Below are 56185 nucleotides of genomic sequence, written 5' to 3'. Positions count from 1 at the left end.
TACCGGACAGTGGGCGCGCTCGATAACCGCCGCGCTTACCGATCCTTTTAACAGTCGATTAAAAGAGGAGAGATGACGGCGTCCCATGATGATCATCTGCGCATCAAGCTGCTGCGACTGGGCGACGATAGTATCCGCCGCTTCGCCGGCGACAATCAGCCCGCGCGCGTCGACGCCGGCGCGCAGCAGCGGCGCCAGCGCATGGCGCACCACCAGCTCGGCGGTATTCTGCTCATCCTGCGCCACGGCGAAATCTTCCGGATCTTCTCCGGCGGTGATATCTATCGGCTGGTTGCAAGAGGAGTAAGCAGGATCGACACAGCACAGCACCACAACCTGCGCTTTGTGCGCCAGCGCCTCTTCTATCGCCGTCGCGATCACCTTCTCGGCGACCGGCGAATTATCAACAGCCATCAGCAGTGTTTTCATCAGAGTTTATCCTTCAACAGCGGCGATTTTGCCGATTTCGCGTATCAGCGCCTCTTTGCATTTGAGCATCTCTTCACGGTAAGCCTCTTCATTTTTCTGAAAACGCGCCGTCGGCACCAGCAGAGAGACAGAAAAACGGCCAAACAGCGTATCCAGCGCCACCGCCATAGTGGAGATGCCTTCAAGCGTTTCGCCGCGATCGTAAGAGATGCCGGTTTTACGCACCTCATTAATAAGCGTCAGCAGCTGCGGCAGCGTTTTTACGGTTTTATCCGTCAGCTCGCGCCAGGCTTCACCCACCATTACGCGTACGTCGTCGTCGCACTCCAGCGCCAGCAGTGCGCGGCCGCCCGAAGTGCTGTAAAGCGGCAGGTTCAGCCCCATGCGCGGCACCACGCGTAATTCGCGCGACGCCACCACATAGTGAATGATAGTCAGTTGGGTGCCGCTGGCGCGCGACAGCGAGACCGTTTCATTGGTCGCCGCGCACAGCGCTTCCAGCTTGGGCCGCACCAGATCAACGACGTCAGTATGAACGCTTGAGATAAGTTTCAGCAGCGCCGGGCCAAGGCGCAAGCCGCCCGCGCCGCTGCTGCGCACCAGCTGGGCGCTGTCGAGCGCGGCGATGATGCGCTGCACCGTAGAGCGCGGCAGATCCACCGCCTGCGCGATTTCGCCAAGACTCATGCCGCCGGGATGCTCTCCCAGCGCGTTGAGGATTTTTGCCGCGCGCGCGATGACCTGAATACCGCCCGATTTTTCATCTTCGCGGCTGGATGGAAGTTTTGCCATGGGTCGTCCTTTTCAGCTGCCTTACTCTACCGCGAAAAAGGCACAATTTACAGCATGTACCACATTGCAATACAGCATATCGGAATGTAAGATCGCGCCCTGTATCACATCGCAATACACTGCATCATAATAACGAGAAGCCTGCTATGACCGCTCAGCCTGCCGCTGCGCCGACGCCGCACCCTTTTACGCTTCGCCTCGCCCTGGGGCTGATCGGCGTGCTTATCGCTGCCCTGACATCAGGTCTGAATGACCGCGTGACCGATATCGCGCTGGCTGATATCCGCGCGGCCATCGGCGTCAGTTATGACCAGGGTAGCTGGATCGTCTCCTCTTATCAGGCCGCCGAAGTGGCAGCAATGATGATCGCGCCCTGGTTCGCCGTCACCTTCTCACTGCGCCGCTTTTCGCTGACGGTTTCAACCGGCTTTCTGCTGTGCGGCATTCTGCTGCCGCTGGCGCCCTCGCCCGGCAGCTTTATCGTCCTGCGCGTTCTGCAGGGGCTGTTCGGCGGCGCGTTGCCGCCGATGCTGATGACCGTCGCGCTGCGCTTCCTGCCGCCGCCGCTTAAACTTTACGGGCTGGGCGGCTATGCGCTTACGGCCACCTTCGGCCCCAATATGGCCGCCTCGCTGGCGGCGTTCTGGACGGACGACGTCAGCTGGATGTTTGTGTTCTGGCAGGTGGTGCCGCTGATGCTGATCGCCATGCTGCTGTTCGGCTGGGGTCTGCCGCAGGATCCGCTGCGCCTGGAGCGCTTTAAGCAGATCGATCTGTTCGGCATGCTTACCGGATGCAGCGGCATGGCGCTGCTGGTGCTGGCACTGACGCAGGGTGAACGTCTGGACTGGTTTGACTCGCCGCTGATCGCCGCCATGCTGCTGGCCGCCCTGCCGCTACTGCTGGTGTTTCTGATTAACGAGTGGTTTCATCCGCTGCCGCTGTTCCGGCTGCAGATGCTGTCGCGCCGCAATCTGACCCACGGCCTGCTGGCGCTGGCCACCGTGCTGGTCGTCTCGCTTTCCGGCTCGGCGCTCCCTTCCGCCTATTTCGGTCAGGTAGAGGGGTTCCGCACCCTGCAGTTCGCGCCGCTGGCGCTAACCGTCGGCCTGCCGCAGCTGCTGATCGCGCCGCTGGTTGCCGCGCTGCTCAATATTCGCTGGATCGACTGCCGCTGGGTGCTGGCGGCGGGCGTCGCGCTGCTGATTACCGCCTGCCTGCTCGGCTCGCAGATCACCAGCGACTGGGCGCGTCAGAACTTCTGGACGCTGCAAATTTTACAGGCGTTTGGACAGCCGATGGTGATCCTGCCGATTCTGATGAGCGCCACCAGCGTGGTTGCGCCGCCGGAAGGGCCCTTCGCCTCGGCGATGTTTAATACCGTGCGCGGCTTCTCCAGCGTGGCGGCCTCGGTGCTGGTAGAGGTTTTTCTCAGCCACCGGGAGAAGATCCACTCCAACGTTTTGCTGGACCAGGCCGCCAGCCGCCCCTGGCTGATGAGCGCGACGAACAGCTCAGACGCAGACGCCAGCCACCCGCTGCTGATGGATGGCAGCGTCAGCAGCAGCGAGAATCTCAGCGGCTTCGCCACCCTGGTCAGGCATCAGGCTACGGTGCTCGGCCTGAGCGACAGCTGGCTGATGCTGATTGCGTTCGCCGCGCTGCTGCTGCTGCTGACTGCCTGGCTGCCGAAGCGCGTCTGGCCGCCACAAACCCTGATTCAACCTGCCTCTTCGACATCGAGAAAATAAGATTATGCGTGCTTTAGTAATGAGAAAAACCGTGCTGCTGAGCCTGTTGTTGCTGGTTTTGCTGGCCATCGCGTTTTTTATCTGGTCAACGATGACCGGCAACGATCACCGCACCAATGATGCTTACGTCAACGCCGACTACACGCTGGTGGCGCCGAAAGTTTCTGGCTATATCGCCGAGGTGAAGGTACAGGATAACCAGCAGGTAAAATCGGGCGACGTGCTGGCGACGCTGGACGACCGCGACTATCGCGTGGCGCTGGAGAGCGCCGAGGCGGATTTGCAGGTCAGCCAGGCGAAATTACTCAGCAGCCAGGCGCAGCTGGAGCAGCAGCAGTCAGCTATTGAGCAGTCAAAGGCGACCCTGGCGGCTAACCAGGCGACCGCGCAATATGCCGGTCAGAACGCCGAGCGCTACAACCGCCTGTATAAAAGCGGCACCGTTGCCGCTGACGATCAGCAGAAGGCGAGCTCGACCCAGCGCTCCGCCGCTGCGGCGGTACGCCAGAGTCAGGCTGCCCTACTCTCCGCCGTGAAAGAGATCGGCGTGCTGCAGGCGGCGGTTCGTCAGGCACAGGCGGATGTGGCAGCAGCGCAGGCGAGCGTGGATCAGGCGCGCCTGAACCTCTCTTATACGCGCATCGTTGCGCCGGTGGATGGCATGGTGGGTCAGCGTGCGGCGCGCGTCGGCGCTTACGTTTCCGCCGGGACGCGTCTGCTGGCGGTGGTGCCGCTGCAGCAAACCTATATTACGGCGAACTATCTGGAGACGCAGCTCAGCGACGTGCGCCAGGGACAGCGGGTGCATATCACCATCGATGCACTGCCGGGCAAACATTTTACTGGCCATGTCGACAGTATCGCGCCGGCGACGGGTGCGACCTTCTCGGCGATTTCACCCGATAACGCGACAGGTAACTATACTAAGGTCGTCCAGCGGCTTCCGGTGAAAATCGCGCTGGATACGAACCAGCCTGGCCTGTCGCAGCTGCGGGTTGGTATGTCGGCGATCCCTGAGATTGAAGCAGAGTAAAGCGTGATGCATCTCTCATAATGGTCCTATTTATTTTAGGATCGATTACGCGTAAATTAGCGCTCGATCCTGTTCTGAGTTACTCAGAACGACCTGAGAAAATGCCTGAGGCGATGATGACCTGATGCGTTTTTCTCAATCTGTTCGCGTTGCGCTGGCCTGGGATCGCTCTCGTCGTAACCGCTCAGAGGAGTTGTTTGTGAAATACGCCTTGATGGGAATCTCTTTCTTTGTGCTGCTGTGGGTCGGCACCTTTGTGCTGATGATGTAGCGCAAGCGCACTGGGGCGACAGCGTTGTCGCCCCGATTAGTGTTATTCAGCCTCTTCCACCGCTTTTACGCTGCCCGGCAGAATACCGTCCGCGCGGAACATCGCTTTAATCCCCCGCACCGCCTGACGAATGCGATCGCTGTTTTCTATCAGCGCAAAACGCACGTGGGTATCGCCGTAATCGCCGAAGCCGACACCCGGCGAGACGCAGACCTTCGCCTCCTGCAGCAGCTTCTTAGCGAACTCCAGCGAGCCGAGAGCGGCGTAGCGGTCGGGAATTTTCGCCCAGACGTACATTGACGCTTTCGGGTTCTCCACCATCCAGCCCGCCTCATGCAGCCCTTTCACCAGCACGTCGCGGCGACGCTTGTACTGCTCGGCGATATCGCGCACGCACTGCTGGTCCCCTTCCAGCGCGGCGATAGCCGCGACCTGCAACGGGGTAAAGGTGCCATAGTCGTGATAGCTTTTAATGCGCGCCAGCGCGGCGACCAGCTCTTTATTGCCCACCATAAAACCGATGCGCCAGCCCGCCATATTGTAGCTTTTCGACAGCGTGAAGAATTCAACCGCCACGTCGCGCGCGCCAGGCACCTGCATAATCGAAGGCGCTTTCCAGCCATCGTAAACGATATCGGCATAGGCGAGATCGTGCACCACCAGCACGTTGTACTGTTTCGCCAGCGCGATAACCCGCTCGAAAAAGTCCAGTTCGACGCACTGCGCGGTGGGGTTCGACGGAAAGCCGAGGATCATCATTTTCGGTTTCGGGTAGCTTTCGCGGATCGCCCGCTCCAGCTCGGCGAAGAAGTCGATGCCCGCCACCAGCGGCACCGAGCGCACCTGCGCGCCAGCGATTACCGCGCCGTAGATATGAATGGGGTAGCTGGGATTGGGCACCAGTACGGTATCGCCGTGATCCAGCGTCGCCAGCATCAGGTGCGCCAGCCCCTCTTTCGAGCCGATGGTGACGATAGCTTCGGATTCCGGATCGATCTCGACCTGATAGCGTTCGGCGTACCAGCGCGAAATGGCGCGGCGCAGACGCGGAATACCGCGCGAGGTCGAATAGCCATGCGTATCCTCGCGCTGCGCCACCTGACAAAGTTTTTCCACGATATGCGGCGGCGTAGGGCCGTCAGGGTTCCCCATCGAGAGATCGATGATATCTTCGCCGCGCCGACGCGCAGCCATCTTCAACTCAGCGGTAATGTTAAACACATAGGGGGGAAGGCGATCGATACGCGAGAAACGACGGGGTGTGCTGTTATCAGCCATAATGTCCTCTTGAATACGTAAGCGCCCGGACCGTCCGAGCGACGCAGGTCACTACTGTGACCGAAAAAAGAACATAACGCGGCGATGACAAAGCTGTCGAGGGGAGAATAAAATTTTTTTAATTTTCCGGATTCAGGCGACCAAAGACCCAATCGTTCACCCACTCGCCGTTTAGCAGATAATTATCCCGTAAAGTACCCTCCAGCACATAGCCATTCTTCTCCAGAATACGGCGCGACGCCACATTTCCCTCTACCACCATCGCCTTAAGCTTGTGGAAACCCGCCTTCAGCAGAAACTCGCTCAGCCCGGCCAGCGCTTCGCTGCCGTACCCCTTGCCGCAGAAGCGATGCAGCAGCATGTAGCCCACCTCAGCCTGGCGGTAGGGTTGCCATTCCGGGCTGCAGCCGAACAGGCCGATCGGCTCGCCGCTGTCGCGCAGTCGCGCCACTACGCAGAGCATATGAAAACTGCTGACCTGCCAGGGCGCGAGGCGTTCGTTGAATCGCTGGCGCAAATCGGCTTCGTCCGGGATTTCGCTGACCCAGGTCATGGTGGCCGCATCTTCATGTACGGCGCGAAACAGCAGCCAGTCTTCGGGCTTGAGGGTCGTGAGCGTAAGACGTGGCGTAATTAACTGCATGAAATTGCTCCAGGTGCGGATAGCCATAAGGGCTGTCAAAACATAACAAACACAATGCCTGCTCACCAGCCTGCGACCGGCAAAAAAGCTTCCCCGTTTTACCAGTCAGGTTTCCTCTTTTTACTATTTTACCCGACAAAGTTGATCCAAAACATGAAGGCGGCGCTCACCCTTGTAGCAGGCTGGCGCATCGCGATCACATTTTTTATGATAGCCCTCTCTCTGTTGCTACCTGAAGGCTGGCTGTGATCTCTCACTTCGATATGCTGTTAGCGGTGTTCGACCGCGCCGCCCTGATGCTGATCTGCCTCTTTTTCCTGACCCGCACCCCGCTTTTCCGCCAGCTGCTGCAAAAAGATGAACATACACCGCTGGAAAAAGGCGCCGTTATTGCCATTTTCTCGCTGTTTGCGCTCTTCAGTACCTGGTCGGGCATCAACGTTGACGGTTCACTGCTGAACGTGCGGGTGATCGCCGTGATGGCTGGCGGCATTCTGTTCGGCCCCTGGGTCGGCATCACCACCGGCGTTATTGCCGGGCTGCATCGCTTTCTTATCGATATTCACGGCGTCACCTCGGTGCCCTGCTTAATTACCAGCATTATCGCGGGCTGCGTTTCCGGCGCCATTAACCGTCGCGTACCGAAAGCGCAGCGCTGGCGCATCGGCATTATCGGCGGCATGCTGTGCGAAAGCCTGACTATGCTGCTGATTGTGCTGTGGGCGAAGCCGATGTCGCTTGGGCTGGCGATTGTGTCGGAGATTGCGCTGCCGATGATTCTCGGCGCGTCAAGCATCGGTCTGATTGTGCTGCTGGTGCAGAGCGTCGAGGGAGAAAAAGAGGCGATTGCAGCGCGTCAGGCCAAGCTGGCGCTGGAGATAGCCAACAAAACGCTGCCGTTGTTCCGCGATGTCAACAGCGACTCGCTGCGCCGCATCTGCGCGATTATCTGTCGCGATATCAACGCCGACGCCGTCGCCATTACCAATAAAACCCATATTCTCGCCTATGTCGGCTATGGCGAGCAGAACTATCAGAACGGCGACGACGGTATCAGTCCCACCACCGCGCAGGCGATGTCCAGCGGGAAGATCATCATTAAAAATAATGATGAAGCGCATCGCACCAAAGATATCCACTCGATGATCGTTATCCCGCTGCGGGAGAAAGGCAAGGTCACCGGCACCCTGAAAATTTACTACCGCCGCGCGCACCGCATTACCGGTTCGCTGAAAGAGATGGCGATCGGCCTGTCGCAGCTTATCTCTACCCAGCTGGAGGTTTCACGCGCCGAGCAGCTGCGCGAAATGGCCAATAAAGCGGAACTGCGCGCCTTGCAGAGTAAAATAAATCCCCATTTTCTGTTTAACGCGCTGAACGCCATCAACTCCTCTATTCGCCTTAACCCTGATACTGCGCGCCAGCTGGTTATCAACCTTTCCCGCTATCTGCGTTACAACCTTGAGCTGAACGATGATGAAACTATCGATATCAAACGCGACCTGTGGCAGGTGAAAGACTATATCGCCATTGAGCAGGCACGTTTTGGCGACAGGCTGTCGATGATTTATGACATTGATGACGATCTTCACTTTTCGCTGCCCAGCCTGTTGATTCAGCCGCTGGTGGAGAACGCCATCGTGCATGGCATTCAGCCCTCGCGGGGAAAAGGCGTGGTAACGCTGAGCGTTAAAGCGATCGGCGATCGGGTACGCATCGCGGTACGCGATACCGGGCCAGGCATCAGCGATGAGGTGATGCGCCGCGTGGCGATGAATGAGATGCCGGGCAATAAAATCGGCCTGCTGAATGTGCATCACCGCGTCAGGCTGTTAACCGGCCAGGGGCTTGAAATTACCCGGCTGCAGCCCGGCACCGAGATCGCCTTTACCCTGAGCAAAAGCGGACAGCTGCTGAACGCGCCGCCTCTTGCCATCGCGGAGAATGTCCAGTGAAGGCCATTATCGTAGAAGATGAGTTTCTGGCGCAGCAGGAGCTAAGCTGGATGATCCAGCAGCATAGCCGGATCGCTATTGAGGCCTGCTTTGATGACGGGCTGGAGGTGCTGAAATATCTGCAGCAGCACCGCGTGGACGTTATCTTTCTTGATATCAACATTCCGTCGCTCGACGGAATGCTGCTGGCGCAGAATATTCGCCAGTTCGCGCAGCGGCCGCTGATTGTGTTTATTACCGCATGGAAAGAGCATGCGGTGGAGGCTTTCGAGCTGGAAGCGTTTGACTATATCCTCAAGCCCTATCATGAGGCGCGCATCGTCACCATGCTTAACAAGCTGGAAGCGGTCGGGCAACAGCAGGCTGTCACGCAGACGCCGGTTTCCGGCAGCCCGCAGACCGTCAATCTGGTGAAAGATGAGCGTATCATCGTGACGGATATCAACGATATCTACTACGTGGAGGCGCATGAGAAGCTGACGTTCGTCTATACGCGGCGCGAGGCCTATGTGATGTCGATGAGCATCAGCGAGTTCTGCGCCCGGCTACCGGAGCAGAGCTTTTTCCGCTGTCATCGCTCTTACTGCGTTAACCTGAGCAAGATCTCCGAGATAGAGCCCTGGTTTAACAACACTTACCTGCTCAGGCTACGCGATCTGGCGTTTCAGGTACCGGTCAGCCGCAGCAAGGCGAAGCGCTTCCGCGAGCTGATGCGCCTGTAGCTAAACAGGCTTTGAAACTTATGCGCGTAGAGAGGTCAGCCGCCATCTAAAAAAAACGGCCCGCAGGCCGTTTCAGAAGCGTTTTACAGAATACGTCCCAGCGTCTGGCGCAGATGCGCGCCTGCGCCCAGCAGGCCAGGCTGATCGTGGGTGATCATATAGACCGGAATGCGGGAAACGTAGTCGCGGAAGCGCCCTTTATCTTCAAAGGCGGCGCGGAAGCCGGAAGCCTTGAAGAACTCGAGGAAGCGCGGCACGATGCCGCCAGCGATATAAACGCCGCCGAAGGTGCCGAGGTTCAGCGCCAGGTTGCCGCCAAAACGTCCCATAATGACGCAGAACAGCGACAGCGCGCGACGGCAGTCGATGCAGCTGTCGGCCAGCGCGCGTTCGGAGACATCCTTCGGCTTAAGGTTTTCCGGCACGCGATTGTCCGCCTTCACGATAGCGCGGTAGAGATTCACCAGTCCGGCGCCGGAGAGCACGCGCTCGGCAGAGACGTGGCCCAGTTCGGCGCGCAGCACCTCCAGAATCAAATCTTCTTCATCGCTGTTGGCGGCGAAATCGACGTGGCCGCCCTCGCCCGGCAGGCTGACCCAGCGGCGGTCAACGTGCACCAGATGGCTGACGCCCAGCCCGGTGCCCGCGCCATAAATCGCGATGGGCTTATCCTTCACCGGCTCGCCGCCGCCGAACTGAATCACATGATCGGCGGTCAGCATCGGGATCGCCATCGAAACGGCGGTGAAGTCGTTAATGATTTCAAGGTGATCAAAGCCAAGGCTGGCTTTCATTTTGCTGGTGGAAAAAGCCCAGTCATGGTTGGTCATTTCGACCCAGTCTTCCGTGATAGGGCAAGCAATGGCGATGCAGCCGTCTTTAACGTCTTTCAGCTGCTCGCCAAGATAGTGGCGGATGACGGCTTCGAGGCTGTCATAATCTGAAGTTGAGAATGTTTGGGCCTGGGAGATGCTGCCGGTTTCCACCTCACACAGGGCGAGTCGCGCGTTGGTGCCGCCGACGTCGCCGACCAGGGCATAAGTTGTCATTCTTTTGTTGCTCCGCTTGGGGTCCCTAAGATGCAGGACACTATAAAAGTCTGCCGGTAAAACAACAACGCTCGCCGCGACAAAAGACGAGCGTTGAAGGTGGTGCGCACAGCCTACCCGTCCGGCAAGCCGCTTGACAGCGGCAACACTCCGAATCTTATCCCCCGTTGCGCTGCGCCAGACAAGCCGTCACCTTACGCAACAACGGCGGCAGATCGTCTTTGTGCATCGCCACCTCAATCAGCGTCAGGCAGTCGGGCGCCTGCAGGCGCGCCATCACTTCCTCGAGCTGCACGCACTCGGTGACGCGCCAGCTCTGCGCCTGCCCATGCAGACAAAACGCCTGCGGCAGCGCGGTCCAGTTCCACTGCGCAATATCATTATAACGCTGCGTGGCGCCGTGGATGGCGCGCTCCACCGTATAGCCCTCGTTGTTCAGCAGGAAAATAACGGGCCTCTGCCCGTCCCGCAACATCGAGCCTAACTCCTGAATGGTCAGCTGCGCCGAGCCGTCGCCTGTAATCAGGATCACCCGCTGCGCGGGCGCGGCGGTTTGCGCGCCAAAGGCTGCGGGTAAAGTATAGCCAATAGAACCCCAGAGCGGCTGCACCAGCAGCTGCGCGCCGGGCGGCAAACGCAGCGCCGCCGCGCCGAAGGCGGCGGTACCCTGATCGGCAAGGATAATGTCGCCCGGCTGCAAAAAGTGCTGCATCGCGCGCCAGAAGGCGGTCTGACTGATATACGCTGCCTCATCTACCGCCTCGGCGAGCGGCGCGTGCGGCGCCAGCGCCCAGCGTTCGCCGTAACGCGCGAAAAGCGTTTCCAGCTCGCTTAGCGCATCCGCCATAGTGAGCGGCGCAAAACGTTCGCCCGCCACACTGGCGGCGAAAGGCTGGAGATCGATTAGCTGCGAAGGGGCAAAGTTTTGGGTAAAGCCCGCCGTCAGAGTGTCGGTGAAACGCACGCCGACGCAGAGCGTCACATCCGTCTGCTCGATCGCTTCGCTGACCCCGCTCTCGCTGCCCGCCGCGGCGTAGGTGCCGACGTAGCCTGGCTGCTGCTCGTCCAGCACTCCTTTGCCCATCAGCAGCGTGGCGCAGGGAATGGCGCGCCGCTGGCGCAGACGGGCCAGCGCCTCCTGCTGGCCCCAGCGTCCGGCAAGAAAATCAGCCAGCAGCGCAACGCGACGCGCCTGCCCCAGCAGCTGTTCAGCAGCGGCGCGGAACGCCCGGCGCGCCTGCTCGCTGGAGATCGGCGCGACGTCGAGCGGCGCGGCTGGCGGCGCGACCTCCGCTTCAGCGACGTCTACCGCCAGCATCAGATAGCCGGGACGCTTTTCCCGCATCGCCGTGGCCAGCACCCGATCGATCTCCGCCGTGGCGTTGCCCGCACTGAGCTGTGCCGTCGCCGCGTTAACGTCGCCCGCCATACGCAAAAAATGACGAAAATCGCCATCCCCGAGCGAATGGTGCACGCAGTCGCCCCGCTTTTGCGCCTCACTCGCGGGGGCGCCCACAATCTGGATCACCGGCACATATTCGGCGAAGCTGCCGGCAATACCGTTGATGGCGCTCAGCTCGCCGACGCCGAAGGTGGTCAGCAGCGCCGCCGCCCCGCGACAGCGTGCGTAGCCGTCCGCGGCGTAGGCCGCGTTAAGTTCGTTGGCGCAGCCGACCCAGCCGATATCCTGATGCGCGATAACGCGATCGAGAAACTGCAGGTTATAGTCGCCCGGCACGCCAAACAGATGGCCGATGCCTATCTCCTGCAGGCGCGTCAGCAGATAATCTCCTACGGTAAAGCGTTGCATATGCCACTCCTTTCACCAGATGTCTGGTTTGAGTATCTACTATGCTGCCAGACCGGCTAGAAAGCAGCGCAATCAGCTGAACAAAAAAGTGGCAACCCGGCGTTACGATGGGGGATTATTCTGTAAATAAGCGATCTGCGACGCGTTGTGACTGTGTGTAAACGTATACACTGCTATTCTTGCGCTTGAAAATTCTTCCCTGAGACAGGAACGCCGTATGACCTACCTTCCGCATCCCGGCCGTTATCAGCAGATGGAATACCGCCGCAGCGGCCGCAGCGGGCTAAAGCTGCCCGCAATTTCGCTTGGCCTGTGGCATAACTTTGGCGACAGCACGCGCGTCGATAACAGCCGCGAACTGCTGCGCCATGCGTTCGATCGCGGCATTACCCATTTTGATCTGGCGAACAACTACGGCCCGCCGCCGGGCTCGGCGGAAGAGAACTTTGGCCGCATCCTGCGCGAAGATTTCCGCGCCTGCCGCGACGAACTGGTGATCTCCACCAAAGCGGGCTACACCATGTGGGACGGCCCTTACGGTGACTGGGGCTCGCGTAAATACCTTATCTCCAGCCTCGATCAGAGCCTGAAACGCATGGGGCTGGAGTATGTCGATATCTTTTATCACCATCGCCCGGACCCGGAGACGCCGCTGGAAGAGACCATGCGCGCGCTGGATCAGGTGGTGCGTCAGGGCAAGGCGCTCTATGCCGCTATCTCTAACTATCCGGCGGATCGCGCGGCGGAAGCGATCGCGATCCTGCGCGATCTGGGCACCCCCTGCCTGATCCACCAGCCGCGCTATTCGATGTTTGAACGCGGCCCGGAAAACGGCCTGCTGGATACCTTAGGCGACAATGGCGTCGGCTGCATCGCCTTCTCTCCGCTGGCGGGCGGCGTGTTGACCGACCGTTACCTGCAGGGCATTCCGCAGGATTCGCGCGTTGCCAGCGGCAGTAAATTCCTGCGCGAGGAGCAGCTCACCGATGAGAAAATGGAAAAAGTGCGCAGGCTGAATGAGATTGCGCAACAGCGCGGCCAGAAGCTGGCGCAGATGGCGCTGGCGTGGGCGCTGCGCGACGACCGCATGACCTCCGTCTTGATTGGCGCAAGCAAAACCGCGCAGATCGACGATGCGGTGGATATGCTGGCGAACCGCCACTTCACTATCGCTGAGCTTTCCGCTATTGAAGGTATACTGCTGTAACTGTTTGCCGCCCGGTTCGCGCCGGGCATTTCTACAGCCGGAATTGTCTCAATCCCTCTTTTCTCCAGATTTTCCTCACAATTATCAGCGACACTCTACTCGTCACACAAGCAATGCGCGGGCATAACGCCTGCACCGCGCAGCGGCCCTGCCGCTAATAAGGAGAAGAAAATGAAACCTGCGATAATTTTTGCTGCTTTGCTGACCTGCCTGTCGCCTTTGGCGATCCAAAACGTCCAGGCTGCTGGTGCCTCTATTAGCCTGGCGCCGGGCGTAACGCTGCATCTGGGAGACCGCGATCGCCGCGGTTACTACTGGGACGGCGGCCGCTGGCGCGAGCCGCGCTGGTGGAACGACCGGTACCAGTACAATAATCATCGCTGGTGGCGCCATGAAGAGTGGCGACGTCAGAAGCAGTGGGAGCGCGAGCGCCGCTGGCATGAGCGCGAACGCCGTCACCACTGGCGCGAGGCGCAGCGCCACCACGATCGTTACGATCGCCACCATTATTAAGCAGACTTATTCGCCTTTGCGCTACGCGGCCTGAGAGGCTACGGTTCGGCGAATAAACGGCGTCCCGTCTGCCGTGCCGTTTCCAGATGCGTTTCAGGCGAGTCGGCGTCAGGCAGTAAAATCAGTTCCGACGTTTTCACCGCCGCGCCGACATAGTCAAAAATGCCTTCATCGATCTGCGTGCGCATCGCGGCATAATAGCCGCGGCGCGCATAGGTACGCAGATTCGCCCCGCCTATGCCCAACAGATGCACCTGCAGACGCCCCAGCTTTTTATTGATTTTGCCCTCAGGCGTCTCCCCATACGCCCAGCCGCTGGTAAATACGCGGTCGATCCAGCCTTTCAGCACGCCGGGGAAGGACCACCAGTAAACGGGATAAACCAGCACCAGCGCGTCGGCGCGGTCAATGCGCTTTTGCTCGGCCAGCACGTCGGCAGGCGGCGCAGACTGGTTGCGGAACAGCGCCAGGTCAGCCTCGCCATAGCGTGGATCGAACCCCTCCGCTATCAGGTCAGCGATTTCAAAAGTGTGCGGGGAGCGGATCTCGTTTGTCACCGCCCTGGCGACAGCGTGCGTAAATGAATCTCGATCGGGATGGGCGACCACTATCAGAGCATGCATAGGCTGACTCCTGTTCAAAGAAGAGAAAACGACTGCATATCGATAGTAGATGACCTGGGGCGGGCCGCGGCGACAGGCGCACATGCGGTTAAAGAGAGAGAAACGCTGGCCTGTGATAAGGCAGGCCAGCGTTTTAGCAGCTTTACAGACCGAGGATCTCGCCAACCAGCAGATAAGCATTGAGCGCCACCACCAGCACCACGATGGCGCGGCCAGCGTTCTGCATCAGGCGCGAGTTAACCATCTCGCCCATAATCTCGCGGTTGCCGGTAAAAGAGAGCAACGGTACCAGCGCCAGCGCGATGCCGAAGCTCAGCAGCACCTGGCTCATCACCAGAATGCGCGTCGGGTCCCAGCCCACCATAATGACGATAAAAGAGGGCAGCATGGTAACCAGACGACGCACCCACAGCGGAATATGGAAGCGGATAAAGCCCTGCATCACCACCTGACCGGCCAGGGTGCCGACCACGGTAGATGACAGGCCCGCCGCAACCAGGCTCAGGCCGAACACCGTTGCTGCGGCATGGCCGAGCAGCGGCGTCAGCGTCAGGTAAGCCTGATCAAGCTCGGCGATGGCGCTGTGGCCGCTGAAGTGGAACGCAGCGGCGGCGGTCGCCATCATCGCCAGGTTAACAAAGCCAGCAATGGTCATGGCGATCGCCACATCCAGCTTGGTCGAAGAGTAACGCTGACTTTTATTACCGCTCGCCCCGAACTGCGTCAGCGCCGAATGGAGATAGATGACGTGCGGCATAATGGTGGCGCCCAGCACGCCCGCCGCCAGGAATACGGCATCTGAAGTCGGCAGCGACGGCAGCGCCATCCCGACGACCAGCTCGCTGACCTTCGGCTGCGAAAAGAAGAGCTCGACGATATAGGCCGCCGCCACGAACAGCAGCAGGCCGCCAATCACCACTTCCAGCGGCTTCTGGCCGCGGCTTTGCAGCATCAGGATTAAAAAGGTGGCCACGCCGGTCAGCACCGCGCCCTGCAACAGCGAAATGCCGAGCAGCAGCTTAAAGCCGAGCGCCGCGCCGATAAACTCCGCCAGGTCGGTCGCCATTGCGATGATTTCCGCCTGTACCCAGTAGAACCACACCGCCGGACGCGGAAAGCGATCGCGAATATGTTCAGCAAGGTTTTTACCGGTAGCGATACCGAGCTTGGCGGACATCAGCTGAATGACCATCGCCATGATATTGGCCCAGACCACCACCCACAGCAGCTTGTAGCCGTAGGCTGCGCCAGCCTGAATATTGGTCGCAAAGTTGCCTGGATCGATGTAGCCGATAGCGGCAATAAAGGCCGGACCCAGCAGCGCAAGCTTGATTTTTCTGGCTCCGCGAGCGGCACGCTCGGCGGTACGACTCTCAAACATAATTCTCTACCTGTCTGAACGCGTTTTAACCATGCCAGAGTATGGCCTGATCGCGGCAAGTGAAATGCGGTTATCGTTATTGCTGTAATAGATAGTGCTATGAAGTATAGCCATTGCTATACCTTACGGTAAAGCGAGACTTGTTAAAAAATGTGCAACGCGTCTCACTCTACGCTCTGGACATATTATAGACAATATTTTTGTGGATATTTGCTGTGAACGTTTTGTGAACAGGCTGTGACGGGTGAGAGTTTTCTGAGAAAACGGGTGATAGCGAATCCTTATAATGTGGATTTGATCTCGTTTTTAAGTAACGCGTTACATAGAATACGCAGCAAATTACAACCCTCCTCAAATCTGGAGCAAGCATGTCCCATATTTTGCACTTCCTTTTAGCACTGGTGGTGGTAGGCGTGCTGGCGTTACTCGTCAGCCATGACCGTAAAAGTATTCGTATTCGCTACATTGTCCAGCTTCTGGTCATTGAAGTGCTGCTGGCGTGGTTCTTCCTGAATTCCGAGGCAGGGCTCGGGTTCGTTAAAGGTTTCGCCGGTCTGTTCGACCATCTTCTTAAGTACGCAGGCGAAGGCACCAACTTCGTGTTCGGCAATATGAACGATAAAGGCCTCGCGTTCTTCTTCCTGAATGTGCTGTGTCCGATCGTCTTTATCTCCGCGCTGATCGGCATTCTGCAGCATTTCCGTATTCTGCCGTGGGTAATTCGCGGTATCGGCACCGTGCTCTCTAAAGTCAACGGCATGGGCAAGCTGGAATCCTTTAACGCCGTCAGCTCTCTGATTCTGGGACAGTCAGAAAACTTTATCGCCTATAAGGATATCCTCGGCAAAATGTCGCAGCGCCGCATGTACACCATGGCCGCGACCGCGATGTCGACCGTTTCTATGTCGATTGTCGGCGCCTATATGACCATGCTGCAGCCGAAATATGTGGTCGCCGCGCTGGTGCTTAACATGTTCAGTACCTTTATCGTGCTGTCGCTGATCAACCCTTACCGCGTCGACAGCGAGGAAGATCTGCAGCTGCAGGACATCCATAAAGGCCAGAGCTTCTTTGAAATGCTGGGCGAATATATTCTCGCCGGTTTCCGCGTGGCGATTATCGTCGCGGCAATGCTGATCGGCTTTATCGCGCTGATCTCCGGCCTGAACGCGCTGTTCGAATTTATCTTCGGCATCAGCTTCCAGGGCGTGCTGGGCTACGTTTTCTATCCGTTTGCCTGGGTAATGGGCGTGCCGGCTCACGAAGCGCTGCAGGTCGGCAGTATTATGGCCACCAAGCTGGTTTCCAACGAATTCGTGGCGATGATGGATCTGCAGAAGCTGGCGGGCCATCTGTCACCGCATTCTGAAGGCATTCTGTCGGTGTTCCTGGTCTCCTTCGCCAACTTCTCTTCAATCGGCATCGTCGCAGGCGCTATTAAAGGTCTGAACGAGGAGCAAGGCAACGTGGTGTCGCGCTTCGGCCTGAAGCTGCTCTACGGCTCAACGCTGGTTAGCGTGCTTTCCGCCGCCATTGCCGGTCTGGTGCTGGCGTTCTGACGGACAGGCGGGAGAGAGAACGAAGAGCAAAGCGCCCCGTGACAGGAAGTTGCGGGAAAAGTCGGCAGAGACGCCGCCATCTGCGCCTTGTTGAATCACTCACTTCCGCGCTGCCAACGGGTAGCGCGTTGCAGGGCGAGACAATGTCTCGCCCTTATTCTTAATTATTCCTGCTTGTTATAACGCCTGCCGCGTCGTCTCAACCGCGCTGCGACGCCCTTCCCCGTTTCCCGCAAATCCTTTGCACAATATCGAATTTCATCTCGTGCCCGCCGCCCCGTAGTTTTTCTGGTAACTCAACATCGGGAGAAGCGCATGAGCATTCAATTTCTGGGCATGATCGGCCATCGTCTGGCCTCTGAAATCATTCCGGCCAGCGGGTCGTTATTTGATAAAAACTATATTGCTGATTTCGCCCGCGCCCATGAAGAGGCGGGATTTGACCGGGTTCTGGTGGGCTACTGGTCCGATCAACCAGACGGCTTTTTAGTCACGGCACACGCTGCCGCCAGCACCTCGCGCATTAAATTTTTACTGGCGCATCGTCCGGGCTTTGTGGCGCCAACGCTGGCGGCGCGTAAGCTGGCGTCGCTCGATCACCTCACCGACGGACGTCTGGCGGTGCATATCATCAGTGGCGGCAGCGACAGCGAACAGCGCCGCGATGGCGACTTCCTCAACAAAACGGAACGTTACGCGCGCACCGACGAGTTTCTCAGCGTGCTGAATAAGAGCCTGACCTCAGCGGAAGCCTGGGATCACCAGGGCGACTTTTACCGCGCCGAGCAGGCCTTCTCCGCCATCAAACCGCTGCAAAGCAAACTGCCGGTCTACTTTGGCGGCTCTTCGCCGGAAGCGATTGAGGTCGCCGCGCGCCACGCCGACGTTTTCGCGCTGTGGGGCGAGCCGCTGCAGGGCGCGGCGGAAACCGTGCAAACCGTGCGTGCCGCCGCGGCGAAAAGAGGCCGTGATATTAAATTCAATATCTCTTTCCGCCCGATTATCGGCAAAACAGAGAAAGAGGCCTGGGAGCGCGCGGAACATATTTATCAGACGGCGCAAAAGCAGCTGGCCGAGTCGGGCTACTCCTTCGGCCTGCCCAAGCCGCAAAGCGTGGGCGCGCAGCGCTTGCTGGCGGCGGCTAACGAAAGCGATCGCCACGATAAAGTGCTGTGGACCGGCATCGCGAAGCTGGTGAGCGGCGGCTATAACTCCACCGCGCTGGTGGGCACTGCGGATCAGGTTTCTGACGCGCTGCTGGATTACTACCAACTCGGCATCGACAGCGTGCTGATCCGCGGCTTCGATCCGCTGAACGACGCGGTGGAGTATGGCCGGGAGCTGCTGCCGCTGACGCGCGAAAAAGTCGCCGCCCTGACGCGCGGCAAGAGGAGCGCCTGATGCGTCTGGCTGCCCTGTTTGCCGGTATCACGCTGGCGTTAAGCCTTCATCACGCCCTCGCCGCCGAAAAAGTGACGCTGCGCCTCGGCGACGTCAAAGGGGATCGTTTCGCCGCGCTGAAGGCCTCCGGCGAACTGGAAAACCTGCCTTATGAACTGAAGCTCACCGCGTTCGACGCTGGCGCGCCGGTGCAGGAAGCGCTGAATGCAGGCGCGCTGGACGTTGGTTTTACCGGCGATCTGCCGTTCCTGTTTGTCTATGCCGCAGGCGCGCCGGTTAAAGCGGTCGGAGCGTGGCAGAACAATCCAGACAGCATCGCGCTGTTGACGCGTCCTGATGCGGGGATCCACCGCCTGCAGGATCTGAAAGGGAAGCAGATCGCCGTTAACCGCGGCGGCTGGGGACACTATCTGATCCTTGGCCTGCTGGAGCGCGCCGGTCTGAAGCCCGACGAGGTGACGCTGCGCTTCCTCGGCCCGGTGGATGGCCGCGCGGCGCTCACCTCCGGCGCGGTTTCCGCCTGGGCGCCCTGGGAGCCCTATATCGCCACCTCAACCCAGGTCGACGGTACGGTGCGCGTGCCACAGGGCGGCGGCGGCGGCATTATGTCCGGCTACTCCTATGCGCTGGCGCGCAAAGAGGCGCTGGCCGATCCAGAGAAACGCAAAGCCATCGCCGATCTGCTGACGCGGCTGGCGAAGGCGCAGATCTGGGCGGCGCAGCATCCGCAGCCGTTCGCGCAGGCGCTGGGAAAATCGCTCAATATGCCGACCGCCATTACCCGCAGCTGGATCGACGATGCACGCATCCGTCCGCTGGTATTCGATTCCTCGCTTATCGCTACGCTGCAAAAATCCGCTGACTTCTTTCATCGCTATCAGGTGCTCCCTGACGCGGTCGACGTCAGCGACGCCTTTGATTTCAGTCTGGCGGACGGTGCCAACCAAGTGGCGCGCCACTATCAGGAGAATAAATCGTGAGCGATCTTAATTATCGTCGGCTGCGCGATTTTGTGGCGCAGCTCGCCGCCCTGCTCGACCAGCAGCCGGATGAGGCGACTCTTCTGGAGCGCGGCAGCGAGCTGCTGCGTCCACTGCTGCTGCACGACGACTGGCTGGACGAGGCGTTTACCCAGCCGCATCCGCAACATTACCAGCAGTATCTGCTGCATGCCGACGCGCAGCAGCGTTTCTCGGTGGTGAGCTTTGTCTGGGGGCCCGGTCAGCAGACGCCGGTGCACGATCACCGCGTCTGGGGCTTGATCGGCATGCTGCGCGGCGCGGAAGTGTCGCAGGGCTTTACGCAGACGCGTGACGGACTGGTGCCGGACGGCGCGCCGGTACGTCTGGACCCCGGCCATATCGAAGCGGTATCGCCGCGCGTCGGCGATATCCATCGCGTCAGTAACGCCTTCGACGATCGCGTATCTATCAGCATCCACGTTTACGGCGCCAATATCGGCGCGGTAAAACGCGCCGTCTATCGGGAAGATGGCAGCGCAAAACCCTTTATCTCCGGTTACAGCAACCGCTACTTACCTAATATCTGGGATCTCTCACATGGCTAAAACTTTTCCTCTGCGCGACGCCGCAGAGATTCAGCAGGCGCTGCGTCAGCAGCAGGAAGTGGCGCTGGTCGACGTCCGCGACGAGGCGCTCTATGCGCAAGGACATCCGCTGTTTGCGGTGAATATTCCGCTCTCAAAACTGGAGCTGGAATGGCTGGATCGCCTTCCGCGTCGTGACACCGCGATTACCCTTTACGATAACGGCGAAGGTCTGGCGCAGACGGCGGCGGCGCGCGCGGCGGCATGGGGCTACAGCAATATCACCCTGCTTAAGGACGATCTGACAGGCTGGCGCGCAGCGGGCGGCGAGCTGTTTATCGACGTGAACTCGCCGAGCAAAGCCTTTGGCGAGCTGGTGGAACACCATAACCATACGCCGTCGCTGGCGGCGGAACAGGTTGATGCGCTGCTGCGCGACAAGGCTGACGTGGTGGTGCTCGACGCGCGCCGCTTTGATGAATATCACACCATGTCCGTTCCCGGCGCCATCAGCGTGCCGGGTGGCGAACTGGTGCTGCGCGTACGCGATATCGCCCCCTCTCCCGCCACCACCGTAATTGTGAACTGCGCCGGGCGTACGCGCAGCATTATCGGCACGCAGTCGCTGGTTAACGCCGGGATCCGCAATCCGGTCTATGCGCTGCGCAACGGCACCATCGGCTGGACGCTGGCCGGTTTACCGCTTGAGCAGCAGCAGAGCCGCCGCTATGGCGCCGCCAGCGACACCGCTCATCGTCATGCCGTCGCGCAGGCGCGACAGGTGGCGGATCGCGCGGGCGTCGCGCGCATCGACGCCGCCCAGCTGGCACGCTGGCAGCAGGAAGCCCGCACCACTTATCTGTTCGACGTGCGCGACGCCGATGAGTTCGCTGCCGGTCATCTGCCGGGCAGCCGTCACGTTCCAGGCGGTCAGCTGGTGCAGGAAACCGATCACTACGCCAGCGTGCGCGGCGCGCGTATCGTCCTGATCGACAACGACGGCGTGCGCGCCAGCATGGCAGCCTCCTGGCTGGCGCAGATGGGCTGGGAGGTGGCGGTACTTGAGGGTCTTCAGCCGGAGGATTTCAGCGCGACGGGCGGCTGGACGGCGCAGGTGCCCGCCGCAGTGCCTGCAGAGCGCGTATCGCCGCGGCAGCTTGCCGACTGGCTAAGCCAGGGCGACACCCAGGTGCTGGATTTCACCACGCGCGCCAACCATGTTAAAAGCCATATTCCCGGCGCCGCCTGGCTGCTGCGCTCTACGCTGCAACAGCAGGGAAAAGCGCTGCTGCCAGAGGCCGAACGCTATGTCTTAACCTGCGGCAGCAGCCTGCTGGCGGGTTATGCGCTGGAACAGGTCGCGGCGCTGACCGGCAAGCCGGTTTATCTGCTGGAGGGCGGCAATACCGCCTGGCGCAACGCCGGACTGCCGACGGAGGCTGGTGAGGATGCGCTGCTGTCGCCCGCCATCGATCGCTATCGCCGTCCTTATGAGGGCACCGATATTGAACCTGAGGTGATGCAGGCCTATCTCGACTGGGAGTATGGACTGGTGGCGCAGCTGGATCGCGACGGCACACACGGCTTTCGCGTCCTGCGGCCTGAAACGCAAAGCGTGACGGCGTAGACATTGAGGGCATGAAAACAGGGCGGCAGCGATGTCGCTCTTTTTTGCGCGCGCAAATGCGTTAACTGACTGGTCTGCTGTTTAAGGAAGCTGCCTGAGAAATCAGGTCTTTGAAAATGGTGGAGATAAGCGGGATCGAACCGCTGACCTCTTGCATGCCATGCAAGCGCTCTCCCAGCTGAGCTATACCCCCACATCTGGAATCGTTTTTTCAGTGCCAAATCGTTGGGATGCGATTTGGTGGAGCTAAGCGGGATCGAACCGCTGACCTCTTGCATGCCATGCAAGCGCTCTCCCAGCTGAGCTATAGCCCCGAACCGAAAAAACCGTCGTGTTACTCGACGGACGGCATGATATGAAACCGTCCTCAGGGTGTCAACGGCAAAATCAAAAACTGCGTTTGATCGCTGAAAAAGGCGGCAAATAGCGGAACACGCTGTTTTCAGCCGCTTTTATCCAGTCGTTACAGGGAGCGCTAAACAGCGCGGTTACGCACCAGATTTTAACTGCTTTGACAGGTTAAATTACCGTTAAACAGCCTTTAGGATTTTTCTTGTTTTCCGTTAAAAGCCGTGTAAAACTTAGCCCGCTAACCAAGTGGTCATCGCTGCCCACGCCTTAAAACAACACCATCCCTGTCACAACTATCAATAATATTCGAGATACTATGTCGCTGCATTCACCTAAAGAGATCGCTCAACTGGCGATTCAGGCTGGCGTCACTAAAAGCCGCGCCTCCATTCCGACTTTATTAATTCTTGGCTTTATGGCCGGCGCCTTTATCGCCACCGGCTTTCTGCTTGATCTGCACGTGATCAACTCGCTACCGGCTGAGTGGGGCTCGTTTGGCGGCCTGCTGGGCGCTGCCGTGTTCCCGGTCGGCCTGATCCTGACCGTACTGGCGGGCGGCGAACTGCTGACCGGCAATATGATGACGATGCCAGTCTCCTGGTTTGCGCGCCGTATTAGCGGTTTCGCCGTGCTGCGCAACTGGTTTTGGGTCACTATCGCTAACTTTATCGGCAGCCTTGCCATCGCCTGGTTCTTCGGCCATATGCTGGGCATGACCGAAGGCGACTATCTGAAGAAGACCGTCGCTATCGCCAGTGCGAAAGTGCACGCGGATTTCCTGCACGCCTTTATCTCCGGCATCGGCTGTAACTGGCTGGTTTGCCTGGCGGTATGGCTGGCATTCGCCAGTAAAGATGTGGTGGGCAAAATCTTCGGTATGTGGTTCCCGGTTATGGCGTTCGTCGCCATCGGTTTTCAGCACGTCGTCGCTAACATGTTTATCGTGCCTGCGGCCATCTTCGCTGGCCAGCTGACCTGGGCGGATTACCTGCCTAACTTCGTTGCCGTGTTCCTGGGTAACGGCGTCGGCGGCGCTGTTTTTGTCGGCCTCGCTTACTACCTCGCCTTCCGTCCTTCTGCTGAAGCAGTAGGTACCGCGCAGTAATTTTTTTTTGCCTTTTGTCGCCAGGCAAAAGGCAATTTCCATTCGCGTTACTTTCACGCGTTACGATTTGCTGTAATATGTATGGCTAATGTATTACACAGGGACAGCATCGTGAAAAAGGAATGGTTAACCCCCGAAGAACTCGCGAACGAAACAGGTTACAGTCGTCAAACGGTCAATAAATGGATTAAGCGCGAAAACTGGACCACCACGCCGAAGCCGGGCGTACAGGGCGGTAAAGCGAGATTGATTCATATTGACGAGCGCGTGAAAAACTTTATTCAGTCCATGCGCAACCTGAACGAACCCAACGCCTCCTACACCACGCAACAGAACTCTTTACCTGCGTTACTATTAAGTTCTGTACAGCAAATGTCGCAGAGTGAGCAGGATAAGCTTGTCGCGCTGATTTTGCGTGAAGGGATTAAAGGCGTATTGCAGCGGCTGGGGATTAGCGAAGAATAAAAAAACCGGAAGCATCGCGCTTCCGGTTTTTGTCTGTCAGGCCTGCGCTTCGCGTTCAGCAATAAAAGCCAGCGCTTTTTCAATACGCGCCACGCTACGGCGTTGTCCGATAGCTTCGACAGTAACGTCCAGCCCTGGTGACTGGCCTGCGCCGGTGACGGCGACGCGCAGCGGCATGCCGACCTTGCCCATCCCGACTTCCAGCTCATCCGCCGTGCTTTGAATCGCCTGGTGCACGTTTTCCGCCGTCCAGTCGCTAATGGCGGTCAGTTTATCGCGCACGACTTCCAGCGGCTGCCGCGCAACCGGACGCAGATGCTTTTTCGCCGCGTCAGCATCGAACTCATCAAACTCTTCATAGAAGTAACGGCAGGAAGCCGCCATCTCTTTCAGCGTTTTGCAGCGTTCGCCCAGCAGCGTGACCAGCTTCGCCAGTTCCGGGCCGGTGCGGGTGTCAATATTCTGCTGTTCGATGTGCCACTGCAGATGGGTCGCCACATATTCCGGCGGCATGCTGTTAATGTAGTGGTGATTGAGCCACTGCAGCTTTTCGGTGTTGAACGCGCTGGCAGATTTGCTGACGGCGTCCAGCGTAAACAGCGCTTTCATCTCTGGAACAGAGAAGATCTCCTGATCGCCATGGGACCAGCCCAGACGCACCAGGTAGTTAAGCAGCGCTTCCGGCAGGTAGCCGTCGTCGCGGTACTGCATAACCCCTACCGCGCCGTGACGCTTGGAGAGTTTTTTGCCGTCGTCGCCCAAAATCATAGAGACGTGCGCATAAACCGGCACCTGCGCGCCGATCGCTTTAAGGATGTTGATCTGGCGCGGCGTATTGTTGATGTGGTCTTCGCCGCGAATCACATGGGTGATGCCCATATCCCAGTCATCGACGACGACGCAGAAATTGTAGGTCGGCGAACCGTCGGTGCGGCGGATAATCAGGTCGTCCAGCTCCTGGTTGCTGAACTCGATCGGGCCGCGGATCTGGTCGTCAAAAATAACCGAACCTTCCTGCGGGTTGCGGAAGCGCACCACGCAAGGCTCGTCCGCCGCGTGATGTTCATGGCTGTCGCGGCAGTGGCCGTCGTAGCGCGGCTTTTCGCCGTTCGCCATTTGCGTTTCGCGCAGCTGCTCCAGGCGCTCTTTCGAGCAGTAGCATTTATAGGCGGTGCCCGCTTCCAGCATGTCATCGATAACCGCGTTATAGCGATCGAAGCGTTTGGTCTGGTAGTACGGGCCCTCGTCCCAGTCCAGGCTCAGCCAGTTCATGCCATCCATAATGGCTTCGATGGCTTCCGGCGTGGAACGCTCCAGATCGGTGTCTTCGATACGCAGGACAAATTCGCCCTGGTTATGACGTGCGAAAAGCCAGGAGTAGAGCGCGGTGCGTGCGCCGCCGACATGCAGGTAGCCGGTCGGGCTGGGCGCGAAGCGAGTTTTGATTTTCATTCAGCAGTGCCTTAGATGCGCAGGTTCTTTGTCTGGATGACAAAAAACGGGTTAGACGCGAAAAACCGTGCGCACATTCTAGCACTTGGCGTTGAATCCTCAATGACTGCGCGCCTGCGCAAAGGGGTAAAGCGGCGGGTTTCTGCTAATAAAACCAGCACATTGGCTAAAAGCAGCGCGGGATGTCTAATTTTGAAGCGAACGCGCATTTTAGTTTTAAAAAGCGTTGACTCACTTCGAAGGATCCCTATAATGCGACTCCACACAGCGGGGGTGATTAGCTCAGTTGGTAGAGCATCTCCCTTACAAGGAGGGGGTCGGCGGTTCGAGCCCGTCATCACCCACCACTCTTAAGGTGGCCCGCAGTGAACAAGAGATAAGATATGGGTGATTAGCTCAGTTGGTAGAGCATCTCCCTTACAAGGAGGGGGTCGGCGGTTCGAGCCCGTCATCACCCACCATATCTTTGTCAGATGACACTCTTGTTAAGCAGTACCGAAGTGGGTGATTAGCTCAGTTGGTAGAGCATCTCCCTTACAAGGAGGGGGTCGGCGGTTCGAGCCCGTCATCACCCACCACTTCGGGTCGTTAGCTCAGTCGGTAGAGCAGTTGACTTTTAATCAATTGGTCGCAGGTTCGAATCCTGCACGACCCACCAAATTCAGAGAAAAGCGCCCAACGGGCGCTTTTTTCGTTTCTGTACACGTAAGGTTAGCGTGCAGGATGAGAACCTGCGCAGGTTCGACTGAATCGCCGGAGCGATTCAGGCTGATGCGAAGCATCACCCGCAGGGCGAGGCGCCGGACGGGCCGAGGAAAATCCTGCACGACCCACCAAATTCAGAGAAAAGCGCCCAACGGGCGCTTTTTTCGTTTCTGTGCACATAAGGTTAGCGTGCAGGATGAGAACCTGCGCAGGTTCGACTGAATCGCCGGAGCGATTCAGGGTGATGCAAAGCATCACCCGCAGGGCGAGGCCCCGGACGGGCCGAGGCAAATCCTGCACGACCCACCAAATTCAGAGAAAAGCGCCCAACGGGCGCTTTTTTCGTTTCCGGCCACTGCGCCGCGGCCCCGACAATACCTTTTCCAAACCTTAACGCTTTCTTGCCTCAAGCCTTTTTTTCCTGAACCGATAACGATTTTGTCTATTTGCATGCAAGGAGAAAAAAGATGTCCGCAATATCCGCTTTATCTGGCAGTACAGGCAGTAGCGCCGGCAGCAGCAGCGCCAGCGTCTCGTCGCAGATTTCCGCGCTTAATAAGCAGATCCAGAGCATCACGAAGCAGGTTAAAGAGCTGTCGGATAATCAGGATCTGACCGACGAGCAGAAATCTGAAATGGAGCAGATGTACCAGTCGCAAATCGCCATGCTCGAAGCGCAGATTGCTCAGCTTGAGCAGAAGCAGACCGAGCAGGCGCAGCAGAACAGCGAACCGGCGAAACAGGCCGCGAGCGTTCAGGCTGCTGACGGCATTAATCGTCCGACCGCTACCAATCAGGTTAACGTCTATATCTAAAACGCCGGATTTATCGTGCGTTGTTGCGTCAGCAGCGCCGCCTGCTGACGCGCTTCCTGCCAGATCGCCTGCGCCGCAGGCGTCAGCGACCGGTTCTTGCGCTTAACCAGCACCAGGCTGCGGTTGATTTCCGGATAGAGTCGGCGCACGGTCAGCGCCCTGCCCGCCGGAAGCGGCAGCGCCAGCGCCGGTAAGATACTGATGCCGATACCCGCATCGACCATGGGAAACAGCGTCGCCGGATGTCCAATTTCCTGCACGACGTTTACCTCGACCTGCTGCTGTCGCAGCGCCGCGTCGATTAACACCCGACTGCCAGAAGCGTAGTCCTGCAACACCATAGTGCGTCCCGCCAGCATACGCCACTGCGCTTTATCCACCCGGGCGAGCGGATCGTCGCTGCGGCATAGCAGCAAAAAAGGCTCGTCCAGAATCGCCTGGCAGTCGAGATCGCTGTCGTTAAGCGGGCCAATAACAATACCGAAATCGACTTCTGCATTGCGTACGCTCTGCAAAACCATCTCCTGCACTCGGTCATGCAAAATAATCCTGATGTCGGGATAGCTTTGCTGGCTCGCGGCAAGGCATTGCGGCATCAGATGCGCGGAGATGGTCTGGCTGGCGGCGATACGCACCGTACCGCTGCGCTGTTCGCCGTAGCTGCGAATATCCAGCAGCGTAGAGTTCATCTCTTCCAGCAGGCTCGCCATGCGCGAGGCGAGCTGCTGCCCCGCTTCCGTCAGCATCACTTCGCGGGTCGTTCTGTCGAGCAGCCGCACGCCAGTAACGGCTTCCAGCTCTTTAATGCTGTGGCTGACGGCCGACTGGCTTAACCCAATCGCCTGTCCGGCCTGGCTGAATCCGCCATAGTGGGCGACAGCGACAAAGGTGCGCAGCTGGCGTAAAGTGTAATTCATCGAAATGGCTCATAGATTGATGCAATAAATCAATTTTATTTCTAAACCCACTTCCCGCACAATCACACCATGTAAATTTTAACCGGATTTTAACAATGGGATTTCTGCGACTCGATCCGATGATGATCAAACTGATCATCACGGTGCTGCTGGCCACCTTCCTGCCTGCTAAAGGCATCTTTGTCGATATCTTCGAATACCTGACCACGGCCGCCATCGCCCTGCTGTTTTTTATGCACGGCGCCAAGCTGTCACGCGAAAAGATCATTGCGGGCAGCAGCCACTGGCGGCTGCATTTGTGGATTATGTTCAGCACCTTCGTGCTCTTCCCGATTATCGGCCTGCTGATCGTCTGGTGGCACCCGGTTAAGGTCAGCGCAGAGATCTATACCGGCTTTATCTATCTCTGCATTCTGCCCGCCACCGTACAGTCCGCTATCGCCTTTACCTCAATAGCGGGCGGTAACGTAGCGGCGGCGGTATGCAGCGCCTCGGCGTCGAGCCTGCTGGGCGTCTTTATCTCTCCGCTGCTGGTGAATCTGGTTATGGACGTGCACAGCAGCGCGCCCACCAACGGGCTTGAGCAGGTCGGCAAAATTATGCTGCAGCTGCTGGTGCCCTTCGTGCTGGGTCACCTGTCGCGCCGCTGGATCGCCGGCTGGGTGGAAAGGCATCGCAGCCTGATCGGCAAAACCGACCAGACCTCGATTCTGCTGGTGGTTTACTCCGCCTTTAGCGAAGCAGTAGTTAACGGCATCTGGCATCGCGTCGGCATTGATACCCTGCTGTGGATCCTGGCGGGCTGTCTGCTGCTGCTGGCGCTGGTACTGACAATTAATCTCTGCGCCTCGCGCCTGTTTGGCTTTAATCGCGCTGATGAAATCGTGGTGCTGTTTTGCGGTTCGAAAAAGAGCCTGGCGAACGGCGTGCCGATGGCGAACATTCTCTTCCCGGCCAGCGCGGTGGGGATTATCGTGCTGCCGCTAATGATTTTCCATCAGGTGCAGCTGATGATCTGCTCTTATATCGCGCAGCGCTACAAAGCCAGCCATGAGAAGAAGCTGAAGCAAGAGATGAGGCCGACCGTCGTGGAGTCGCAGAAGTAATAAAAAAGCCCGCCGAAGCGGGCTTTTTTACGCGTTGCGTTTAAGCGGTTTGACCAGACCTTCCAGACCTTCAATTTTGATAGCGAGCGTCATCTGCATCAGCTCGCCTAAATGGCCGGAGGGAAACTCCGCTTTGCGCGCGAACCACAGCAGGTAAGGCTCCGGCAGATCGATGAGCAGGCAGCCTTTATACTTGCCAAACGGCATCGCCGTATTGGCGATCTCAACCAGGAACGCCTTGTCCATATCAGGCATCCAGCAGCCGAATCATTTCGGCTTCGTCGATAACCTCAATGCCCAGCTCCTGCGCTTTGACCAGCTTGGAGCCAGCCGCTTCGCCCGCGATGACCAGATCGGTTTTCTTCGAGACGCTGCCGCTTACCTTCGCGCCAAGCGCGGTCAGGCGATCTTTAGCCTCATCACGCGTTAGCTGCGTCAGCGAGCCGGTCAGCACCACGGTTTTACCGGCAAACGGGCTGTCGATCTCTTCCGCCTTCACCACCTCGATCCTGGGCCAGTGCACCCCCGCCTCTTTCACCAGCTGACGAATGACTTCGCGGTTGCTCTCTTCTTCCATAAAGTTGCGCACGTGGGTGGCGACAACGGTGCCGACATCCTGAACCGCAATCAGCGCCTCCAGATCGGCATCCATCACTTTTTGCAACTCGCCAAAGTGATTCGCCAGGTTGGCAGCGGTCGCTTCGCCCACTTCACGAATGCCGAGCGCGTAGAGAAAACGCGCCAGCGTAGTCGATTTCGCCTTTTCCAGCGCGTTTACCACGTTTTGCGCGGATTTCGGCCCCATGCGATCCAGGCCAAGCAGCTTCTCTGGCGTCAGGCGGAACAGATCCGCAGGCGTTTTGACATATTCGGTCTCTACCAGCTGGTCGATAATTTTATCGCCCAGGCCATCGACGTCCATCGCGCGACGCGAGACAAAATGCTTCAGCGCCTCTTTGCGCTGCGCGCCGCAGATTAGCCCGCCGGTACAGCGCGTCACGGCCTCACCCTCGACGCGTTCAACGTCAGATCCGCATACCGGACAGTGCGTGGGGAAAACCACTTCGCGCGCATCGGCCGGACGCTCGGAGAGCACCACGTTTACAACCTGCGGAATGACGTCGCCCGCGCGGCGGATCACAACCTTATCGCCAATGCGCAGGCCGAGACGCTCGATCTCATCCGCGTTGTGCAGGGTCGCGTTGCTCACCATCGCGCCCGCCACCAGAACCGGCTCCAGACGCGCTACCGGCGTCACGGCGCCGGTACGGCCTACCTGAAATTCCACGTCGCGCACGAACGTCATCTGTTCCTGCGCCGGAAACTTGAACGCCACTGCCCAGCGCGGCGCGCGCGCCACAAAACCGAGGCGTTCCTGCAGCGCCTGCGAGTCGACTTTGATCACCACGCCGTCGATATCGAAACCCAGATCGGGACGCGTCTCTTCTACATTCCGGTAAAACGCCAGCGCCTCTTCCGCGCCCTGTACCAGCCGGATCCGGTCGCTGACCGGCAATCCCCAGGCTTTAAACTGCTGCAGTCGCGCATAGTGGCTGCCAGGGAGTTCCCCCCCTTCCAGCAGGCCGAAGCCGTAGCAGAAAAAGGTCAGCGGGCGCTTCGCAGTGATGCGCGGGTCGAGCTGACGCAGGGAGCCAGCAGCGGCGTTGCGCGGGTTGGCGAAGACCTTGCCGTCGGTGCGACGCGCTTCGGCATTGAGCTTTTCAAAGCCGCGCTGCGTCATAAAGACTTCGCCGCGCACTTCCAGCCGCGCAGGAAAATCATCGCCCTTCAGGCGCAGCGGAATCGCGCCGATGGTGCGAACGTTAGCGGTGATGTTCTCTCCCGTGGTGCCGTCGCCGCGGGTTGCGGCGCGCGTCAGCAGGCCATTTTCATAGAGCAGGCTTACCGCCAGGCCATCCAGCTTCAGTTCGCAGCAGTAGGCGATATCGTCACTGCTTTTCAGGCGATCCTGCACGCGCTTGTTGAAGGCGAGGAAACCGGCTTCGTCAAAGGTATTGTCCAGAGACAACATCGGCACCTCATGGCGCACCTGTTCAAATACCGTCAGCGGCGCTGCGCCAACGCGCTGGGTCGGCGAATCGGGCGTAATGAGATCGGGATGTTGCTCTTCCAGCGCGCGCAGTTCGCGCATCAGGCGGTCATATTCGGCGTCCGGTATCTCGGGCGCGTCCATTACGTGATAAAGATATTCATGATGGCGCAGCGTGGTGCGCAGTTCGGTGATCTGGTCCTGAACGGATTTCATATTGCCCCATCAGATAAAAAACCCCCGACAGGCGGGGGTTTGGTGAATCAGGATTAATGGCCTGGATTATTCTCTGGACTCAATGACCTCGCGGATGCGGGTCTTGTAGGTTTCCAGCTTCTGCGGCGTCATCATACGACGCTCATCGTCCAGCACCACGCCGCCGACATCATCGGCGATGCGCTGCGCGGACTGCAGCATCAGCTTAAAGTTTTGGTTAGCGTCGCCGTAGGAAGGCACCATCATAAAGATAGAGATGCCCGGCGTGGAAAAATCAGACATCTCGTCTGGATTAAACGAGCCTGGCTTAACCATATTGGCCAGGCTGAACAGCACCGGGCCACTGCCCGCAGGGCTGAGATGACGATGGAAAATATTCATTTCGCCGAACTGGAAGCCCGCCTGCAGGATGCCCTGCAGCAGCGCTTCGCCGTTCAGCGTGCCGCCGGTGTGCGCGGCGACGTGAAGCACCAGCACCGTCTCCTTCGGCTTGCCCGGCGCTTTAGGCGTCTCCTGGCGAACCGGTTCTTCGTGCTGAGGCTCCTGATATTCCGGCTGGTGATGAGCAGCGTGCTGCGGCTCATGCTCCGGCTCGGCCTGGAATTCCGGCTCAGGCTGTACAGCTTCCAGCGGATCTAAATCCAGCAGCGGATCGGCCTGTATGGGCTGCGCTGGCGCAAAGCGCGGCGCAGGTTGCTGCGGCGCTGGTGTCTGGACCGGCTGAGGTTGTGGTTGCGGGCGCGGCTGCTGAGTACGCGGCTGTTGCGGCGTCAGCAACGGATCGTTTTCCGGCTGCGGCTGAGGGCGCGCGGCTGGCTGACGCGGCTTCTCCGGCGTCGCGCTGAAGGGAGGCGTATCATCCTGCGGCTCGTCGCGGAAATTATCGATGCGCGGCTCCTGATGCGGCCGTTCATGGCGCACGCGAACGTCGCCGACGCCCTCTTCATCGTCAGTCAGGCTATCTTCATCATCGTCGCGCTGGTCGCGCTGTTTGAGCCGTTTGTGCGGGCGATCGCGGAACACTGATGAGCGCTCTTTACGGCTGGTCCACAGCCCGTGAAGAAGGAGCGCTATAATGGCGATCGCGCCAACAACGATTAATATCAGACGCAAATCCTGCATCATTGTATTCTCTGTTGTTCCAATACCTTGCCACCGCGGCAAACTTTATCCTCTAACTGTATTTGCCCAGCTAAACAAGTGCAAGCTCGTGCAGTATTTTCTGACAAATAAGATAGTCACCCCACGTTTTTTTGCTCTTTTTTCACACAATCTCCTCATGGTCAGGAGAAAAAGCCAGGTTATCATGGTCTCGCCTGATTATTTTCTGGAGAGTTGCCTGTATGGCCAACAAGAACACTGTCTCAAGTTTCAACGGCGTGCACTATTTTAGCGAAGGCTGGAGACTGGTTCGTCTGCCAGGCATCCGACGTTTCGTCATTGTCCCGCTGCTGGTCAATATCCTGCTGCTGGGCGGCGCATTCGTCTGGCTGTTTTACCGGCTGGGCAACTGGATCCCGCAGCTTATGGCGTATATCCCCGACTGGCTGCAGTGGCTGAGTTATCTGCTCTGGCCGCTGTCAGTTATCTCTATCGTGCTGGTGTTCAGCTACTTCTTTTCTACTATTGCCAACTGGATCGCCGCGCCGTTTTGCGGGCTGCTGGCGGAACAGCTGGAAGGTCGCCTGACGGGCAAAGCGATGCCGGACAGCGGCTGGCTGGCGATGCTGAAAGATGTACCGCGCATTATGAAGCGCGAACTGCAAAAGCTCGGTTACTATCTGCCGCGCGCGCTCGGCCTGCTGCTGCTCTACTTTATTCCAGGCTTTGGCCAGACGGTGGCGCCGGTGCTGTGGTTCCTGTTCAGCGCATGGATGCTCTCCGTGCAATATTGCGACTATCCGTTCGATAACCACAAGGTGAGTTTCCAGCAGATGCGCAGCGCCCTGCGCAGACATAAATCGGCCAATATGCAGTTCGGCGCGCTGGTCAGCCTGTTTACCATGATCCCCATCCTCAACCTGGCGATAATGCCGGTAGCGGTGTGCGGCGCAACGGCGATGTGGGTCGATCGCTATCGCGGGCAACTGGGTCGTAGTGAGCTACGCTAGTACTCATCAGAACGCCTTATGCATTTTTTGCAGAGGCTTATTGCGCAGGGACATATAGATATGCGTTTTCTTTCCTTCCGCGCGCAGACAGAAAGGGTATGCTCAGAGGGCTCCCAATAATTCATACAGTTAAGGACAGGCTATGAGTAAGATCTATGAAGATAACTCGTTGACAATTGGTCATACGCCACTGGTTCGACTGAACCGCATCGGTAACGGCCGCATTCTGGCGAAGGTAGAATCCCGTAACCCGAGCTTCAGCGTAAAATGCCGTATCGGTGCCAATATGATTTGGGACGCAGAGAAACGCGGTATTTTGAAACCTGGCGTCGAACTGGTCGAGCCGACCAGCGGCAATACCGGCATCGCGCTGGCCTACGTCGCTGCCGCGCGCGGCTACAAGCTGACGCTGACCATGCCGGAAACCATGTCCGTTGAGCGTCGCAAGCTGCTGAAAGCGCTGGGTGCCAACCTGGTGCTGACCGAAGGGGCCAAGGGTATGAAAGGCGCTATCGCTAAAGCAGAAGAGATTGTCGCCAGCGACCCGGACAAATATGTGCTGCTGCAGCAGTTCAGCAACCCGGCCAACCCGGAAATCCACGAGAAGACCACCGGCCCTGAAATCTGGGAAGATACCGACGGCGCTGTGGATGTGTTTATCTCAGGCGTCGGCACCGGCGGAACGCTGACCGGTGTCTCTCGCTATATCAAAAATACCAAAGGCAAAAAAGATCTGATTACCGTGGCGGTCGAACCAACCGACTCGCCGGTCATCGCTCAGGCTATGGCAGGGGAAGAGATTAAACCCGGGCCGCATAAGATTCAGGGCATCGGCGCCGGTTTTATTCCCGGCAACCTGGATCTCGATTTGATCGATCGCGTGGTGGCCATCACCAACGAAGAAGCGATCAACACTGCGCGCCAGCTGATGGAAGAAGAAGGCATTCTCGCCGGGATTTCCTCCGGCGCAGCCGTCGCGGCGGCGCTGAAGCTGCAGGAAGATGAGGCGTTCGCCAACAAAAACATCGTCGTCATTCTGCCCTCCTCTGGCGAGCGCTATCTGAGTACCGCGCTGTTTGCCGATCTTTTCACCGAGAAAGAGCTGCAGCAGTAACGCCAGATTCTGAAAATGCTGAAAAAAGCACCCAAATGGGTGCTTTTTTGTGGCGTAGATCCCACTTTCGCCACCGCCCAGATTGATTTCAGTGACACTGCTCTGGTATTTAAGCTGCCAATTATTTCGGTGCCTGAAATTAATCCGCCTTTGAAGTGGATCAAGCTGAATCGATTTAAGGATTTGGCGATATGGCGAATCACGGCATAATTAGCAGCTGAAGCGCTCGACAGGGAATTTGACCCTTCAACTGGAATGACGTACTCATTCAAGCGCATTTATTGGTCAGCGTAACGCTATACCCGCGCACCTACACAGGCTAAAGTTACGGCTCCAGGCTAGACTTTAAGTCCATAACACCAAACCTGATAACGTTGGGGAAACAGAATGTTCCAGCAAGAAGTTACTATCACCGCGCCTAATGGTCTTCACACTCGCCCTGCCGCGCAGTTTGTTAAAGAAGCGAAAGCGTTCCAGTCAGAAATCACCGTCACCTCTAACGGCAAATCAGCCAGCGCCAAGAGCCTGTTCAAACTGCAGACGCTGGGTCTGACTCAGGGCACGGTTGTCACGCTCTCTGCTGAAGGCGAAGATGAGCAGCAGGCCGTGGAGCATCTGGTTAAACTGATGGCTGAACTGGAGTAATCCACTCAGCTTTTGCTGTATACCGACTCCTTTGCCCCATTGAGTGCAAACATCTTGATCGCGGACAACTTGTCCGCGTTATCACATCCGTAGAGTACAGCTCCCGCGACAATGGCAACGCATTGGGTCAAAGAGCCATCGTGATTAAAAGGTAGGGTTATGATTTCAGGCATTTTAGCATCACCAGGTATCGCTTTCGGCAAAGCTCTGCTGTTGATTGAGGATGAGATCGTCATCAACCGCAAAAAGATTTCTGAAGACCAGGTCGATCAGGAAGTAAAACGCTTCCTCGACGGCCGCGCTCAGGCTGCGCAGCAGCTGGAAGCGATCAGAGTGAAAGCGGGTGAAACGTTTGGTGAAGAGAAAGCAGCCATCTTCGAAGGCCACATCATGTTGCTGGAAGACGAAGAGCTGGAGCAGGAAATCATCGACCTGATCAAAAAAGATCACGCGTCGGCCGACGCTGCCGCCTACTCCGTTATCGACGGTCAGGCAAAGGCGCTCGAAGAGCTCGATGACGAATACCTCAAAGAACGCGCCGCTGACGTTCGCGATATCGGCAAACGTCTGCTGCAAAACATTCTCGGTCTGCATATTGTTGACCTGAGCGCTATCCAGGACGAATCGATTCTGGTAGCGAAAGATTTAACGCCGTCGGAAACCGCGCAGCTGAACCTGAAAAAGGTGCTGGGCTTTATTACCGATCTCGGCGGCCGTACGTCGCACACGTCGATTATGGCGCGCTCGCTGGAGCTGCCTGCGATTGTCGGCACCGGCAACGTGACCGCGACGGTGAAAAACGGCGACTTCCTGATTCTGGACGGCGTTAACAATCAAGTTTACGTCAATCCGTCAGAGAGCGAGCTGGAAGAGCTGAAGGCCGTTCAGACACAGTATCTGAGCGAAAAACATGAACTGGCTAAGCTGAAAGATCTGCCGGCGATCACGCTGGACGGACATCAGGTTGAAGTGTGCGCCAACATCGGCACCGTGCGCGATGTTGCTGGCGCAGAGCGCAACGGCGCGGAGGGCATCGGTCTCTACCGCACCGAGTTCCTGTTTATGGACCGCGACTCGCTGCCAACCGAAGAAGAGCAGTTCCAGGCGTATAAAGCGGTTGCTGAAGCCGTTGGCTCGCAGGCCGTTATCGTGCGCACGATGGATATCGGCGGCGACAAAGATTTGCCTTACATGAACCTGCCGAAAGAAGAGAACCCGTTCCTCGGCTGGCGCGCGATTCGTATCGCCATGGATCGTAAAGAGATCCTGCATGCCCAGCTGCGCGCGATTTTACGCGCCTCCTCTTTCGGCAAGCTGCGCATTATGTTCCCGATGATTATCTCTGTTGAAGAGGTACGCATCCTGAAGGGCGAGCTGGAGCTTCTGAAAGCGCAGCTGCGCGAAGAAGGCAAAGCGTTCGACGAAACTATTGAAGTCGGCATTATGGTGGAAACCCCTGCTTCAGCGGTTATTGCGCGCCATCTGGCTAAAGAAGTGGATTTTTTCAGTATTGGGACAAACGACCTGACGCAGTATACTCTGGCGGTCGATCGTGGTAATGATTTGATTTCGCACCTCTATAACCCGATGTCGCCGTCGGTGCTGGGCTTGATCAAGCAGGTGATCGATGCTTCTCATGCCGAAGGTAAGTGGACCGGCATGTGCGGTGAGCTGGCTGGTGATGAACGTGCTACACTACTGTTACTGGGTATGGGGCTGGACGAATTCAGCATGAGTGCCATTTCGATCCCAGGCATTAAGAAAATTATTCGTAATACGAATTTCGAAGATGCGAAAGCTCTGGCGGAGCAGGCTCTGGCTCAACCTACAGCGGAAGAACTGATGAACCTGGTTAACAAGTTCATTAAAGAGAAAACACTCTGCTGATCCACGAGACGCTGGCCCAACAATACTGTTTAGGAGAAGAATATGGGTTTTCTTGACAAGCTTTTTGGCAATAAATCAGAAAGCACATCTGGGACGATTGATATTGTTGCGCCTCTGTCAGGCGAAATCGTAAACATTGAAGACGTACCGGATGTGGTGTTTGCCGAGAAGATCGTTGGCGACGGCATCGCCATCAAACCAACCGGCAACAAAATGGTTGCGCCGGTCGATGGCACCATCGGCAAGATTTTCGAAACCAACCATGCGTTTTCAATCGAGTCTGACAACGGCATCGAGTTGTTTGTGCACTTCGGCATCGACACGGTCGAGCTGAAAGGCGAAGGCTTCAAGCGCATCGCAGAAGAAGGCCAGAAGGTCAAGAAAGGCGATGTGGTGATCGAGTTTGATCTGCCGCTGCTGGAAGAGAAAGCCAAATCTACACTGACGCCTGTCGTGATCTCCAACATGGATGAGATCAAAGAGCTGGTTAAGCTCTCTGGTCAGGTTACCGTTGGCGAAACGCCGGTGATCCGCATCAAGAAGTAACAGATTCAGCTAAGAGAAACGGCACCCTCAGGGTGCCGTTTTTGTTTATCTGTTCCGTACGCCGACGCGGGCGCAGCCGCACTTCTTACGCGCGCTTATCCTGCGACTGCCAGCGTGGCAGACGAATAGTCAGCTCCAGCCCGCCCTCAGGGCGATTCACCGCCTGCACCTCGCCGTGATGCGCCAGCACCACCTTACGCACGATAGCCAGTCCCAGGCCATAACCTTTACCCAGCAGCGGCGAGTTAACCCGCACAAAGGGATCGAAGATGCTGGAGAGCTTTTCATCATCCACGCCCGGCCCCTGATCGCGCACGCGGATGGCCAGCCACTGCTGCTCCGCCTGAAGCCTGACCTGAATATGCTGACCGGGCAGCGAGAAACGCAGCGCGTTGCGCAGCACGTTCTCGATGCCGCGGCGGATCAGCTCGGCGTTGCCGCGCACCGTGTAATCGGCGCTTTCGTCAACCTGAAAATTAACGTTCACGCCGGGGATCTGCGCCTCGTAGCGCACGTCGGTGACAACCGCATGCACCAGGCCGGTCAGATCGAAATACTGCTCGTCAGGCATACTCTCATGCCCGGCGCGCGACAGCGTCAGCAGCTCGCCAATCATCTTATCCAGCCGCCGCGCCTCTTCGTCGATGCGATCCAGAGAGGCGTTAACGCTCTCCGGCGTCTGGCGCGCTAAGCCGGTCGCAAGCTGCAGGCGCGCCAGCGGCGAACGCAGCTCATGCGAAATATCATGCAGCAACTCCTCACGCGCGCGCACCAGCGTATCAAGCCGCTCTACCATGGCATCAAACGCCTCCGCCACGTTAGACAGCTCATCATGACGCTTGCGCATCATGGGATAGAGCCGCACGCTGAGATCGCCGTTCGATACGCGTGCAAAGCCCTCGCGCAGCTGGCGCATCGGCCGCGTCAGGTTCCATGCCAGCAGCAGACTAAACAGCAACCCGACCGACCCGGCAAACACGAACATCGGTTCAGGGATATTCAGAATGTGACGCGGCCCGGTCATTCCCATCGAGCTGTCTTCGCGCAGGCCTTTGACGTCATAGCGCAGCTCATACTGCTTGCCGTCCGCGCCTTTCACCCAGCGCACAATAACGTCCGGGAATTTGCCCTGAAACGGCGGGTTAAAGGTTTCCGGCAGCGATTCGCTATGAGCAGGCCGCGCATGCTGGATGACGGAAAAGAACTGACGATCGTTCGGCTCCCAGTCCGCCATCATATTGTCCAGCGAGCTGAGACCGCCGCGCTCCAGCACCGATACCGCTGACGCCATCTGCAGATTAACGATGCGGCGCGTGGCGATGATCTCCGGCGGCTCGTGGTGATTTCCGGCAAACGTAAAACCGAGCCAGAGCAGCTGACTGATAATAACGAACACGATCCAGAAGCCGATCAAAATCTTCCAGAACATGCGTCCGCGATAGTTTTGCTTCATCGAATGCGATAACCGATGCTGCGCACCGTTTCGATATTGACGCTGTCGGCGGTAAGCGCCGACAGTTTCTGACGGATATTGCTGATATGCACATCTACGCTACGATCGTAGGCTTCACGCGGGCGGCCCAGCCCTTTTTCCGACAGCTCATCTTTCGACACCACGCGATCCGGTGAGCGCATCAGCAGATCCAGCAGGTTGAATTCCGAGGCGGTGAGATCGAAGGGTTTGCCCTGCCATTCGGTAATGCGCGTGGCGGGATTAAGCGTCAGTTCGCCCCAGCGCAGCAGCTCTTTTTTATCTGGCAGGGGTGCCTGCTCTTCAAAGCGACGCAAAACCGCGCGCAGACGCGCTACCAGCTCGCGCGGGTAGCAGGGCTTCGGCATATAGTCGTCCGCGCCCATCTCCAGCCCGATCACGCGGTCAATATTGTCGCCTTTGGCGGTCAGCATGATTACCGGCAGGCGGCTGTTCTGCCTCACCTGCCGCAGCACGTCGATGCCGCTCATATCCGGCAGCATAATATCAAGGATCATTGCGGTGTAATGGCCGGAAAGCGCGCCTTCAATGCCCGCGCTGCCCGTTAATACCAGCTGGGTTTCAAACCCTTCTGCAATAAGGTACTGGCTGAGCATGGTGCCCAGCTCCACATCGTCATCAACTAACAAAATTTTCATGGTGGTCTCTCGCCTGAATTGACGCTATTTTGTCCCGAGCGAGCGCCGGACGCAGCCGGTTTTACGCGTTCCTTACAGATTTGCCGTCAGACGATGCTCAGGATGACTATAGACAAAAACGGCCCGACCCCTCCACTCTGGCGCCGCCGGGCCGCTCAAGAGAGGAATTACCGATAGATGCCGGTCGAAAGATAGCGGTCGCCGCGGTCGCAGACGATAGCGACGATCACGCTGCCAGGCTGCGCCTGGGCGATGCGTAAGGCACCCGCCACCGCGCCGCCGGAGCTGACGCCGCAGAAGATGCCTTCACGCCGCGCCAGCGCCCGCATCGTCTCTTCCGCCTCGGACTGCCCCATATCTATCACCACATCGACCAGCTCGGGTCGATAGATGCCAGGCAGATAGGCCTGCGGCCAGCGACGAATGCCGGGAATGGCGCTCCCCTCTTCCGGCTGCAGGCCGATAATGGTTACGCTGTCGCTCTTCTCTTTCAGGTAGCGGCCAACGCCGGTAATCGTGCCGGTGGTCCCCATGCTGGAGACGAAATGGGTCAGACGCCCGCCGCTCTGCTGCCAGATTTCCGGACCGGTGGTCTGGTAATGGCCGAGCGGATTATCGGGGTTATTGAACTGGTCAAGCACGCGACCTTCGCCGCGCGCCATCATCGCCAGCGCCAGGTCGCGGGCGCCCTCCATACCCAGCTCGCGGCTTACCAGCACCAGCTCCGCGCCGTAAGCGCGCATCGCGTCCTGCCGCTCCCGGCTCATATTTTCAGGCATCAGCAAGCGCAGCGCGTAGCCTTTCATCGCGGCGATCATCGCCAGCGCAATGCCGGTATTGCCGCTGGTGGCCTCAATCAGGCGATCGCCTGGCGCGATCTCGCCGCGCAGTTCGGCCTGATTAATCATCGACCAGGCGGCGCGATCCTTAACGGAACCGGCAGGATTATTGCCCTCCAGCTTGAGCCAGATTTCGCTGCCGTTGGCAGGCGTCAGGCGCTGGAGTTTGATCAGCGGCGTATTGCCGATGGTGTTTTGCAGAGTGGTCAAGATGCGTTTCCCGGCGAACATAAGCGAGCAAAAAAAGGGGCGGGACGAGGTCCCACCCGCTGTCGCGTGAGAAAATATCAGGCGCTTTCGGCAAAGGCAACAGCGCGCAGCGGCGTCGCACCCTGATAGAGACGCGCCTGCTGCAGGCCGACGAACAGGCGCTCGCCGCGTACCGGCGCGCTTCGATCGCCGTCGAATACCAGCGAAAAAGGCTCGCTCTGCCATCCGGTCGCCTGGACCACCAGCTGCCAGAAATGCCCGCGCGGGCTCACTTCGAGAACCTGCACCGGCAGCGGCGTTTCCAGGCTGCTCTGCCGCGAAACGTCAATTTCCCACGGGCGCAGGAAAAGTTCGACTGCGCCCTGATGCGCCGGCGTATAGCCCAGCGGCCAGCGGTGAGCGCCGACGTGGAACTGCGAGCCGTGGATCTCCCCGTCGAAGCGGTTTACTTCGCCGAGAAACTCCAGCACGAAGCGGGTGGCGGGATCGCGCCATACCTCGTCCGGCGTACCCACCTGTTCGATATTGCCCTGGCTCATCACCACCACGCGATCGGCTACTTCCATCGCCTCTTCCTGATCGTGGGTGACAAAAACGCTGGTAAACTTCAGCTCCTCATGCAGCTGACGCAGCCAGCGGCGCAGCTCTTTACGCACCTGCGCGTCCAGCGCGCCGAAAGGTTCGTCGAGCAGCAGAATCTGCGGCTCGACCGCCAGCGCGCGCGCCAGGGCTACGCGCTGTTTCTGGCCGCCCGACAGCTGCGCCGGAAAACGGTTCGCCAGATGCGCCAGTTGCACCATCTCCAGCAGGCGCGTCACACGCTGTTTGATTTCAGCCGAGGAAGGCCGTTCGCGGCGCGGCAGCACCGTCAGACCAAAAGCGATATTGTCGAATACCGTCATATGGCGGAACAGCGCGTAGTGCTGAAACACGAAGCCGACCTGACGGTCGCGGGCATGCAGGGCGCTGACATCTTTATTGTGAAAGCGGATTTGCCCGCTGTTCTGGTGCTCCAGTCCGGCGATAATGCGCAGCAGCGTGGTTTTCCCCGAGCCAGACGGCCCCAGTAGCGCCACCATCTGGCCAGAAGGAATATCCAGAGAGATATCGTTCAACACCGAAGTGCGGCCGAAAGATTTATTGATCTGTTTAATCTCAATGCTCATGATTTTCCTCCTGTTGCAGGCGATGCTGCTGTTGCTCTAAACGCCACTGCAACATGCTTTTCAGAAACAGCGTGACGATGGCCATCAGCGTCAGCAGCGCGGCGGCGGTAAAGGCGCCTACCACGTTGTAATCCTGATGCAGTAATTCAATCTGAAGCGGCAGCGTATAGGTCTCGCCGCGAATCGATCCCGATACCACCGAGACCGCGCCGAACTCGCCGAGGGTACGCGCATTGGTCAAGACCACGCCGTACAGCATCGCCCAGCGGATATTCGGCAGCGTAACGCGGCGGAACATCTGCCAGCCGGACGCGCCAAGCAGCACCGCCGCCTCATCTTCGTGGCTGCCCTGGCTCAGCATGACCGGCACCAGCTCGCGCACAACAAAAGGACAGGTAACGAACACGGTCGCCAGCACCATACCAGGCCAGGCGAACATCACCTGAATGTTATGCGCATCCAGCCAGCTTCCTGCGGGCCCGTTAACACCCCAGAACAGCAGATACATCAGACCAGCCACCACCGGCGAGACGGCGAAGGGAATATCGAACAGCGTCAGCAGCAGCTGGCGACCAGGGAAGTTAAAGCGCGTCACCAGCCAGGCGAGCAGCGTACCGAACACCAGATTGACCGGCACGGTAATCAGCGCGACCAGCACCGTCAGCCAGATGGCGTGCAGCATGTCGCTGTCGCCGAGATTCTGAAAAGCGACGCCCAGTCCCATCTTCAGCGCTTCGTAGAAGATAGAGATCATCGGCACCACCAGCAGCAGCAGCGATACCAGCACGCCGATGCCGATCAGCAGCCATTTGCTCCAGTTGACCGGCTGGCGGTCAGCGGCGTTGATGTGGGAGATATCCGCCATTAGTGGCCTCCCAGACGGCGGCCGAAGCGGCTCTGCAGAGTGTTAATCGCAAACAGCAGCACCAGCGACGCCGCGAGGATCACCGACGCGATAGCGCTGGCGGCCGGGTAGTCAAACTCCTGCAGGCGCACAAAAATCATCAGCGAGGTGACCTCGGTTTTCCAGGCGATATTACCGGCGATAAAAATCACCGCGCCGAATTCGCCGATGCTGCGGGTAAAGGAGAGCGCGGTGCCCGCCAGCAGCGCGGGCGCCACTTCCGGCAGCACCACGCGGCGGAAGCTCTGCCATGGCGTCGCGCCCAGCGTCTGCGCCGCCTCTTCATATTCTGGCCCCAGCTCTTCCAGCACCGGCTGTACGGTGCGCACCACAAAGGGGATGCTGGTGAAAGCCATCGCGACGGCAATGCCGAGCCAGGTATAGGAGACTTTGATGCCGAAGGCGTTGTAGATCCACTCGCCATACCAGCCGTTTACCGAGAAAAGACCGGCCAGCGTCAGGCCTGCGACCGCCGTCGGCAAGGCGAACGGCAGATCCACCAGGCCATCCAGCAGCGTGCGGCCAGGAAAGCGATAGCGCGTGAGGATCCACGCCATAATCATGCCGAACACCGCATTAAACAGCGAGGCAACGGCTGCCGAAAGCAGCGTAACCTTATAGGCCGCGACCAGCTGCGGGTTGCTGATCACTTCCCAGTACTGCGCCAGCGTCATCTTCGACAGCTGCATCAGCAGCGCGCTGACCGGCAGCAGCAGAATCAGACAGGTAAACAGCAGGCTGGTGCCAAGGCTCAGACCAAATCCCGGCAGCACGCGTTTCTGAGTTAACGCAAACATTATCCACGCCCCGCTGATAACAGTTGATCCAGCTCGCCGCCGCTGGCGAAGTGGCTCTTCATTGCCTTATCCCAGCCGCCAAATTGCTCCTCCACGCGGAACAACTGCGTCTGCGGGAAACGATCTTTATGCTCGTTCATCAGCTGCGGGTTGTTCACGCGGTAGTAGAAGTCGGTAACGATTTGCTGCGCCTGCGGCGTATAGAGATAGTTGAGATAGGCTTTCGCCGCGTCGGCGTTATTATTGTGCGCGACGTTTTTATCGACCCAGGCCACCGGGAATTCGGCGAGAATATCCGTTTTCGGCACTACCACTTCATACTCATCTTTGCCGTACTGGTTACGAATATTGTTGACCTCGGACTCGAAGCTAATGAGCACGTCGCCCAGACCGCGCTCGGCGAAGGTGGTGGTCGCGCCGCGTCCGCCGGTATCGAACACTTCGACGTTCTTCAAAAATTTCGCCATAAAGGCGCGGGTTTTCGCTTCGTCTCCGCCGTTGGCTTTGCTGGTCGCGCCCCAGGCCGCCAGCCAGGTATAACGGCCGTTGCCGGAGGTTTTCGGATTAGGAAAGACCAGCTTCACGTCGTCGCGGCCGAGATCGGCCCAGTCGTGAATCTGCTTCGGATTACCCTTGCGCACCAGGAACGCCATGGTGGAGTAAAACGGCGAGCTGTTGTTCGGCAGGCGGCTTTGCCAGTCAGCGGCAATCAGGTTGCCTTTATCGTGCAGCACCTGCACGTCAGTCACCTGGTTATAGGTGACGACATCGGCACGCAGCCCCTGCAGGATCGCCAGCGCCTGTTTCGAGGAACCGGCGTGCGACATCTTAATGGTGAGTTTGTCACCGGGATGGCTGGCATCCCACTGTTTTACGAACGGCGCATTCAGGGCGGCAAACAGCTCGCGCGCAACGTCATACGAGCTATTGAGCAGTTCAGTGGCGCTGGCCGCGCCTGCAAGACTGAGCGACAAGGCGATACCGCCAACGATATTTTTCATCGTTCTTTTGGTCATTGGGCACCCTGAGAAAACAAGAGATCCGGCTTACGCCAGCCGTTTGCCCAGTGTATTTATAACCCTGTGAAAAGCAGTAGCGGTTTTATATATCGTTTGATGATTTCAAAGTCGAAAATGGCATAAGACAGCGCAAAAGTTTATGCGCCAGGCAGCAAAGGCGCGGGCCGCGTCAGGCGGCCCGGAGGGAGTGACAGCGGCTGTTACGGTGCTATGCCACAAGCTGTTTTGCCCGCACCCTGCGGAAGGGGGCGGGCTATGGCTTTTAAAGGATTAACGCTGCCAGATAATTTTGCTCAGCTTCCAGCTTTTCAGCACGTCGTCCGACGGCATCAGGCCGTCCGGGCCATGCCAGTCGCCGCTGTAGACATAGGAAAGATGCTGGCTGCCTGGCGCGCGGCACTCCACGTCGTGATTGCCCGCGCCGCCCGCCAGCTTGCAGTTGTTAAAAGCCTTGCTGAATTTGTCGCTAAAGGCGTCGCCAATTTTAGCGCCATCCTGCGCGGCGATATCACTGTCCATCACCTCAATACGCTCTACGCTGCTGCGCCCGCTGATCTGCAGTTTCACTTTACCGTCGTCCAGCGCCTGCCAGAAGGCGATGACATCGCCGTTCTCGCTGCGCATGCCCTGACGCAGCTTGTAGTTGCCTTTCAGGCCGTCGCCGATCGCGCTTTCGCTCATTGCGGTCACGCTGCCGACGCCGCCGACGCCCTGCTCGGTAGCCGTCAGCGATGAACCGAACCAGTTCCACGGCAGCGCAGACGACCAGTGATAGCTCAGCGGGTTATACCAGCTTACGTCTGACTCAGAGGCGGAACCGGTACTGGCACAGCTGCTAAGCAGCGCGGCGGCTACCAGCAGCGAAGAGGGTAACGCTTTCATTAAAACTCCTGTTAACACGGTGCCAAACGGCAGAACTCATTGGAGTCGCCAGCGGCAAAAAAGTTTATTCCGTCAGCTGATGTTCCGGCAGAAAGCAGTCGCGCAGCCTGACGTTGAGCAGCAGCCACAGCAGCGCCAGGCCGTCGAACAGCGTGAGCAGCAGCGGCCAGGGCGAGGTGAGCAGATCGCCAGAGGCGAACGTTGCGCCCTGCCACGCCAGATTGACCGCCAGCGACAGCACCAGCACCCAGCGCCACATCTGCCACAGCCGCGGCCAGCGTGCGCGATAGCCGGTCAGCAGCAGGCCGATGAGCGCAGGCGCGCCAAGCGCCAGCCCGAGCCAGAACGCCTGGCGGTCGGGATAGAAGAGCCCCAGCAGATCGCTGCCCTGCTGGCGCGACGCGCCCGCCATCACCAGCAGGATCCAGGTGCGCGCCAGCAGCAGCAGCGTCAGCCAAAAAAGAAACGGCAGCCGCAGCTGCCCTTTCGCATCATATTCATCCGGCAGATAGTTCACTGCATCAATACTCGCGGTCTTCAATCAGCCGCTTGCCGAGCAGCACTGAATCCACCGGTTCGTAATCCAGCTTCTCATAGAAGGCGACGACCTGATCGTTCTCTTCACGCACCATCAGGTTGATTTTAGGGCAGCCGCGGGCGATAAGCTTTTTCTCCAGCCGGTTCATCAGCGCATTGGCGAAGCCGCGGCCCTGATAGTCAGGATGCACCGCCAGATAGTAGGCGGAGCCGCGATGGCCGTCGTAGCCGCCCATCAGCGTGCCGACCACTTCGCCGCCGACTTCCGCAACCAGAAAGAGGTCAGCATCGTGGTTCATCTTGCGTTCGATATCCAGTTCCGGGTCATTCCACGGACGTAACAAATCGCAACGCTCCCAGAGCGTAATCACCTCTTCAAAATCTTCCTGGCGGAAGGCGCGGATTTCCATCTTCTTTACCTTGCAAATAAGCACAATTCGCTGATTATCACGCATTCGGAGCCGCGTGCAACCCCGGCTAACGCAGCCTGGAGCAAAAAACGCCAGTTTTCCCGTTAGCAACCTGACATACAAAGTAAAGAGCTGAAAGGGTTAGGTCCTCGCAGCGAACAAAATGTTACGATATAACACTCTGCACAATTTCCGCTAATGGACCGGCCTATGCCCACACTTTCTCTGCTCAAGCGTCTTACCAACCGTCGTCAGCTGCTGCTCTCCGGCCTGGCGCTGGCCGTGCTCTCCCCGCGCGCGGTTCAGGCGAAAGAGGAAAGCGCCCCGCTGCGCGCCAGCCCGCGCCATGCGCAGCCTGCGCCGCCGCAGAAAAACGGCAAGCGCATCGTGATGATCGATCCCGGCCACGGCGGCATCGACTCCGGCGCCGTAGGCAGCGAAGGCTCGGAAGAGAAACATATCGTGCTGGAGATTGCGAACAACGTGCGCCAGCTGTTGCAGTCGCATCCGCGCATTGAGGTGCGGCTGACGCGCGATAGCGACCACTTTATTCCGTTGTATCAGCGCGTTGAGATCGCGCACCAGCACGGCGCGAACCTGTTTATGTCGATTCACGCCGACGGCTTTACCAGCCCCGAGGCGAGCGGCGCCTCGGTATTCGCCCTCTCGAACCGCGGCGCCAGCAGCGCCATGGCGCGCTATCTGTCAGATAAAGAGAATGCGGCGGATAAGGTCGGCGGCGCGAAGGTTGAGCAGCAGGATCACTATCTGAACCAGATCCTGTTCGATCTGGTGCAGACCGATACCATCCGCAACAGCCTGACGCTGGGCAAGCATGTGCTGGATCAGATCCGCCCGGTGCATCATCTGCACAGCGAGCATACCGAGCAGGCGGCGTTCGCCGTGCTGAAATCGCCGTCGATTCCGTCGGTGCTGGTCGAGACCTCTTTTATCACCAATCCGCGTGAAGAGCAGCTGCTCGGCACCGCCGCGTTCCGCAGCAAAATCGCGACGGCCATCGCTGGCGGCATTACCCGCTATTTTGATGAGTACGATCGCCGCAATGGTCAGGTATAATCGCGCCACTTTTTTGCAATGAGTCAGATGTCATGCCCGATATTTCCCGCGTTAAAGCCTTTCTGCTGAACCTGCAGGAGACAATCTGTAATCAACTGGCGGCAGCCGACGGCGGCGCGCAGTTTATTGAGGACAGCTGGCAGCGTCCCGGCGGCGGCGGCGGCCGCAGCCGCGTGCTGCGCGACGGCGCGGTGTTTGAACAGGCAGGCGTTAACTTTTCGCACGTTCACGGCGACCAGATGCCAGCGTCGGCGACGGCGCACCGTCCGGAGCTCGCGGGCCGCAGCTTTGAGGCGATGGGCGTGTCGCTGGTGATCCATCCGCACAGTCCCTATGTGCCGACCAGCCACGCCAACGTGCGCTTTTTTATCGCCGAAAAGCCGGGTGCCGATCCGGTGTGGTGGTTCGGCGGCGGCTTCGATCTGACCCCCTACTACGGCTTCGAGGAGGATGCGGTGCACTGGCATCAGACCGCGTTCGATCTCTGCCAGCCGTTCGGCGATGAGGTCTATCCGCGCTACAAGAAATGGTGCGACGACTACTTCTATCTGAAGCATCGCGACGAGCAGCGCGGCATCGGCGGCCTCTTTTTTGACGATCTCAACACGCCGGACTTCGAGACCAGCTTCCGCTTTATGCAGGCGGTGGGCCACGGCTTCCTCGATGGCTATCTGCCGATTGTCGAACGCCGCAAAGCGCTGACGTGGGGCGAGCGCGAGCGCCAGTTTCAGCTCTATCGCCGCGGACGCTACGTGGAGTTCAACCTGGTGTGGGATCGTGGCACCCTGTTTGGCCTGCAGACCGGCGGCCGCACCGAGTCCATTCTGATGTCGATGCCGCCGCTGGTGCGCTGGGAGTATGACTACCAGCCGGAGCCGGATTCGCCGGAAGCCGCGCTGACGCGCGACTTTTTACCGGTGCGCGACTGGTTATAAAGGCGCGGTTTGCGCTTCGACGACGGCAAGCGCAACCATATTCACAATCCGCCTGACCGAAGCGATGCGCGTCAGCACATGCACCGGCTTGCTGATGCCCATCAGCACCGGGCCGACGGTGACGCCCTCCGAGCTGGAGACGCGCAGTAGGTTGTAACTAATGCGCGCCGCTTCGACGTTCGGCATGATCAGCAGGTTCGCCGCCCCCTTCAGCGGGCTGTCTGGCATCAGCTCGCGGCGTATGCTCTCAATCAGCGCCGCATCGCCGTGCATCTCGCCATCCACTTCCAGCTCCGGCGCACGACGCTGGATAATCGCCAGCGCTTCGCGCATCTTGCGCGCCCCGGGCGCGTTTGAGGTGCCGAAGCTGGAGTGCGACAGCAGCGCAACGCGCGGCTCAATGCCGAAGCGGCGCACCGTCTCCGCCGCCAGCAGCGTCAGATCGGCCAGCTGTTCCGGCGTCGGATCCTCATTGACGTAGGTATCGGTAATAAAGGTATTGCCGCTGGGCAGTAGCAGCGCGTTCATCGCGCCCGCCACCTTCACGTCGTCGCGCAGGCCGAACACTTTTTCTACTACGTCATAGTGCTCATGGTAGTCCCCGATGGTGCCGCAGATCATCGCGTCCGCCTCGCCGCGATGCACCATAATGGCGCCGATCAGCGTCGGATTGCCGATCACCGCGCGCTGCGCCTGCTCCGGCGTCACGCCGCGCCGCTTCATCATCTGGTAATACTCGTTCCAGTACGCCTTGAAGCGCGGATCTGATTCGTTGTTCACCACGTCGAAATCTTTGCCCGCTTCGATCTTCAGACCCTGCTTCTGCAGACGCATGGCGATCACGTTGGGACGGCCGATCAGGATCGGCCGCGCCAGCCCGAGCGTCACCAGCTCCTGCGTAGCGTGCAGTACGCGCACCTCCTCCCCTTCCGCCAGCACTACGCGCTTCGGCGCTTTGCGCGCCTGAGAGAAGATCGGCTTCATAAACAGATTGGTTTTGTAGACGAACTCGGCGAGCTTCTCGCGATAGGCATCAAAATCCTCTATAGGACGGGTCGCCACGCCAGATTCCATCGCGGCGCGCGCCACTGCCGGTGCGATCTGCACAATCAGGCGCGGATCGAAGGGCTTCGGTATCAGGTAGTCCGGCCCGAAGCTGAGATCCTGATCGTCATAGGCGGAAGCGACCACATCGCTCTGCTCCGCCTGCGCCAGCGCGGCGATGGCGTGCACCGCCGCCAGCTTCATCTCTTCATTGATGGTGGTTGCGCCCACGTCGAGCGCGCCGCGGAAAATAAACGGGAAGCAGAGCACGTTATTGACCTGATTCGGGAAGTCAGAACGGCCAGTGCAGATAATGGCGTCAGGGCGCACCGCTTTGGCCAGCGGAGGCATAATTTCCGGCTCGGGATTGGCAAGCGCCAGAATCAGCGGATCGCGCGCCATCTTCTGCACCATCTCCGGCGTCAGCAGCCGCGGCCCGGAGCAGCCGAGAAAGATATCCGCGTTTTCGATCACCTCTTCCAGCCTGCGCGCGCCGTTATCCTCTACCGCATAGGCGGCTTTGGTGGGCGCCATGCTGGCTTCGCGATCGCGGTAGATCACCCCTTTCGAATCGCACACCACAATGTTCTCTTTTTGCATGCCGAGCGCCACCAGCAGATTCAGGCAGGCGATAGCCGATGCGCCCGCGCCGGAGACCACCAGCCGCACCGAGGCAATCTCTTTGTTAACGATGCGCAGCCCGTTAAGCACCGCCGCGGTACAGATAATTGCCGTACCGTGCTGGTCGTCGTGAAATACCGGAATCTTCATGCGCTGGCGCAGCTGCTGCTCAATATAGAAGCACTCCGGCGCTTTGATATCCTCCAGGTTAATGCCGCCAAAGGTCGGCTCCAGCGCGGCGATAACGTTGATCAGCCGTTCCGGATCCTGTTCGTCAATCTCGATATCAAAGACGTCGATACCGGCGAATTTTTTGAACAGCACCCCTTTGCCTTCCATTACCGGTTTGCCCGCCAGCGCGCCGATGTTGCCGAGTCCAAGCACCGCAGTGCCGTTGGAGATCACAGCCACCAGATTGCCGCGCGCGGTATATTTATGGGCCGCCAGCGGATCCTGCGCAATTTCCAGACAGGGCGCGGCGACGCCGGGCGAGTAGGCCAGTGCCAGATCGCGCTGGGTGGCGAGAGGTTTAGTGGGGGAAACCTGGATTTTGCCCGGAGTGGGATACTGATGAAAATCCAGCGCGCTCTGCTTGAGTTGGTCGTCCATCTTCGGTTCCTTTTTCAGCTTCAGTGCGCTGGCAGTATAAAAGGCGGACCGAAAGGAAAACGTCGGGGCGATCGCGATAAGGCAGTTCGGTACGTAAAGGGCGCGCAGAGCGGAAAGTGCGGTTAATCCGGCAGAAATCGTCAGTTCTGCTAACCTTTGAGATGCGCGATTTTCGCCCCCCGGCTGACTGACAGGATGTTGCAGCACGCTATCCCTGTTTGACGTCACGCTGTTTTCGCCGCGCGGGGCCCCGATGAGTTCAGCCCATCGCAATAATCAGAAAAAGAGTATTTTCATCATCGAACGCCTGATGCACTGTGTTGCAGGGTGAAATCATTCGCAATAAAGAATTGCTCATCAAGGAGTTAAAAGATGAACCAGCTAGAGGCACTAAAACAGTTCACAACCGTCGTGGCGGACAGCGGCGATATCGAATCCATCCGCAACTACCATCCTGAAGACGCCACCACTAATCCTTCTCTGATCCTGAAAGCTTCCGGCCTCGAAGGCTACAAGCACCTGATCGACGACGCCATCGACTATGCGAAAAAGCAAGGCGGCAGCAAAGAGACGCAGATTATCAACGCCAGCGATAAAGTCGCGATCAATCTCGGTATGGAGATCCTGAAAAGCATACCGGGCCGTGTTTCGACCGAAGTAGATGCACGCCTCTCTTTCGATCGTGGCATGTGTGTGACCAAAGCAGAAAAACTGGTTCGCATGTATGAAGATCACGGCATTGACCGCTCGCGCATTCTGATCAAGCTGGCTTCTACCTGGGAAGGCATCAAGGCGGCTGAAGAGCTGGAGAAGAACGGCATTCACTGTAACCTGACCCTGCTCTTCTCCTTCGCTCAGGCGCGCGCCTGTGCGGAAGCGGGCGTTTTCCTGATTTCGCCGTTCGTCGGCCGTATTTACGACTGGTATAACAGCCGTAAACCGCTCGACCCGTACGTTGTTGATGAAGATCCGGGCGTGAAATCAGTGCGTCGCATCTATGACTACTACAAAAAGCACCGTTACAGCACCATCATCATGGGCGCGAGCTTCCGTAAAGTAGAACAGATTATCGCGCTGGCGGGCTGCGACCGTCTTACTATCTCCCCGAACCTGCTGGAAGAGCTGCAGAACAGCGATGCGCCGGTTGAGCGCAAGCTGGAGCCGTCTACCGAAGGTTTCCATCAGCCTGCGTCGCTCTCTGAAGCGGAGTTCCGCTGGGAGCACAACCAGGATCCGATGGCGGTAGAAAAACTTTCCGACGGCATCCGTCAGTTTGCCGTCGATCAGCAGAAACTCGAAGACGTGCTGGCTGCACGCCTGTAGTTTTTGTCTGTTTAACTTTGTCGGGCGGGTTTTCCCGCCCGCACTTCTGCTCAACGAAGGGAGAACCCTATGTCATCACGCAGAGAGCTGGCGAACGCAATTCGTGCGTTAAGTATGGATGCGGTACAAAAAGCAAACTCAGGTCACCCGGGCATGCCAATGGGCATGGCGGATATCGCCGAAGTGCTGTGGCGCGACTACCTGAAGCACAACCCGACTAACCCCGTCTGGGCCGACCGCGACCGTTTTATCCTGTCCAACGGCCACGGTTCAATGCTGCTTTACAGCCTGCTGCACCTTACCGGCTACGATCTGCCGATGGAAGAGCTGAAAAACTTCCGTCAGCTCCATTCGAAAACCCCAGGCCACCCGGAAATCGGCTACACGCCGGGCGTAGAAACCACCACCGGTCCGCTGGGCCAGGGTCTGGCCAACGCCGTGGGTCTGGCGATCGCTGAACGCACGCTGGGCGCGCAGTTCAACCGCCCGGGTCACGATATCGTTGACCACTTCACCTATGTCTTTATGGGCGACGGCTGTCTGATGGAGGGGATCTCCCACGAAGTCTGCTCGCTGGCGGGCACGCTGGGTCTCGGCAAGCTGATCGGCTTCTACGACCACAACGGCATCTCCATTGACGGCGAAACCGAAGGCTGGTTTACCGATGACACCCATAAACGCTTCGAAGCCTATAACTGGCATGTGGTCGGCGAGATCGACGGCCACGACGCTGAGGCGGTGAGCCGCGCCATTAAAGAAGCGCAGAGCGTAACCGACAAACCGTCGCTGATTATCTGCCGCACCATTATCGGTTTCGGCTCGCCGAACAAAGCCGGTAAAGAGGAGTCGCACGGCGCGGCGCTGGGCGACGCGGAAGTGGCGCTGGCGCGTAAAGAGCTGGGCTGGACTTCGCCGCCGTTTGAAATCCCGCAGGAAATTTATCAGCAGTGGGACGCCAAAGAGGCGGGCGCCGAGCGCGAGCGCGCCTGGAACGACAAGCTGGCGGCCTATAAACAGGCGCATCCGGAGCTGGCCGAAGAGTATCAGCGCCGCATGAACGGCGAAATGCCGTCGACGTGGGAAAAAGAGACCCTTAAATTCATCACCGACCTGCAGGCTAATCCGCAGAAAATCGCCAGCCGTAAAGCGTCGCAAAATACGCTGGAGCATCTCGGCTCGCTGCTGCCGGAGCTGCTGGGCGGCTCAGCGGACCTGGCGCCCAGCAACCTGACTATCTGGTCTGGTTCAAAGCCGATTAAAGAAGATCCGGCGGGCAACTATATTCACTACGGCGTGCGCGAATTCGGTATGACCGCTATCGCTAACGGCATCGCCCACCACGGCGGCTTCGTGCCTTACACCGCGACCTTCCTGATGTTCGTAGAATATGCGCGTAACGCCGCGCGTATGGCGGCGCTGATGAAAGCGCGTCAGATTATGGTGTATACCCATGATTCCATCGGCCTCGGCGAAGATGGCCCGACGCACCAGCCGGTCGAGCAGCTCGCCAGCCTGCGCCTGACGCCTAATTTCAGCACCTGGCGTCCCTGCGATCAGGTTGAGACGGCGGTGGCGTGGAAAGCCGCTATTGAGCGTCATCACGGTCCGACCGCGCTGATCCTGTCGCGTCAGAACCTGCTGCAGCCGGAACGTACCGCTGCCCAGGTCGAGAATATCGCGCGCGGCGGTTACGTGCTGAAGGATTGCGACGGCACGCCGGACGTCATCCTGATCGCAACCGGTTCGGAAGTGGAGATCACGCTGGGCGCGGCGGAGAAACTGACCACCGACGGCCATAAGGTGCGCGTAGTGTCGCTGCCGAGCACCGACGTGTTCGACAAGCAGGATATCGCCTATCGCGAATCTGTGCTGCCGTCCACGGTGCGCGCGCGCGTCGCGGTGGAAGCGGGCATCGCCGATTACTGGTTCAAATATGTCGGTATCGACGGCAAAATCGTCGGCATGACCACCTTCGGCGAATCCGCGCCAGCTGGCAAACTCTTCCCTGCCTTCGGCTTCACCATTGAAAACGTCGTGGCGCAGGCGGAGTCGTTACTCAAGCCCGCGTAATGCTTCAGGCCCTCTCCCTTGCTGCGGAGAGGGCCTTCTCCTTTCACAGCCTGAAACAGAAAAAAATCGCTTTAGCCCCCTTCACCGCTTGCGTAAACCCATTACTATAGGATCCTTCCCTGACTCATCTGGCTGGATGCTTTCCCGTTGAAAAAACGTACTCCTTATTTACTGGCCTTAATGGTTTCCCTGATGCCATTAGCAGGCAAAGCGCAGATCACGCCCGATCCGCTGCTCTCTTCCCAAATTGTCGATCGGTACGCTGAACACATTTTTTACGGCAGCGGCGCTACCGGCATGGCGCTGGTCGCTATCGACGGGAACCAGCGCGTTTTCGCCAGCTTTGGCGAAACCCGACCAGGCAACAACGTGCGTCCGCAAAAAGATTCCCTGATCCGCATCGCCTCGCTCAGCAAGCTGCTGACCAGCGAAGTGATGGTGAAAATGGCAGAGCGCGGACAAATTCGCCTGGACGACCCGCTGAGCAAATACGCGCCGCCGGGCGCGCGCGTGCCGAGCTACGCCGGTCAGCCAATTCGCCTGATTAACCTCTCTACCCACACCAGCGGCCTGCCGCGTGAACAGCCCGGCGGCAAACCGCATCGTCCGGTCTTTGTCTGGCCGACGCGCAGCGAACGCTGGGACTGGCTGGCTGGCGCGAAGCTGAAAGCCGCGCCGGGCACCGACGCGTCCTATTCGAATCTGGGCTATGACCTGCTGGGCGACGCGCTGGCGCGTGCTGCCGGTACGCCCTATCCGGCGCTGCTGCAACAGCTCATCACTCGCCCGCTCGGCATGAAAGACACCACCTTCACGCCTTCGCCGGAGCAGTGCGACCGCCTGATGGTGGCGGAGAAAGGCGCCAGCCCCTGCAATAATACGCTGGCCGCCATCGGCAGCGGCGGCGTCTACTCGACGCCGGAAGATATGGGCCGCTGGATGCAGCAGTTCCTCGACTCGGCGGTTAGCCCGCGTTCGCCGCAGGTCGATCGCATGCAGACGCTAATCTACCGTCGCGACCAGCTGGCGAAGGTGGAAGGCATGGACGTGCCGGGCAGAGCCGATGCGATTGGCATGGGCTGGGTCTATATGGGGCCGAAAAATGGCCGCCCCGGCATTATCCAGAAGACTGGCGGCGGCGGTGGTTTCATCACCTATATAGCGATGGTGCCGCAGCATAACGTTGGGGTGTTTGTCGTGATCACCCGCTCGCCGCTGACGCGCTTTACCGCGATGAGCGACGGCGTCAACGATATGCTGGCGGAGCTGGTCGGCAACCAGAACGGTTCGCCGATGATGGTACAGGCGATGCGCTAAGGCGCGGTCGCGGGCGACGGCTGGGATACCCACAGGGTCGGCCAGTCGTCGCTGCTGTGCCAGGCGTCGCAGGTGGACTCTTCGGCATATTCCGCCAGCGTGAAGTCGCTGCCGTTAAAACGCCAGCGCGTGGCAGAGCCGCAGTCGCCCAGTCCGCGCCCTTTGCTGAAGGTGTACAGCTGGCCGGTGTTGGCGTCATAGTCGGCGTTGATCAGCTCCAGCTGTCGCTCACCGCGCGGCGGCGTAAACGGCAGCGTCAGGCTAATGCCGCGCGCCACATAGGGTGCGGCGCGCGTCACCTCAAACGCCAGATCGATCACGTTGTAAGCCCCCATCTCGCAGCTCACCATTAGCAGCGCCTTGCTGTCCGTCAGCGGCGCGACGTTGACTTCACGCCGCATCGGATCGAGCGAGCAGGCATCGCTGTTAAGGCGCCAGGTGCCGTAATCAAGCAGCCCGCTGGTTTCCTCATGCGTCAGCGCGGCCGGTGGCGTTCCCTGGGCGGGCAGCTGCGGCAGCGGTGGCGCAGGCGGCACATCCCACAGCGCGCGCGAGCCGCGCTTTATCCAGGCGCTCATGCCGTTAACTCTGCCCTGCACGTCATCTATCAGCAGCAGCGCCGCTTTCAGGCCATGCAGCGAGATAGCTGCCTGCGCGTTGTAGGTGAGCTGTATTGCATCCGCGTCGAGGATTTGCGCTAAAAATTCATCAATGGCGATAGTATTGCTGGTGGCGAGATGGTGCGGCTCTACCGTCCAGTGCTTGAAGTCGGGACGCAGGCGACGCTGATCGAGCAGCAAATTATCCTGCAGCGGCGCGCCGGGAATTTCTCCGCTGTAGGCGCTGCCGTAGTCGATACGCAGCAGCGGACGATCGTTAACGCCGGCATGGCGCGCGATAGTCATCACCAGCCCTTTGTCGCCCGGTATATTGCGCGCCACGCAGAACCCGGCGTTATTGCAGGTCACCTGCCAGTCGGAAAATGACTTTTGCAGTGGATCGGCTTTAACGCAGGCAATGAAAAGGAATGGCAATACCAGCAGTGACTTCGTCCAGGTCGGCATCAGGAAAAACGGTCCCCAAAATCTCAGAGTGGAGATGATAGCGCAACGGCCGGACATCCGGGTGATGCTGCCAACTTACTGATTTAGTGTATGATGGTGTTTTTGAGGTGCTCCAGTGGCTTCTGTTTCTATCAGCTGTCCCTCCTGTTCAGCTAC

General features: G+C 58.7%; 52 protein-coding genes, 6 tRNA genes and 2 other RNA genes (1 of these 60 cut by a window edge). 33 read left to right on the top strand and 27 right to left on the bottom strand.

The window, feature by feature from the left end:
- Positions 1-429: the 5' portion of a universal stress protein gene (locus D7S44_RS21220; protein WP_120458203.1), read on the bottom strand. It extends 24 nt beyond the left edge of the window; only the first 429 of its 453 coding nucleotides appear in the window; the start codon lies at positions 427-429; its stop codon lies beyond the left edge, outside the window.
- Between the two features lie 6 nt (positions 430-435).
- The gene (locus tag D7S44_RS21215; protein WP_120458202.1) at positions 436-1221 is read right to left on the bottom strand and encodes an IclR family transcriptional regulator; all 786 of its coding nucleotides are present in this window, start codon (positions 1219-1221) and stop codon (positions 436-438) included.
- A 146-nt stretch (positions 1222-1367) separates the two neighbouring features.
- Here D7S44_RS21215 and D7S44_RS21210 point away from each other — a divergent pair, with 146 nt between their 5' ends.
- The 3 genes from D7S44_RS21210 (at position 1368) to ypdK (ending at position 4276) form a co-directional block, all read left to right on the top strand.
- Positions 1368-2972 (top strand): MFS transporter, encoded by a 1605-nt coding sequence (locus D7S44_RS21210; RefSeq protein WP_120458201.1) that lies wholly within the window; start codon positions 1368-1370, stop codon positions 2970-2972.
- A gap of 4 nt (positions 2973-2976) precedes the next feature.
- Positions 2977-4005 (top strand): HlyD family secretion protein, encoded by a 1029-nt coding sequence (locus D7S44_RS21205; protein WP_120458200.1) that lies wholly within the window; start codon positions 2977-2979, stop codon positions 4003-4005.
- 199 nt (positions 4006-4204) lie between these two features.
- Positions 4205-4276 carry a membrane protein YpdK gene (gene ypdK / locus D7S44_RS21200; protein WP_120458224.1) on the top strand — a complete coding sequence of 24 codons (72 nt, stop codon included), beginning with the start codon at positions 4205-4207 and terminating at the stop codon, positions 4274-4276.
- A gap of 42 nt (positions 4277-4318) precedes the next feature.
- Here ypdK and alaC read toward each other — a convergent pair whose 3' ends face one another.
- Positions 4319-5554 (bottom strand): alanine transaminase, encoded by a 1236-nt coding sequence (gene alaC, locus D7S44_RS21195; protein ID WP_120458199.1) that lies wholly within the window; start codon positions 5552-5554, stop codon positions 4319-4321.
- Between the two features lie 118 nt (positions 5555-5672).
- A complete protein-coding gene (locus tag D7S44_RS21190; protein WP_120458223.1) occupies positions 5673-6197 on the bottom strand; it encodes a GNAT family N-acetyltransferase in 525 nt (174 codons plus the stop codon).
- Between the two features lie 263 nt (positions 6198-6460).
- Between D7S44_RS21190 and D7S44_RS21180 the strand changes: the two genes are divergently transcribed.
- On the top strand, positions 6461-8152 hold the full coding sequence (locus tag D7S44_RS21180) for a sensor histidine kinase (protein ID WP_120458222.1): 1692 nt from the start codon (positions 6461-6463) through the stop codon (positions 8150-8152).
- Positions 8149-8874: a LytR/AlgR family response regulator transcription factor gene (locus D7S44_RS21175; protein WP_120458197.1), complete on the top strand. Its 726-nt coding sequence runs from the start codon at positions 8149-8151 to the stop codon at positions 8872-8874. Before D7S44_RS21180 ends, D7S44_RS21175 begins: the two co-directional genes overlap by 4 nt.
- An 83-nt stretch (positions 8875-8957) precedes the next feature.
- On the opposite strand, the gene glk is transcribed toward D7S44_RS21175, so the two are convergent.
- Together glk and D7S44_RS21165 are read right to left on the bottom strand one after the other, a co-directional pair.
- Positions 8958-9923, bottom strand: coding sequence for a glucokinase (gene glk / locus D7S44_RS21170; protein WP_120458196.1), 966 nt, complete (start codon positions 9921-9923; stop codon positions 8958-8960).
- Between the two features lie 157 nt (positions 9924-10080).
- Positions 10081-11733, bottom strand: a complete 1653-nt coding sequence (locus tag D7S44_RS21165) for a thiamine pyrophosphate-binding protein (RefSeq protein ID WP_120458195.1) — start codon at positions 11731-11733, stop codon at positions 10081-10083.
- A gap of 217 nt (positions 11734-11950) precedes the next feature.
- Here D7S44_RS21165 and mgrA point away from each other — a divergent pair, with 217 nt between their 5' ends.
- Together mgrA and D7S44_RS21155 are read left to right on the top strand one after the other, a co-directional pair.
- The gene (mgrA, locus tag D7S44_RS21160; protein ID WP_120458194.1) at positions 11951-12940 is read left to right on the top strand and encodes an L-glyceraldehyde 3-phosphate reductase; all 990 of its coding nucleotides are present in this window, start codon (positions 11951-11953) and stop codon (positions 12938-12940) included.
- A gap of 171 nt (positions 12941-13111) precedes the next feature.
- Positions 13112-13453 carry a DUF2502 domain-containing protein gene (locus D7S44_RS21155; RefSeq protein ID WP_120458193.1) on the top strand — a complete coding sequence of 114 codons (342 nt, stop codon included), beginning with the start codon at positions 13112-13114 and terminating at the stop codon, positions 13451-13453.
- Between the two features lie 38 nt (positions 13454-13491).
- Here the strand turns inward: D7S44_RS21155 and D7S44_RS21150 are convergent, their stop codons facing one another.
- Both D7S44_RS21150 and D7S44_RS21145 read right to left on the bottom strand, forming a co-directional pair.
- Positions 13492-14076, bottom strand: a complete 585-nt coding sequence (locus D7S44_RS21150) for an NAD(P)H-dependent oxidoreductase (protein ID WP_120458192.1) — start codon at positions 14074-14076, stop codon at positions 13492-13494.
- A gap of 142 nt (positions 14077-14218) precedes the next feature.
- Positions 14219-15457: an Nramp family divalent metal transporter gene (locus D7S44_RS21145; RefSeq protein WP_120458191.1), complete on the bottom strand. Its 1239-nt coding sequence runs from the start codon at positions 15455-15457 to the stop codon at positions 14219-14221.
- 368 nt (positions 15458-15825) lie between these two features.
- Between D7S44_RS21145 and D7S44_RS21140 the strand changes: the two genes are divergently transcribed.
- From D7S44_RS21140 to D7S44_RS21120, 5 genes are all read left to right on the top strand, one after another.
- Positions 15826-17016, top strand: coding sequence for a NupC/NupG family nucleoside CNT transporter (locus D7S44_RS21140; protein ID WP_120458190.1), 1191 nt, complete (start codon positions 15826-15828; stop codon positions 17014-17016).
- A 315-nt stretch (positions 17017-17331) separates the two neighbouring features.
- On the top strand, positions 17332-18417 hold the full coding sequence (locus tag D7S44_RS21135; protein ID WP_120458189.1) for an LLM class flavin-dependent oxidoreductase: 1086 nt from the start codon (positions 17332-17334) through the stop codon (positions 18415-18417).
- Complete coding sequence (locus tag D7S44_RS21130) at positions 18417-19397, top strand: ABC transporter substrate-binding protein (protein ID WP_120458188.1); 981 nt, start codon at positions 18417-18419, stop codon at positions 19395-19397. The genes D7S44_RS21135 and D7S44_RS21130 overlap by 1 nt, the downstream gene beginning before the upstream one ends.
- Positions 19394-19984 (top strand): cysteine dioxygenase family protein, encoded by a 591-nt coding sequence (locus D7S44_RS21125; protein ID WP_120458187.1) that lies wholly within the window; start codon positions 19394-19396, stop codon positions 19982-19984. The genes D7S44_RS21130 and D7S44_RS21125 overlap by 4 nt, the downstream gene beginning before the upstream one ends.
- Positions 19977-21590, top strand: a complete 1614-nt coding sequence (locus tag D7S44_RS21120) for a rhodanese homology domain-containing protein (RefSeq protein ID WP_120458186.1) — start codon at positions 19977-19979, stop codon at positions 21588-21590. Before D7S44_RS21125 ends, D7S44_RS21120 begins: the two co-directional genes overlap by 8 nt.
- 117 nt (positions 21591-21707) lie before the next feature.
- Here the strand turns inward: D7S44_RS21120 and D7S44_RS21115 are convergent.
- Together D7S44_RS21115 and D7S44_RS21110 are read right to left on the bottom strand one after the other, a co-directional pair.
- A tRNA-Ala gene (locus D7S44_RS21115) sits at positions 21708-21783 on the bottom strand.
- A gap of 45 nt (positions 21784-21828) precedes the next feature.
- Positions 21829-21904 (bottom strand) — tRNA-Ala (locus D7S44_RS21110).
- A gap of 353 nt (positions 21905-22257) precedes the next feature.
- Here D7S44_RS21110 and D7S44_RS21105 point away from each other — a divergent pair.
- Both D7S44_RS21105 and D7S44_RS21100 read left to right on the top strand, forming a co-directional pair.
- Positions 22258-23046 (top strand): formate/nitrite transporter family protein, encoded by a 789-nt coding sequence (locus D7S44_RS21105; protein ID WP_120458185.1) that lies wholly within the window; start codon positions 22258-22260, stop codon positions 23044-23046.
- A 111-nt stretch (positions 23047-23157) separates the two neighbouring features.
- On the top strand, positions 23158-23511 hold the full coding sequence (locus D7S44_RS21100) for a YfeC-like transcriptional regulator (RefSeq protein WP_120458184.1): 354 nt from the start codon (positions 23158-23160) through the stop codon (positions 23509-23511).
- A gap of 36 nt (positions 23512-23547) precedes the next feature.
- On the opposite strand, the gene gltX is transcribed toward D7S44_RS21100, so the two are convergent.
- Positions 23548-24963, bottom strand: a complete 1416-nt coding sequence (gene gltX, locus D7S44_RS21095) for a glutamate--tRNA ligase (RefSeq protein ID WP_120458183.1) — start codon at positions 24961-24963, stop codon at positions 23548-23550.
- A gap of 271 nt (positions 24964-25234) precedes the next feature.
- On the opposite strand from gltX, the gene D7S44_RS21090 reads away from it, so the two are divergent.
- The 7 genes from D7S44_RS21090 (at position 25235) to D7S44_RS21060 (ending at position 26483) form a co-directional block, all read left to right on the top strand.
- Positions 25235-25310, top strand: a tRNA-Val gene (locus tag D7S44_RS21090).
- A gap of 38 nt (positions 25311-25348) precedes the next feature.
- Positions 25349-25424, top strand: a tRNA-Val gene (locus D7S44_RS21085).
- 41 nt (positions 25425-25465) lie between these two features.
- Positions 25466-25541: transfer RNA gene (locus D7S44_RS21080), tRNA-Val, on the top strand.
- 4 nt (positions 25542-25545) lie between these two features.
- A tRNA-Lys gene (locus D7S44_RS21075) sits at positions 25546-25621 on the top strand.
- 44 nt (positions 25622-25665) lie between these two features.
- Positions 25666-25799, top strand: a non-coding RNA gene (locus D7S44_RS21070) — RtT sRNA.
- 44 nt (positions 25800-25843) lie between these two features.
- A non-coding RNA gene (locus D7S44_RS21065) (RtT sRNA) lies at positions 25844-25977 on the top strand.
- A 158-nt stretch (positions 25978-26135) separates the two neighbouring features.
- Entirely contained in the window at positions 26136-26483 is a 348-nt protein-coding gene (locus tag D7S44_RS21060) for a FlxA-like family protein (RefSeq protein WP_120458182.1), read from the top strand.
- On the opposite strand, the gene D7S44_RS21055 is transcribed toward D7S44_RS21060, so the two are convergent.
- Positions 26480-27400 (bottom strand): LysR family transcriptional regulator, encoded by a 921-nt coding sequence (locus tag D7S44_RS21055; protein WP_120458181.1) that lies wholly within the window; start codon positions 27398-27400, stop codon positions 26480-26482. The two genes, D7S44_RS21060 and D7S44_RS21055, sit on opposite strands and share 4 nt — an antisense overlap.
- A 95-nt stretch (positions 27401-27495) precedes the next feature.
- Here D7S44_RS21055 and D7S44_RS21050 point away from each other — a divergent pair, with 95 nt between their 5' ends.
- Positions 27496-28506, top strand: coding sequence for a bile acid:sodium symporter family protein (locus D7S44_RS21050; protein ID WP_120458180.1), 1011 nt, complete (start codon positions 27496-27498; stop codon positions 28504-28506).
- A gap of 27 nt (positions 28507-28533) precedes the next feature.
- Here D7S44_RS21050 and D7S44_RS21045 read toward each other — a convergent pair whose 3' ends face one another.
- The 3 genes from D7S44_RS21045 to zipA form a co-directional block, all read right to left on the bottom strand.
- A complete protein-coding gene (locus D7S44_RS21045) occupies positions 28534-28752 on the bottom strand; it encodes a DUF3820 family protein (protein WP_120458179.1) in 219 nt (72 codons plus the stop codon).
- A 1-nt stretch (position 28753) separates the two neighbouring features.
- Positions 28754-30772: an NAD-dependent DNA ligase LigA gene (gene ligA / locus D7S44_RS21040; protein ID WP_120458178.1), complete on the bottom strand. Its 2019-nt coding sequence runs from the start codon at positions 30770-30772 to the stop codon at positions 28754-28756.
- A gap of 66 nt (positions 30773-30838) precedes the next feature.
- Positions 30839-31897, bottom strand: a complete 1059-nt coding sequence (gene zipA / locus D7S44_RS21035; RefSeq protein ID WP_120458177.1) for a cell division protein ZipA — start codon at positions 31895-31897, stop codon at positions 30839-30841.
- A 218-nt stretch (positions 31898-32115) separates the two neighbouring features.
- Here zipA and cysZ point away from each other — a divergent pair, with 218 nt between their 5' ends.
- The 6 genes from cysZ (at position 32116) to crr (ending at position 37075) form a co-directional block, all read left to right on the top strand.
- Positions 32116-32883: a sulfate transporter CysZ gene (gene cysZ / locus D7S44_RS21030; protein ID WP_120458176.1), complete on the top strand. Its 768-nt coding sequence runs from the start codon at positions 32116-32118 to the stop codon at positions 32881-32883.
- A 142-nt stretch (positions 32884-33025) separates the two neighbouring features.
- Complete coding sequence (gene cysK / locus D7S44_RS21025; protein ID WP_120458175.1) at positions 33026-33997, top strand: cysteine synthase A; 972 nt, start codon at positions 33026-33028, stop codon at positions 33995-33997.
- A 15-nt stretch (positions 33998-34012) separates the two neighbouring features.
- A complete protein-coding gene (locus D7S44_RS21020; RefSeq protein ID WP_120458174.1) occupies positions 34013-34207 on the top strand; it encodes a hypothetical protein in 195 nt (64 codons plus the stop codon).
- Positions 34208-34384: 177 nt separating this feature from the next.
- Positions 34385-34642 (top strand): phosphocarrier protein Hpr, encoded by a 258-nt coding sequence (gene ptsH / locus D7S44_RS21015; protein WP_007889063.1) that lies wholly within the window; start codon positions 34385-34387, stop codon positions 34640-34642.
- 159 nt (positions 34643-34801) lie between these two features.
- A complete protein-coding gene (gene ptsI / locus D7S44_RS21010) occupies positions 34802-36529 on the top strand; it encodes a phosphoenolpyruvate-protein phosphotransferase PtsI (RefSeq protein ID WP_120458173.1) in 1728 nt (575 codons plus the stop codon).
- A 42-nt stretch (positions 36530-36571) separates the two neighbouring features.
- Positions 36572-37075, top strand: coding sequence for a PTS glucose transporter subunit IIA (gene crr / locus D7S44_RS21005; RefSeq protein WP_033753703.1), 504 nt, complete (start codon positions 36572-36574; stop codon positions 37073-37075).
- A gap of 85 nt (positions 37076-37160) precedes the next feature.
- Here the strand turns inward: crr and D7S44_RS21000 are convergent, their stop codons facing one another.
- The 10 genes from D7S44_RS21000 to D7S44_RS20955 all read right to left on the bottom strand — a co-directional run bounded on the left by D7S44_RS21000 (position 37161) and on the right by D7S44_RS20955 (position 45969).
- Positions 37161-38528, bottom strand: a complete 1368-nt coding sequence (locus D7S44_RS21000; RefSeq protein ID WP_120458172.1) for an ATP-binding protein — start codon at positions 38526-38528, stop codon at positions 37161-37163.
- Positions 38525-39205 (bottom strand): response regulator transcription factor, encoded by a 681-nt coding sequence (locus D7S44_RS20995; protein WP_120458171.1) that lies wholly within the window; start codon positions 39203-39205, stop codon positions 38525-38527. The genes D7S44_RS21000 and D7S44_RS20995 overlap by 4 nt, the downstream gene beginning before the upstream one ends.
- A 167-nt stretch (positions 39206-39372) precedes the next feature.
- Positions 39373-40254, bottom strand: coding sequence for a cysteine synthase CysM (cysM, locus tag D7S44_RS20990; protein ID WP_120458221.1), 882 nt, complete (start codon positions 40252-40254; stop codon positions 39373-39375).
- A 77-nt stretch (positions 40255-40331) separates the two neighbouring features.
- Positions 40332-41420, bottom strand: coding sequence for a sulfate/thiosulfate ABC transporter ATP-binding protein CysA (gene cysA / locus D7S44_RS20985; protein ID WP_120458170.1), 1089 nt, complete (start codon positions 41418-41420; stop codon positions 40332-40334).
- Positions 41410-42285: a sulfate/thiosulfate ABC transporter permease CysW gene (cysW, locus tag D7S44_RS20980; protein WP_120458169.1), complete on the bottom strand. Its 876-nt coding sequence runs from the start codon at positions 42283-42285 to the stop codon at positions 41410-41412. Before cysW ends, cysA begins: the two co-directional genes overlap by 11 nt.
- Positions 42285-43121 (bottom strand): sulfate/thiosulfate ABC transporter permease CysT, encoded by an 837-nt coding sequence (gene cysT / locus D7S44_RS20975; protein WP_120458168.1) that lies wholly within the window; start codon positions 43119-43121, stop codon positions 42285-42287. The genes cysW and cysT overlap by 1 nt, the downstream gene beginning before the upstream one ends.
- Positions 43121-44137, bottom strand: a complete 1017-nt coding sequence (locus D7S44_RS20970) for a sulfate ABC transporter substrate-binding protein (RefSeq protein ID WP_120458167.1) — start codon at positions 44135-44137, stop codon at positions 43121-43123. The genes cysT and D7S44_RS20970 overlap by 1 nt, the downstream gene beginning before the upstream one ends.
- 273 nt (positions 44138-44410) lie before the next feature.
- Positions 44411-45022: an RpoE-regulated lipoprotein gene (locus tag D7S44_RS20965; RefSeq protein ID WP_120458166.1), complete on the bottom strand. Its 612-nt coding sequence runs from the start codon at positions 45020-45022 to the stop codon at positions 44411-44413.
- A gap of 64 nt (positions 45023-45086) precedes the next feature.
- Positions 45087-45563, bottom strand: coding sequence for a DUF2919 domain-containing protein (locus tag D7S44_RS20960; RefSeq protein ID WP_218834665.1), 477 nt, complete (start codon positions 45561-45563; stop codon positions 45087-45089).
- Entirely contained in the window at positions 45544-45969 is a 426-nt protein-coding gene (locus tag D7S44_RS20955) for a GNAT family acetyltransferase (RefSeq protein WP_120458165.1), read from the bottom strand. Before D7S44_RS20955 ends, D7S44_RS20960 begins: the two co-directional genes overlap by 20 nt.
- Before the next feature lie 210 nt (positions 45970-46179).
- Here D7S44_RS20955 and amiA point away from each other — a divergent pair, with 210 nt between their 5' ends.
- Complete coding sequence (gene amiA, locus D7S44_RS20950; protein ID WP_120458164.1) at positions 46180-47046, top strand: N-acetylmuramoyl-L-alanine amidase AmiA; 867 nt, start codon at positions 46180-46182, stop codon at positions 47044-47046.
- A gap of 32 nt (positions 47047-47078) precedes the next feature.
- A complete protein-coding gene (hemF, locus tag D7S44_RS20945; RefSeq protein WP_120458163.1) occupies positions 47079-47981 on the top strand; it encodes an oxygen-dependent coproporphyrinogen oxidase in 903 nt (300 codons plus the stop codon).
- On the opposite strand, the gene maeB is transcribed toward hemF, so the two are convergent.
- Positions 47976-50255 carry an NADP-dependent oxaloacetate-decarboxylating malate dehydrogenase gene (gene maeB / locus D7S44_RS20940; RefSeq protein WP_120458162.1) on the bottom strand — a complete coding sequence of 760 codons (2280 nt, stop codon included), beginning with the start codon at positions 50253-50255 and terminating at the stop codon, positions 47976-47978. The genes hemF and maeB overlap by 6 nt on opposite strands.
- A 372-nt stretch (positions 50256-50627) precedes the next feature.
- Between maeB and tal the strand changes: the two genes are divergently transcribed.
- The 3 genes from tal to ampH all read left to right on the top strand — a co-directional run bounded on the left by tal (position 50628) and on the right by ampH (position 54965).
- Entirely contained in the window at positions 50628-51578 is a 951-nt protein-coding gene (gene tal, locus D7S44_RS20935) for a transaldolase (RefSeq protein WP_120458161.1), read from the top strand.
- Between the two features lie 69 nt (positions 51579-51647).
- Complete coding sequence (tkt, locus tag D7S44_RS20930; protein ID WP_120458160.1) at positions 51648-53648, top strand: transketolase; 2001 nt, start codon at positions 51648-51650, stop codon at positions 53646-53648.
- Positions 53649-53795: 147 nt separating this feature from the next.
- Positions 53796-54965 carry a D-alanyl-D-alanine-carboxypeptidase/endopeptidase AmpH gene (gene ampH, locus D7S44_RS20925; protein WP_120458159.1) on the top strand — a complete coding sequence of 390 codons (1170 nt, stop codon included), beginning with the start codon at positions 53796-53798 and terminating at the stop codon, positions 54963-54965.
- Here ampH and D7S44_RS20920 read toward each other — a convergent pair.
- Entirely contained in the window at positions 54962-56029 is a 1068-nt protein-coding gene (locus D7S44_RS20920) for a DUF1176 domain-containing protein (protein ID WP_120458158.1), read from the bottom strand. The genes ampH and D7S44_RS20920 overlap by 4 nt on opposite strands.
- Positions 56030-56185 lie beyond the last annotated feature (156 nt).

This window comes from Pantoea piersonii, from assembly GCF_003612015.1.
Taxonomy (GTDB): domain Bacteria; phylum Pseudomonadota; class Gammaproteobacteria; order Enterobacterales; family Enterobacteriaceae; genus Pantoea; species Pantoea piersonii.
This window is presented reverse-complemented; position numbering and strand designations above follow the sequence as displayed.

Bases quoted from the DNA above. Each gene is read 5' to 3' on its own strand.
- D7S44_RS21215 (WP_120458202.1), bottom strand. From the start codon at position 1,221: ATGGCAAAACTTCCATCCAGCCGCGAAGATGAAAAATCGGGCGGTATT.
- D7S44_RS21210 (WP_120458201.1), top strand. From the start codon at position 1,368: ATGACCGCTCAGCCTGCCGCTGCGCCGACGCCGCACCCTTTTACGCTT.
- D7S44_RS21205 (WP_120458200.1), top strand. From the start codon at position 2,977: ATGCGTGCTTTAGTAATGAGAAAAACCGTGCTGCTGAGCCTGTTGTTG.
- alaC (WP_120458199.1), bottom strand. From the start codon at position 5,554: ATGGCTGATAACAGCACACCCCGTCGTTTCTCGCGTATCGATCGCCTT.
- D7S44_RS21190 (WP_120458223.1), bottom strand. From the start codon at position 6,197: ATGCAGTTAATTACGCCACGTCTTACGCTCACGACCCTCAAGCCCGAA.
- D7S44_RS21180 (WP_120458222.1), top strand. From the start codon at position 6,461: ATGCTGTTAGCGGTGTTCGACCGCGCCGCCCTGATGCTGATCTGCCTC.
- glk (WP_120458196.1), bottom strand. From the start codon at position 9,923: ATGACAACTTATGCCCTGGTCGGCGACGTCGGCGGCACCAACGCGCGA.
- D7S44_RS21165 (WP_120458195.1), bottom strand. From the start codon at position 11,733: ATGCAACGCTTTACCGTAGGAGATTATCTGCTGACGCGCCTGCAGGAG.
- mgrA (WP_120458194.1), top strand. From the start codon at position 11,951: ATGACCTACCTTCCGCATCCCGGCCGTTATCAGCAGATGGAATACCGC.
- D7S44_RS21155 (WP_120458193.1), top strand. From the start codon at position 13,112: ATGAAACCTGCGATAATTTTTGCTGCTTTGCTGACCTGCCTGTCGCCT.
- D7S44_RS21150 (WP_120458192.1), bottom strand. From the start codon at position 14,076: ATGCATGCTCTGATAGTGGTCGCCCATCCCGATCGAGATTCATTTACG.
- D7S44_RS21145 (WP_120458191.1), bottom strand. From the start codon at position 15,457: ATGTTTGAGAGTCGTACCGCCGAGCGTGCCGCTCGCGGAGCCAGAAAA.
- D7S44_RS21140 (WP_120458190.1), top strand. From the start codon at position 15,826: ATGTCCCATATTTTGCACTTCCTTTTAGCACTGGTGGTGGTAGGCGTG.
- D7S44_RS21135 (WP_120458189.1), top strand. From the start codon at position 17,332: ATGAGCATTCAATTTCTGGGCATGATCGGCCATCGTCTGGCCTCTGAA.
- D7S44_RS21130 (WP_120458188.1), top strand. From the start codon at position 18,417: ATGCGTCTGGCTGCCCTGTTTGCCGGTATCACGCTGGCGTTAAGCCTT.
- D7S44_RS21120 (WP_120458186.1), top strand. From the start codon at position 19,977: ATGGCTAAAACTTTTCCTCTGCGCGACGCCGCAGAGATTCAGCAGGCG.
- D7S44_RS21105 (WP_120458185.1), top strand. From the start codon at position 22,258: ATGTCGCTGCATTCACCTAAAGAGATCGCTCAACTGGCGATTCAGGCT.
- gltX (WP_120458183.1), bottom strand. From the start codon at position 24,963: ATGAAAATCAAAACTCGCTTCGCGCCCAGCCCGACCGGCTACCTGCAT.
- D7S44_RS21060 (WP_120458182.1), top strand. From the start codon at position 26,136: ATGTCCGCAATATCCGCTTTATCTGGCAGTACAGGCAGTAGCGCCGGC.
- D7S44_RS21055 (WP_120458181.1), bottom strand. From the start codon at position 27,400: ATGAATTACACTTTACGCCAGCTGCGCACCTTTGTCGCTGTCGCCCAC.
- D7S44_RS21050 (WP_120458180.1), top strand. From the start codon at position 27,496: ATGGGATTTCTGCGACTCGATCCGATGATGATCAAACTGATCATCACG.
- D7S44_RS21045 (WP_120458179.1), bottom strand. From the start codon at position 28,752: ATGGACAAGGCGTTCCTGGTTGAGATCGCCAATACGGCGATGCCGTTT.
- ligA (WP_120458178.1), bottom strand. From the start codon at position 30,772: ATGAAATCCGTTCAGGACCAGATCACCGAACTGCGCACCACGCTGCGC.
- zipA (WP_120458177.1), bottom strand. From the start codon at position 31,897: ATGATGCAGGATTTGCGTCTGATATTAATCGTTGTTGGCGCGATCGCC.
- cysZ (WP_120458176.1), top strand. From the start codon at position 32,116: ATGGCCAACAAGAACACTGTCTCAAGTTTCAACGGCGTGCACTATTTT.
- cysK (WP_120458175.1), top strand. From the start codon at position 33,026: ATGAGTAAGATCTATGAAGATAACTCGTTGACAATTGGTCATACGCCA.
- D7S44_RS21020 (WP_120458174.1), top strand. From the start codon at position 34,013: ATGCTGAAAAAAGCACCCAAATGGGTGCTTTTTTGTGGCGTAGATCCC.
- ptsH (WP_007889063.1), top strand. From the start codon at position 34,385: ATGTTCCAGCAAGAAGTTACTATCACCGCGCCTAATGGTCTTCACACT.
- ptsI (WP_120458173.1), top strand. From the start codon at position 34,802: ATGATTTCAGGCATTTTAGCATCACCAGGTATCGCTTTCGGCAAAGCT.
- crr (WP_033753703.1), top strand. From the start codon at position 36,572: ATGGGTTTTCTTGACAAGCTTTTTGGCAATAAATCAGAAAGCACATCT.
- D7S44_RS21000 (WP_120458172.1), bottom strand. From the start codon at position 38,528: ATGAAGCAAAACTATCGCGGACGCATGTTCTGGAAGATTTTGATCGGC.
- D7S44_RS20995 (WP_120458171.1), bottom strand. From the start codon at position 39,205: ATGAAAATTTTGTTAGTTGATGACGATGTGGAGCTGGGCACCATGCTC.
- cysA (WP_120458170.1), bottom strand. From the start codon at position 41,420: ATGAGCATTGAGATTAAACAGATCAATAAATCTTTCGGCCGCACTTCG.
- cysW (WP_120458169.1), bottom strand. From the start codon at position 42,285: ATGGCGGATATCTCCCACATCAACGCCGCTGACCGCCAGCCGGTCAAC.
- cysT (WP_120458168.1), bottom strand. From the start codon at position 43,121: ATGTTTGCGTTAACTCAGAAACGCGTGCTGCCGGGATTTGGTCTGAGC.
- D7S44_RS20970 (WP_120458167.1), bottom strand. From the start codon at position 44,137: ATGACCAAAAGAACGATGAAAAATATCGTTGGCGGTATCGCCTTGTCG.
- D7S44_RS20965 (WP_120458166.1), bottom strand. From the start codon at position 45,022: ATGAAAGCGTTACCCTCTTCGCTGCTGGTAGCCGCCGCGCTGCTTAGC.
- D7S44_RS20955 (WP_120458165.1), bottom strand. From the start codon at position 45,969: ATGGAAATCCGCGCCTTCCGCCAGGAAGATTTTGAAGAGGTGATTACG.
- amiA (WP_120458164.1), top strand. From the start codon at position 46,180: ATGCCCACACTTTCTCTGCTCAAGCGTCTTACCAACCGTCGTCAGCTG.
- hemF (WP_120458163.1), top strand. From the start codon at position 47,079: ATGCCCGATATTTCCCGCGTTAAAGCCTTTCTGCTGAACCTGCAGGAG.
- maeB (WP_120458162.1), bottom strand. From the start codon at position 50,255: ATGGACGACCAACTCAAGCAGAGCGCGCTGGATTTTCATCAGTATCCC.
- tal (WP_120458161.1), top strand. From the start codon at position 50,628: ATGAACCAGCTAGAGGCACTAAAACAGTTCACAACCGTCGTGGCGGAC.
- tkt (WP_120458160.1), top strand. From the start codon at position 51,648: ATGTCATCACGCAGAGAGCTGGCGAACGCAATTCGTGCGTTAAGTATG.
- D7S44_RS20920 (WP_120458158.1), bottom strand. From the start codon at position 56,029: ATGCCGACCTGGACGAAGTCACTGCTGGTATTGCCATTCCTTTTCATT.